Source organism: Streptomyces sp. NPDC002838, from assembly GCF_040295365.1.
GTDB lineage: Bacteria > Actinomycetota > Actinomycetes > Streptomycetales > Streptomycetaceae > Streptomyces.
Window position 1 is genome coordinate 1 of the sequence record NZ_JBEOVF010000033.1, and the last position, 56,928, is coordinate 56,928.

52 protein-coding genes, 1 tRNA gene and 3 pseudogenes (1 of these 56 only partly in view) are annotated in these 56,928 nt (G+C 68.3%); 21 read left to right on the top strand and 35 right to left on the bottom strand.

The window, feature by feature from the left end:
• Nucleotides 1-137 precede the first annotated feature (137 nt).
• Nucleotides 138-395 (top strand): hypothetical protein, encoded by a 258-nt coding sequence (locus ABT063_RS33335; protein ID WP_351063573.1) that lies wholly within the window; start codon nucleotides 138-140, stop codon nucleotides 393-395.
• Nucleotides 396-1,164: 769 nt separating this feature from the next.
• Here the strand turns inward: ABT063_RS33335 and ABT063_RS33340 are convergent.
• On the bottom strand, nucleotides 1,165-2,004 hold the full coding sequence (locus tag ABT063_RS33340) for a class I SAM-dependent methyltransferase (protein WP_351063575.1): 840 nt from the start codon (nucleotides 2,002-2,004) through the stop codon (nucleotides 1,165-1,167).
• Nucleotides 2,005-2,465: 461 nt separating this feature from the next.
• Nucleotides 2,466-3,038, bottom strand: coding sequence for a YceI family protein (locus ABT063_RS33345; RefSeq protein WP_351063577.1), 573 nt, complete (start codon nucleotides 3,036-3,038; stop codon nucleotides 2,466-2,468).
• 932 nt (nucleotides 3,039-3,970) lie between these two features.
• Between ABT063_RS33345 and ABT063_RS33350 the strand changes: the two genes are divergently transcribed.
• A complete protein-coding gene (locus ABT063_RS33350; RefSeq protein WP_351063579.1) occupies nucleotides 3,971-4,666 on the top strand; it encodes an ester cyclase in 696 nt (231 codons plus the stop codon).
• A gap of 21 nt (nucleotides 4,667-4,687) precedes the next feature.
• Nucleotides 4,688-4,882 (top strand): hypothetical protein, encoded by a 195-nt coding sequence (locus tag ABT063_RS33355; protein ID WP_351063581.1) that lies wholly within the window; start codon nucleotides 4,688-4,690, stop codon nucleotides 4,880-4,882.
• 11 nt (nucleotides 4,883-4,893) lie between these two features.
• Here ABT063_RS33355 and ABT063_RS33360 read toward each other — a convergent pair whose 3' ends face one another.
• The 5 genes from ABT063_RS33360 to ABT063_RS33380 form a co-directional block, all read right to left on the bottom strand.
• Nucleotides 4,894-5,169 (bottom strand): twin-arginine translocase TatA/TatE family subunit, encoded by a 276-nt coding sequence (locus ABT063_RS33360; RefSeq protein ID WP_351063583.1) that lies wholly within the window; start codon nucleotides 5,167-5,169, stop codon nucleotides 4,894-4,896.
• Between the two features lie 73 nt (nucleotides 5,170-5,242).
• A complete protein-coding gene (locus ABT063_RS33365) occupies nucleotides 5,243-5,827 on the bottom strand; it encodes a TerD family protein (RefSeq protein ID WP_351063585.1) in 585 nt (194 codons plus the stop codon).
• Nucleotides 5,812-6,549 carry a hypothetical protein gene (locus ABT063_RS33370; protein ID WP_351063587.1) on the bottom strand — a complete coding sequence of 246 codons (738 nt, stop codon included), beginning with the start codon at nucleotides 6,547-6,549 and terminating at the stop codon, nucleotides 5,812-5,814. The genes ABT063_RS33365 and ABT063_RS33370 overlap by 16 nt, the downstream gene beginning before the upstream one ends.
• A gap of 95 nt (nucleotides 6,550-6,644) precedes the next feature.
• Nucleotides 6,645-7,220, bottom strand: a complete 576-nt coding sequence (locus tag ABT063_RS33375; protein ID WP_351063588.1) for a TerD family protein — start codon at nucleotides 7,218-7,220, stop codon at nucleotides 6,645-6,647.
• Between the two features lie 157 nt (nucleotides 7,221-7,377).
• A complete protein-coding gene (locus ABT063_RS33380; RefSeq protein ID WP_351063590.1) occupies nucleotides 7,378-7,644 on the bottom strand; it encodes a GlsB/YeaQ/YmgE family stress response membrane protein in 267 nt (88 codons plus the stop codon).
• Between the two features lie 189 nt (nucleotides 7,645-7,833).
• Here ABT063_RS33380 and ABT063_RS33385 point away from each other — a divergent pair, with 189 nt between their 5' ends.
• The 3 genes and pseudogenes from ABT063_RS33385 to ABT063_RS33395 form a co-directional block, all read left to right on the top strand.
• Nucleotides 7,834-8,223 carry a BlaI/MecI/CopY family transcriptional regulator gene (locus ABT063_RS33385; protein ID WP_351063592.1) on the top strand — a complete coding sequence of 130 codons (390 nt, stop codon included), beginning with the start codon at nucleotides 7,834-7,836 and terminating at the stop codon, nucleotides 8,221-8,223.
• A gap of 6 nt (nucleotides 8,224-8,229) precedes the next feature.
• Nucleotides 8,230-9,162, top strand: coding sequence for a M56 family metallopeptidase (locus tag ABT063_RS33390; protein ID WP_351063594.1), 933 nt, complete (start codon nucleotides 8,230-8,232; stop codon nucleotides 9,160-9,162).
• A gap of 128 nt (nucleotides 9,163-9,290) precedes the next feature.
• Nucleotides 9,291-9,464, top strand: a pseudogene (locus ABT063_RS33395) (transposase); the annotation flags it as partial.
• A gap of 94 nt (nucleotides 9,465-9,558) precedes the next feature.
• Here ABT063_RS33395 and ABT063_RS33400 read toward each other — a convergent pair.
• From ABT063_RS33400 to ABT063_RS33415, 4 genes are all read right to left on the bottom strand, one after another.
• Nucleotides 9,559-9,840: a hypothetical protein gene (locus ABT063_RS33400; protein ID WP_351063596.1), complete on the bottom strand. Its 282-nt coding sequence runs from the start codon at nucleotides 9,838-9,840 to the stop codon at nucleotides 9,559-9,561.
• Nucleotides 9,841-10,040: 200 nt separating this feature from the next.
• A complete protein-coding gene (locus ABT063_RS33405; protein WP_351063598.1) occupies nucleotides 10,041-10,496 on the bottom strand; it encodes a tellurite resistance TerB family protein in 456 nt (151 codons plus the stop codon).
• Between the two features lie 470 nt (nucleotides 10,497-10,966).
• Nucleotides 10,967-11,962, bottom strand: coding sequence for a sporulation protein (locus tag ABT063_RS33410; RefSeq protein WP_351063599.1), 996 nt, complete (start codon nucleotides 11,960-11,962; stop codon nucleotides 10,967-10,969).
• A 97-nt stretch (nucleotides 11,963-12,059) separates the two neighbouring features.
• Nucleotides 12,060-12,278, bottom strand: a complete 219-nt coding sequence (locus tag ABT063_RS33415; RefSeq protein WP_351063600.1) for a hypothetical protein — start codon at nucleotides 12,276-12,278, stop codon at nucleotides 12,060-12,062.
• A gap of 380 nt (nucleotides 12,279-12,658) precedes the next feature.
• On the opposite strand from ABT063_RS33415, the gene ABT063_RS33420 reads away from it, so the two are divergent.
• From ABT063_RS33420 to ABT063_RS33450, 7 genes are all read left to right on the top strand, one after another.
• On the top strand, nucleotides 12,659-13,993 hold the full coding sequence (locus tag ABT063_RS33420; protein ID WP_351063602.1) for a hemolysin family protein: 1,335 nt from the start codon (nucleotides 12,659-12,661) through the stop codon (nucleotides 13,991-13,993).
• Nucleotides 13,990-15,012 (top strand): hemolysin family protein, encoded by a 1,023-nt coding sequence (locus ABT063_RS33425; protein ID WP_351063604.1) that lies wholly within the window; start codon nucleotides 13,990-13,992, stop codon nucleotides 15,010-15,012. Before ABT063_RS33420 ends, ABT063_RS33425 begins: the two co-directional genes overlap by 4 nt.
• A 237-nt stretch (nucleotides 15,013-15,249) precedes the next feature.
• Nucleotides 15,250-16,593 (top strand): hemolysin family protein, encoded by a 1,344-nt coding sequence (locus tag ABT063_RS33430; RefSeq protein WP_351063606.1) that lies wholly within the window; start codon nucleotides 15,250-15,252, stop codon nucleotides 16,591-16,593.
• Nucleotides 16,590-17,609: a hemolysin family protein gene (locus ABT063_RS33435; protein ID WP_351063607.1), complete on the top strand. Its 1,020-nt coding sequence runs from the start codon at nucleotides 16,590-16,592 to the stop codon at nucleotides 17,607-17,609. Before ABT063_RS33430 ends, ABT063_RS33435 begins: the two co-directional genes overlap by 4 nt.
• Before the next feature lie 489 nt (nucleotides 17,610-18,098).
• Nucleotides 18,099-18,329: a hypothetical protein gene (locus ABT063_RS33440; protein WP_351063608.1), complete on the top strand. Its 231-nt coding sequence runs from the start codon at nucleotides 18,099-18,101 to the stop codon at nucleotides 18,327-18,329.
• 185 nt (nucleotides 18,330-18,514) lie between these two features.
• Entirely contained in the window at nucleotides 18,515-19,402 is an 888-nt protein-coding gene (locus tag ABT063_RS33445) for a universal stress protein (RefSeq protein WP_351063609.1), read from the top strand.
• 129 nt (nucleotides 19,403-19,531) lie between these two features.
• Nucleotides 19,532-19,675: a hypothetical protein gene (locus tag ABT063_RS33450; RefSeq protein WP_351063611.1), complete on the top strand. Its 144-nt coding sequence runs from the start codon at nucleotides 19,532-19,534 to the stop codon at nucleotides 19,673-19,675.
• A 610-nt stretch (nucleotides 19,676-20,285) separates the two neighbouring features.
• On the opposite strand, the gene ABT063_RS33455 is transcribed toward ABT063_RS33450, so the two are convergent.
• The 3 genes from ABT063_RS33455 to ABT063_RS33465 form a co-directional block, all read right to left on the bottom strand.
• Nucleotides 20,286-21,314: a hypothetical protein gene (locus ABT063_RS33455; RefSeq protein WP_351063613.1), complete on the bottom strand. Its 1,029-nt coding sequence runs from the start codon at nucleotides 21,312-21,314 to the stop codon at nucleotides 20,286-20,288.
• Nucleotides 21,315-21,333: 19 nt separating this feature from the next.
• Complete coding sequence (locus tag ABT063_RS33460) at nucleotides 21,334-21,612, bottom strand: hypothetical protein (RefSeq protein WP_301999784.1); 279 nt, start codon at nucleotides 21,610-21,612, stop codon at nucleotides 21,334-21,336.
• Nucleotides 21,613-21,689: 77 nt separating this feature from the next.
• Nucleotides 21,690-22,094, bottom strand: coding sequence for a transposase (locus ABT063_RS33465; RefSeq protein ID WP_351063615.1), 405 nt, complete (start codon nucleotides 22,092-22,094; stop codon nucleotides 21,690-21,692).
• A 633-nt stretch (nucleotides 22,095-22,727) separates the two neighbouring features.
• On the opposite strand from ABT063_RS33465, the gene ABT063_RS33470 reads away from it, so the two are divergent.
• Nucleotides 22,728-23,924, top strand: a complete 1,197-nt coding sequence (locus ABT063_RS33470) for a site-specific integrase (RefSeq protein WP_351063616.1) — start codon at nucleotides 22,728-22,730, stop codon at nucleotides 23,922-23,924.
• 46 nt (nucleotides 23,925-23,970) lie between these two features.
• Entirely contained in the window at nucleotides 23,971-24,177 is a 207-nt protein-coding gene (locus ABT063_RS33475; RefSeq protein ID WP_351063618.1) for a site-specific integrase, read from the top strand.
• Between the two features lie 167 nt (nucleotides 24,178-24,344).
• Here ABT063_RS33475 and ABT063_RS33480 read toward each other — a convergent pair whose 3' ends face one another.
• The 8 genes from ABT063_RS33480 to ABT063_RS33515 form a co-directional block, all read right to left on the bottom strand.
• Nucleotides 24,345-25,019: a nucleotidyl transferase AbiEii/AbiGii toxin family protein gene (locus tag ABT063_RS33480; protein WP_351063620.1), complete on the bottom strand. Its 675-nt coding sequence runs from the start codon at nucleotides 25,017-25,019 to the stop codon at nucleotides 24,345-24,347.
• The gene (locus tag ABT063_RS33485) at nucleotides 25,019-25,339 is read right to left on the bottom strand and encodes a hypothetical protein (protein WP_351063622.1); all 321 of its coding nucleotides are present in this window, start codon (nucleotides 25,337-25,339) and stop codon (nucleotides 25,019-25,021) included. Before ABT063_RS33485 ends, ABT063_RS33480 begins: the two co-directional genes overlap by 1 nt.
• A 395-nt stretch (nucleotides 25,340-25,734) precedes the next feature.
• Nucleotides 25,735-25,825 (bottom strand) — tRNA-Arg (locus ABT063_RS33490).
• Nucleotides 25,826-26,698: 873 nt separating this feature from the next.
• Complete coding sequence (locus ABT063_RS33495; protein WP_351063624.1) at nucleotides 26,699-28,099, bottom strand: hypothetical protein; 1,401 nt, start codon at nucleotides 28,097-28,099, stop codon at nucleotides 26,699-26,701.
• A gap of 379 nt (nucleotides 28,100-28,478) precedes the next feature.
• Nucleotides 28,479-31,421 carry an RNaseH domain-containing protein gene (locus ABT063_RS33500; protein WP_351063626.1) on the bottom strand — a complete coding sequence of 981 codons (2,943 nt, stop codon included), beginning with the start codon at nucleotides 31,419-31,421 and terminating at the stop codon, nucleotides 28,479-28,481.
• A gap of 32 nt (nucleotides 31,422-31,453) precedes the next feature.
• Complete coding sequence (locus ABT063_RS33505) at nucleotides 31,454-34,771, bottom strand: hypothetical protein (RefSeq protein WP_351063628.1); 3,318 nt, start codon at nucleotides 34,769-34,771, stop codon at nucleotides 31,454-31,456.
• Nucleotides 34,768-36,039, bottom strand: coding sequence for a restriction endonuclease-related protein (locus tag ABT063_RS33510; RefSeq protein WP_351063630.1), 1,272 nt, complete (start codon nucleotides 36,037-36,039; stop codon nucleotides 34,768-34,770). The genes ABT063_RS33505 and ABT063_RS33510 overlap by 4 nt, the downstream gene beginning before the upstream one ends.
• A 64-nt stretch (nucleotides 36,040-36,103) precedes the next feature.
• Entirely contained in the window at nucleotides 36,104-37,327 is a 1,224-nt protein-coding gene (locus ABT063_RS33515; RefSeq protein WP_351063632.1) for a helix-turn-helix transcriptional regulator, read from the bottom strand.
• Nucleotides 37,328-37,982: 655 nt separating this feature from the next.
• On the opposite strand from ABT063_RS33515, the pseudogene ABT063_RS52390 reads away from it, so the two are divergent.
• From ABT063_RS52390 to ABT063_RS33530, 3 genes and pseudogenes are all read left to right on the top strand, one after another.
• Nucleotides 37,983-38,649 (top strand): annotated as a pseudogene (locus tag ABT063_RS52390) (site-specific integrase); the annotation flags it as partial.
• Nucleotides 38,650-38,827: 178 nt separating this feature from the next.
• Complete coding sequence (locus tag ABT063_RS33525) at nucleotides 38,828-40,126, top strand: HNH endonuclease (RefSeq protein ID WP_351063636.1); 1,299 nt, start codon at nucleotides 38,828-38,830, stop codon at nucleotides 40,124-40,126.
• Nucleotides 40,123-41,568, top strand: a complete 1,446-nt coding sequence (locus ABT063_RS33530) for an argonaute/piwi family protein (RefSeq protein WP_351063638.1) — start codon at nucleotides 40,123-40,125, stop codon at nucleotides 41,566-41,568. Before ABT063_RS33525 ends, ABT063_RS33530 begins: the two co-directional genes overlap by 4 nt.
• 120 nt (nucleotides 41,569-41,688) lie before the next feature.
• Here the strand turns inward: ABT063_RS33530 and ABT063_RS33535 are convergent, their stop codons facing one another.
• From ABT063_RS33535 to ABT063_RS33555, 5 genes and pseudogenes are all read right to left on the bottom strand, one after another.
• A complete protein-coding gene (locus tag ABT063_RS33535; protein ID WP_351063640.1) occupies nucleotides 41,689-42,126 on the bottom strand; it encodes a hypothetical protein in 438 nt (145 codons plus the stop codon).
• 407 nt (nucleotides 42,127-42,533) lie between these two features.
• A complete protein-coding gene (locus ABT063_RS33540; protein WP_351063642.1) occupies nucleotides 42,534-42,947 on the bottom strand; it encodes a PIN domain-containing protein in 414 nt (137 codons plus the stop codon).
• Nucleotides 42,944-43,207 (bottom strand): CopG family transcriptional regulator, encoded by a 264-nt coding sequence (locus tag ABT063_RS33545; RefSeq protein ID WP_351063643.1) that lies wholly within the window; start codon nucleotides 43,205-43,207, stop codon nucleotides 42,944-42,946. Before ABT063_RS33545 ends, ABT063_RS33540 begins: the two co-directional genes overlap by 4 nt.
• Nucleotides 43,208-43,350: 143 nt before the next feature.
• Nucleotides 43,351-44,895: a hypothetical protein gene (locus tag ABT063_RS33550; RefSeq protein WP_351063644.1), complete on the bottom strand. Its 1,545-nt coding sequence runs from the start codon at nucleotides 44,893-44,895 to the stop codon at nucleotides 43,351-43,353.
• 250 nt (nucleotides 44,896-45,145) lie between these two features.
• Nucleotides 45,146-45,357 (bottom strand): annotated as a pseudogene (locus ABT063_RS33555) (DUF5990 family protein); the annotation flags it as partial.
• Between the two features lie 88 nt (nucleotides 45,358-45,445).
• On the opposite strand from ABT063_RS33555, the gene ABT063_RS33560 reads away from it, so the two are divergent.
• The 3 genes from ABT063_RS33560 (at nucleotide 45,446) to ABT063_RS33570 (ending at nucleotide 48,791) form a co-directional block, all read left to right on the top strand.
• The gene (locus tag ABT063_RS33560) at nucleotides 45,446-46,333 is read left to right on the top strand and encodes a DUF5655 domain-containing protein (protein ID WP_351063646.1); all 888 of its coding nucleotides are present in this window, start codon (nucleotides 45,446-45,448) and stop codon (nucleotides 46,331-46,333) included.
• Between the two features lie 770 nt (nucleotides 46,334-47,103).
• Nucleotides 47,104-47,940: a hypothetical protein gene (locus tag ABT063_RS33565; RefSeq protein WP_351063647.1), complete on the top strand. Its 837-nt coding sequence runs from the start codon at nucleotides 47,104-47,106 to the stop codon at nucleotides 47,938-47,940.
• A gap of 218 nt (nucleotides 47,941-48,158) precedes the next feature.
• Nucleotides 48,159-48,791 carry a hypothetical protein gene (locus ABT063_RS33570; protein WP_351063649.1) on the top strand — a complete coding sequence of 211 codons (633 nt, stop codon included), beginning with the start codon at nucleotides 48,159-48,161 and terminating at the stop codon, nucleotides 48,789-48,791.
• Between the two features lie 26 nt (nucleotides 48,792-48,817).
• Here the strand turns inward: ABT063_RS33570 and ABT063_RS33575 are convergent, their stop codons facing one another.
• From ABT063_RS33575 to ABT063_RS33610, 8 genes are all read right to left on the bottom strand, one after another.
• Entirely contained in the window at nucleotides 48,818-50,188 is a 1,371-nt protein-coding gene (locus tag ABT063_RS33575; RefSeq protein ID WP_351063651.1) for an SPDY domain-containing protein, read from the bottom strand.
• A gap of 66 nt (nucleotides 50,189-50,254) precedes the next feature.
• Nucleotides 50,255-51,376: a DnaB-like helicase N-terminal domain-containing protein gene (locus ABT063_RS33580; RefSeq protein WP_351063653.1), complete on the bottom strand. Its 1,122-nt coding sequence runs from the start codon at nucleotides 51,374-51,376 to the stop codon at nucleotides 50,255-50,257.
• A complete protein-coding gene (locus tag ABT063_RS33585) occupies nucleotides 51,376-52,644 on the bottom strand; it encodes a DNA cytosine methyltransferase (protein WP_351063655.1) in 1,269 nt (422 codons plus the stop codon). Before ABT063_RS33585 ends, ABT063_RS33580 begins: the two co-directional genes overlap by 1 nt.
• The gene (locus ABT063_RS33590) at nucleotides 52,641-53,513 is read right to left on the bottom strand and encodes an adenine nucleotide alpha hydrolase family protein (RefSeq protein ID WP_351063657.1); all 873 of its coding nucleotides are present in this window, start codon (nucleotides 53,511-53,513) and stop codon (nucleotides 52,641-52,643) included. Before ABT063_RS33590 ends, ABT063_RS33585 begins: the two co-directional genes overlap by 4 nt.
• 23 nt (nucleotides 53,514-53,536) lie before the next feature.
• The gene (locus ABT063_RS33595) at nucleotides 53,537-54,472 is read right to left on the bottom strand and encodes an alpha/beta fold hydrolase (RefSeq protein ID WP_351063659.1); all 936 of its coding nucleotides are present in this window, start codon (nucleotides 54,470-54,472) and stop codon (nucleotides 53,537-53,539) included.
• A 380-nt stretch (nucleotides 54,473-54,852) separates the two neighbouring features.
• Nucleotides 54,853-55,791: an SPDY domain-containing protein gene (locus ABT063_RS33600; protein WP_351063661.1), complete on the bottom strand. Its 939-nt coding sequence runs from the start codon at nucleotides 55,789-55,791 to the stop codon at nucleotides 54,853-54,855.
• Between the two features lie 114 nt (nucleotides 55,792-55,905).
• Nucleotides 55,906-56,712, bottom strand: coding sequence for an SPDY domain-containing protein (locus ABT063_RS33605; protein ID WP_351063662.1), 807 nt, complete (start codon nucleotides 56,710-56,712; stop codon nucleotides 55,906-55,908).
• Nucleotides 56,709-56,928, bottom strand: the 3' portion of a protein-coding gene (locus tag ABT063_RS33610) for a hypothetical protein (RefSeq protein ID WP_351063664.1). Its footprint extends 620 nt past the window's final position; 220 of the gene's 840 nt are visible here — the last part of the coding sequence; its start codon lies beyond the right edge, outside the window; its stop codon occupies nucleotides 56,709-56,711. The genes ABT063_RS33605 and ABT063_RS33610 overlap by 4 nt, the downstream gene beginning before the upstream one ends.

Sequence of the window (56,928 nt, forward strand, 5' to 3'; positions counted from 1 at the left end):
CTCCCCAGGTGCGCAAGCTGTGCGAGAAGTACGGCATCCCGTACACCAGCGGCCCGCTGCCACGCCAGTACGCCTCCACCTGGACCCGCATCTGGCGCATGGCACTCCCGTAATCCCCCGGTACCAGCAGGTTGCCGGTGCTGCTGCTCGACGAGGCGACGGCCCATCTCGACGGACTGAGGGAGACCGCGCTGCGGCACACGGTTCAACGGGCCACCGAGCACTGCACCGTCGTCCTGATCGCCCACCGGCTGTCCACCCTGACCTCCGCCGACCACCTGGTGCCTGTCGCGGACGGCCGCGTGCGCGACCACGACCGGCACGGGGAACTCCTGGGAAGAAACGAGCTGTACCGGGATCTCGCCGCGACCCAGATGCCCCCGAAGGAAGCCTGACACCACGTCCTGATCATTCGTCAGAAAGATGTCCGGCTGGACACTGAGCAGGGGGAAGTGACCGTCGTGGGAGAGGCAGTACCCCGGATCGTCCTGCGCCGCGGCGCCGGGACCGAGGCCGAGGACCACATCCCGATCGGCACCCGGGACGGCGACCGGCTCGCGCTGAGCGTCGACGGCCAGGAGGCGGTCGTCATACCCGCGAAGGGACGGCTGACCCGGCGTTCGTACCGCGTCGACGTCCGGCACACGGGCCGCGCCTACCGCCTGGTGCCCGACTCCATCCCGGACAGCCGGCTCCTGAAGGGCAAGGATCACATCGGGGACTTCTCCTCGGACGGCGACGGGCGCGTTCTGGCCGAGTGGAAGGAGGGCGCCCAGGTGGACGCGGTGGACGCGGCCCTCGGGTACGCGCTTGCGGACCGCCTGGCACGAACCGGGCGAAGCTGTCGCGGGCCGTGCGTTCCCGATCGGCGGCGTCCATGTCCTGGTTGCGGGCCAGGCTGTGGAAGGCGTTGCGGGCCGCGATGCCGTGCAGTGCGGCGAAGGGGCCGATTCCGCCCTGGAGGGTTTCGACGTGTCCGGCGATCAGGGTGGCCCCTGCGAGCCCTACGTCGCTCCGTGAACGGGCGCCTGCGCGGTACTGCATCGCCGGGATGACCTTCCGATGTCCGGGTGTCCGGGGCCAGAACGGCCCCCGGGCAGCCTTGGCTCGTGGCCCAGCACCATGCCGGAAAGCGGTGTGGGACTTGGGCCCGAGGTGATGCCGTCAGCTTCCTGCTTGATGCGCCACAGCGGATGCGTGGGAGGGCGCAGGGGTCTGGAGGTCGGCGTGTGTGATGCGGATCTTGGACTGGCCGTGCGGCAGCTTCTCCCAGTCGTCCATGAGCCGCGCCCGCAGCCCGTGCTTCTCGGCGAGGGCAACCAGGGTCTCGGTTCGGTAGTAGAAGTCCTCTCGCAGCACATGGTGTTCGCGCCCGGTGGTCCGGTCGAAGGTGAAGTCGAAGAACCCGCCCGGGGACAGCACCCGCCCGACATGGGCCAGGCACTCCTCGATGACCGGCTGCGGCGAGTGGGAGAAGACGCTGTGAGCGTGCACGACGTCGAAGGAGGCGTCGGGGAGGAAGTCCAGGGCCAGGTCCCGCACCAGCGTCAGATGCGGCAGCTTGTCCTGGAGTCCTTCCCTCACGAGGGTCCGCTGCGCGGCGAGCAAGATGTCCGGCGAGATGTCGATGCCGTAGTAGTTTCCCGGGTCGAGGTGGCGGATGAACAGCCGTCCGGCGCGCAGGGCACCGCAGCCGATGTCCAGCATCCGCTGGTCGGGCCGCAGCCCGTGCTCGTCCACCAGATAGGAGAACTGCATCCGGCCGATCCGCTCCCAACTCTGCTTTGAGGGCGCGCCGCCGACCGCCGCTTCCACGCTGCGCGACGCGTCGGAGGCCATCACCGCCCGGTAGTAGGCGACGTGGTCTCCCCAGTACCGGGCTCGCAGCCGGCTGTCGCGCGCCAGCCGTCGCAGATGGCACGGCACCCGCCGCGGGTGTCGGACCGCATAGCGCGCCAGATGCAGCACAGACCTGCGATTCCTGGAGAGCTTCTGGGGTTCCATGGCGGAAAGGCTCGCATCGGTGCGCGCCGTCGCAGCCCTCACACGCCGACAGCCACACGTATGAGCCCTCCCCGAGGCGGCCCGTTGACGTCGCAGTCACCGGCCGCCGTCCGCTGCCCGGGCTGGACGGGGTCCACCGCTTGGCCGTTCACGCACAAACGACGCTGACGGGGCGAGCCAGGTGGTGGCGCGGCTGATGTCGGAGTTGGTGACGAACGCCAGGACGAGGGCTCGGCGGACGGGGCTGGTCTCGAGGGCGGGCATTGGACCAGCGGATCGTCGGGGACGGCCGCCGGGATGCCCTCGATCGGCACCATCACGGTCGCGCCCGTTGTGGGTCGCCCTCGGCGATGGGGACCTGGTGCGGACCCTGCCAAGGTTGCCCAGTGTGCCGACAAGAGCATCACGACGCCTGGCTTCGGCCGCCGGGCGGCCGTCCGCACCCGGCCCGACCCCGGCGGCTACTCAGGCCGGTCTGCCCGTTCGAGCCTGGCCACCTCGAATTCCACCCGGACGTCGTCGGCCAGCCGCAACGCGCCCAGGAATGCGGTGTAGGGCTTGATGCCCCAGGTGGTTTGCGTGACGGTTGCCCAGCCGCGCAAGAGGCTGTCGCCCTTGCCCTTGCCGTGCACCGTCAGCGGGTGGGTCCGGCCCTTGATGGTGAGGTCCCCGGTGATCTCGAAGGACTGCGGCGTTCCCGTGATGCGGGTGGAACGGAAAGTGATCGTGGGGTGCTCTGCGGCGTGCAGCAGGGCCTTGTCTGCCAGCGTCCGTTTGATTTCCGTCCGGTCGGCATCGGTGAGCGCCTTCAGTCCGCCTGTTCCCTCCCGGACCTCCAGCGAGCCTGTCTCGACCGTCACACGCACCGATGACCTGTCCGGGGCGCCGACGGCCACCACCGCTTCCCCGGACCACCGGGTTGCCTCGATCGTGAGGTCGTGCCCCGCCCTGCGGCCCAGCCCGGCGCGGCCGGTCTTGATCAGGAGGCGGCCGGTCGACGGTCCGAGCCGGTACGTTCCGTCTGTCAGCGTCACAGCGCCGAGGGTACGGGGCAGCTGCGGCCGGGTCGTTGAGGCAGCCCATGCGGCGTGTCCCCCAGTCTCTGCGCCGGGATGAGCTGCAGCGACGCCGGATGCCCTGGGCGCGGTCACGGCATCTGCCTTCGCGGCGAACCGCGTGGCCCGCCCTGCCAGACGCGGCAAGGAAGGCCCGCAGTCCGGCGTGCTGATCCGTGCCCTCCCAGACGCGAGCCCCCGGCCCTCCCACACGCCGACGAGCGACGAGCCGCGTACACAGGGCAGGGCAACCGCACGGTCCAGGCCATCGCCTCCGTCCGCCACTGGCGACCATGATTCACGCAGCAACGGCCGGGCATGTAAGGCGTCCACCACCGGTGGGACAGATCCGTCGCACCTTCTGCTGTGCCGGTACGCGAAGTGCCTGTACGACCGGCAGTCCATCAACAACCAGCGCATCGAAGGACTCCTCAGCGCCTACGACCGACCGCCCGACCTGGATCAGTAACGTCCGGAGCGGAAGGGGGATCGCTCTGGAGCCAGTCGCTATCGAGGTGGGCGAAGGTCAGCTGTTGCTTCCGGTGACGTGTGCGCGGCACAGCGCGGTGACGTCCTCGGCGCGGAAGTCGAGTAGTTTCGAACCGCGGGATCAGCTTCGCATGTCCGCGTCCTCGGGATGGCGCCACCGGCCCTGGCGGAGCAGCGACGTCAGCTGTACGGGCAAGGCCGGTCCCCGGGCCTTCGCGTTTCCCATGGCGGACTGCCTGTCACGCCCGCTGCCAATCATTGTTCGGGTCAGGTTCTTAACCCCGGATCAGCTGGTTGCAGCGCCAAAGAGACACGCTCCAGCGCTGCTCTAGAGCGACGGAAGAGGCAAGGGTGAGAGGTCGGGTATAGCCTGAAATGGCCCTATTGGTTGACATGTTTGCTCATCGCAACTGGAGGGGCTCATGACCTTCGTTCAGCTCATCGACTGCAAGACCAGCAATGTCGATCAACTCAACCAGCTGATGGACAGCTGGGTTGAGGCGACCCAGGGCAAGCGGACCGCCACGCACTCGATCGTCGGGCGGGACCGCGCGGACTCCGCCCATGTCGTCGAGATCGTGGAGTTCCCGTCGTACGAGGAGGCGATGAAGAACTCCAACCTCCCCGAGACCAACCGCATCTTCGAGGAACTTGTCGCCGCCTGCGAGGAGACGCCCACCTTCACGGACCTCGACGTCGTGCGGGACGAGCAGCTCAACAAGCTCGTCGTCCGCCGCTTCTTCGACGAGGTCATCAACGCCAAGAACCTCGACCTCGCCGACGAGCTGTGCACCGGCGACTACCGGGAGCACGACCCCTCCCTCTCCTCCTACGACGTGGACCTCGCCCAGGCCAAGCGGGAGAACGGCGAGATCCTGGACGCTTTCAATCCCCGGCTCACCGTGGAGAGCATGATCGCCGAGGGCGACCTGGTGACCTGCCGGATCACTTTCGAGGGCCGGCACACCGGCACCTACCAGGGGCTGGAGCCCACCAACCGGGACGTCGCCGGGACCGGGCACGCCACGTTCCGCTGCCAGGGCGGCAAGATCGCCGAGAGCTGGTGGAACTGGGACGACCTCGGGCTGCTGCGGCAACTGGGGGCCCTGGAAGCCTGACCCATCCCAGCAACCGCCGTCGTGAGGACCGGCCGACGACCCCGCAACGCGGTCACGTGGACAACGGGCCGCAGCCGTCCGCCGCCCGGCGGACGGCTGCGGCGGCTCGGCGCCCCGGTGCCCGGCCACTTCCACTCCGGCACCCACCATCCGGCCTACGGGGAGCGGGAGTTGCACCACTCCTTGCCGATGCTGCTGCGCGCCGTGGGCGAGTGAACGGGCGGGCGTCAGCCCTGGGCGCGAGGTGGCTCTTCGCCGCCCGGTCGCGTGGCGGACCGGGGCACATCGGCGGGCGGTGTGCCGGGTGTGCCGGTCTCGCCCTGGATCACGCGAGGGGCAGCCTGCTCCCCGGCCGCGCCCTGCTCCTCCTTGATCGCCCTGGCCTCCGCCTTGAGGATGCGCGCCGACTTGCCCGCCGAGCGGGCGAGGTCGGGGAGTTTCTTGGCGGCGAGGACGGCTATGACGACGATGAGGATGATCGCGAGCTCGCTGAGTCCGAACATGCGGGTCCTGTCTGCTGTGGGGCCCGGTCCGGGGATGGCCGAGCGCATCGGGGGAGGCGGGCGGTGCCCTGGTCTACAGGTGGGTGGCGATGGACGGCAGCAGGTCCTTGAAGGTGCGGCCGGTGGCGGGTTCGCCGATGGCCTTCATCTGCCAGCCGCTGCCGGTGCGGTGGACCTTGGCCATGATCTGGGCGGTGTGCTTGCCACCGCCGGTGAGGGTGTAGCGGGCCAGTTCGGCTCCCGTGGTCTCGTCGACCAGGCGGCAGAACGCGTTCTGTACTTCGGCGAAGGTCTGGCCGGTGAAGGAGTTGACCGTGAACACGATCTGGTCGACCTGCGCGGGGACGCGGGCCAGGTCGACGAGGACGGCTTCGTCGTCGCCTCCGGCGCCGGCCCCGCCGGTGAGGTTGTCGCCGGTGTGCCGGACGGAGCCGTCGTCGCTGACTAGGTGCTGGAAGAAGACGACGTCGACCGGCTGCCCGGCGGCGAAGAGTACGGCCGAGGCGTCCAGGTCGATTTCTCCGCCTCCGGTGAGCTTGGCGAGAAGGCCCCTGCGGGGCGCGGCCTGCCAGCCCAGGCCCATCCGGACGGAGCTCAGGGCGCTGCCGTCGGCCTTGTTCAGGCTGATCTGCTGACCCTTGGTCATGTTGACCGACATGGGGGGCTTCTCCTTCGGGTGTGGCGCTGTTGAGGGAACTGTCCGGGACCGTCTGCTCGGCCGTCCGGACCGGCATGGCTGCTAGCCGGTGAGCGGGGCCCGCTCTTGGAGTCGGTGATGGGTGTGGCAGTGGGCGGCGCCGGGTGGAGGAGCGGATCCTCGCCGATCGACCGGCGTAGGTGGGGCAGAATGCCGCGCTCCAGCAGGGCTTGCTGCCAGTCCAGCCGTGCCTGCTCCAGTCGGGCGGGGTGTGTGGAGGCGCCGCGCCCGCGTATCGCCGTGCCCAGCAGCGTGGTGAGGGCGATGAGTGCGCTCAAGGCCGCGATGAGAGTGAGGATCCAGCCGGCGGCTATGAGCGAGCCGGGCAGTGTGCCCCGAACGTCGGTCAGCTGGAGCAGGTAGCCGAGGAGGAGCAGGACCGCGGCGGATGAGGCGGCCACGGGCGGCGTGAGCACCGCAAGGGCGGTCACCAGGCCGGCGGCGGGTCGGCGCGGTGTGGTCTCCTCGGCGGACGCGGTGGGACAGGTGAGATAGGTGCGGTACTCGCCGTAGGCCGCCGCCGTGATCTCGTCGGCGTCGGCGAGGGCCCGCAGGCGCGTGGCGGCCCGGCCGGTGGGGTCGGCGCGCAGGGCGCCCAGGATGTCCGGGGTGTTCAGCGCCAGTTGCAGTACGGCTTCGAAGTCCGCCCGGTCCTGGGGGCGGAGGCCAGAGGGGTCGGCCACATGGTCTCCTGACGGGTAGGGGTGTGCTTCGGCGCCGGACGAGGGTGTGCCGGGCCCGCCCCCGGGGGTCAGAGCTCGGGGGCGGGCAGCCTGCGTCAGACGCCGACGCCGAAGTCGGAGGCGATCCCGGCCAGCCCGGACGCGTACCCCTGCCCGACGGCGCGGAACTTCCACTCGGCGCCGCTGCGGTAGAGCTCGCCGAAGACCATCGCGGTCTCGGTGGCGGCGTCCTCGGACAGGTCGTAGCGGGCGATCTCGGCGCCGCCGGCCTGGTTGACGACGCGGATGAAGGCGCCGCGGACCTGGCCGAAGCTGTGGCCGCGGTTCTCGGCGTCGTGGATGGAGACCGGGAAGACGATCCGGTCGACCTCGGCGGGCACGCCCGCGAGGTTCACCTTGACCACCTCGTCGTCGCCCTCGCCCTCACCGGTGAGGTTGTCGCCGGTGTGCTCGACCGAACCGTCCGGGCTCTTGAGGTTGTTGTAGAAGATGAAGTGCTGGTCGGACGGCACCTTGCCGGAGGCGTCGAGCAGCAGCGCGGAGGCGTCGAGGTCGTAGTCGGTGCCGGTGGTGGTGCGTACGTCCCAGCCGAGGCCGACCAGTACGGCGGTCAGGCCCGGTGCCTCCTTGCTGAGCGAGACGTTGCCGCCCTTGGACAGGGAAACTCCCACGGGTACTCCTTCTCGATGCGTCAGGTCAGGGCCCGGCGGACCCCGGAAATAAAAACTACAACACTGTAGAAAACGAGGAAGGGTTTGCGTGGCCTCGGAGATCGGCCGTGTCGCGTATGGCTGAGAAATGGTGTGGTGGGTGCAGCGGCGTGGCCGGTCAGTCACGGGAGTTGCCGAAGAGGATGCGGTAGCCGATCAGCAGGACCAGCGCGCCCGCGACGGCCGAGCCCCAGGTGGCGGCGTCGAAGAACTCCCGCTGCACCGGCCGGTCGAGGAACCTCGCCGAGAGCCAGCCGCCCAGGAAGGCCCCCGCGATGCCGATGACCGTCGTACCGATGAGTCCGCCCGGATCGCGCCCGGGCAGGACGGCCTTGGCGATGGCCCCGGCGAGAAGCCCCAGGACCAGCCATGCGATGACACCCATGTCTACCGTCTCTCCTTGTGTCGTTGCCGCCGGTGCGGCACGGAAGAACCTGTCCGGGCAGCGTAGCTTCTACAATCATGTAGATACTGTGATGAGGGGCGGCGGAGCACCGTGGCACAGTGGTCGGCCGTGGTACGTCGATACGATGGACCGCCCGTGAACTCGGGGTCAGCGGAAGGGAGACAGGGCGTGACGGACCAGCGGCAGCGTCCCCGGCGGCGGGGGCAGGGTGAACTGGAGGCACTCGTCCTGTCGGCCCTGAGCGAGGCGGACGGCCCGGCGAGCGCGGGGTGGGTGCAGGAGCGCCTCGGCGGAGACCTCGCCTATACGACGGTGATCACGATCCTCACCCGGCTGCTGGCCAAGGGCGCGGTGACCCGCGAGCGCGCCGGCCGGTCCTTCGCCTGGACGCCGGCCTCGGACCAGGCGGGCCTGGCGGCGCACAAGATGCGCAAGGTGCTCGACGCCGAAAGCGACAGGGAGGCGGTGCTGGCCAGCTTCGTCACCTCCCTGGAACCGGACGACGAGCGGCTGCTGCGCGAACTGCTGGGCCGGGCCAAGGACGAGAGGGAAGACTGAAGCCTCATGGGGGTGTTCGTCTTTCTGCCGCTGGTCCTGCCGCTGACGGCGTGGCCGATCGCGCGCCTGGCCGAGCAGCGGCTGCATCCGCGGACCGCCACCCGGCTCCTGACCGCGCTGGCTGCGGTGATGGCGGTGTGCAGCACCGTGTGCCTGGGGCTGCTGATGGTGGTCGGCACCGCGCAGTTGCCCGGCAACCCGCTGCCCGACGCCTGGTCGGACCCTGAGGTGCGCGAGGCGGTGCCGTACGACGAGGTGGCCGGGAAGCTGGCCATCCCGGCGCTGCTCGCCGTGCTGCTGGCCTGCGGCCGCACGCTGTGGCGGCACCGGCAGGTGCGGCGCCGAGCCCACCGGGCGCTCGCCGGCCTGCCCGGCGCCGAGGTGGCCGTCCTGCCCGACGAGGTGCCGTACGCCTATGCCCTGCCCGGCGGGCGACGGGACCGGGTGGTGGTGACCACCGCCCTGCTGTCCTGCCTCGAACCGGCCGAACGGCGCGCCCTGTTCGCCCACGAGCGTGCTCACCTCGCTGCCCGGCACCACCGGTTCCTGCTCGCCGTCCAGCTGGCCGCGCGCGCCAACCCGTTCCTGCGGCCGCTGCGTCCGGCCGTGTCCTACACGACGGAGCGGTGGGCGGACGAGGAGGCGGCGCAGGCGGTCGGCAGCCGCAGGGCCGTGGCGTGCGCGATCGGCAAGGCGGCCCTGGTCTCCCGCGGAACCCCGGTACCCACGCTCGCGGGCTTCGCCGCGCCGGGCCCGGTGCCGCGCCGGGTCGCCGCCCTGCTCGGCCCCGCGCCCGCGATGCGCAGCTGGCCGTCGGTATTCACCTCGGTGGGCCTGGCCGCCTGGGGCGCGGCGGCGGGGACCGCGGTCTCCGCGCTGTCGTCCGCGAACTCCGCGGTCACGATGGTGCTCATCCTGCACGCGGCGACGCCCCTGTGAAGACGCACCTCTCAGGGGACATTTTGAGCTGTTGACCGTTCTGTTGTCGCCTGAACGTGTGGGTCTGGGGTGATGGGGCTGGTCCGCGGGCTTGGGTGCGCTGGGGTGGCGGGGTGAGTGAACGCTAGCCGTACCGCAGCGATTCGTCCGACGAGCGGTGGGCGTTGATCGAGTCCGTGATCACGGCTTGGAAGGCCGCGCCCTCGGTCGGCGGCCATCAGGGCAAGTGCGCGATGCGGGAGATCGTCAACGCGATCTTGTACCAGTCCCGGACCGGCTGCCAGTGGGACTTCCTGCCGCACGGGGCAGCCTTCTGTTCACGGGGGCAGCGGCGGGCGGGGAGGCGCTTCGGGGTATCAGGTTTCCGGGGCTGTGCTTGCGCACTCGGGGCGCCGTTCAGCGGGTGACGGCGAACATGAGTAGGACGATGAAGAGCGCCAGGGTGCCGAGAGTGGCGCCGATGAGGGGCGGGCCGAAGTTCGTGGCGAGGCCCCGCTCGTTGTTCCAGACCCCCAGCACTCCCAGGAGGAGAGCGAGTAGCCCGAGGGGCGCGGCGACGAAGTCACCGATGACGGGGATGAAGGAACCCACGAGGGCGACAATGCCCATGGTGAGGGAAGTGTCTCCCGGGCGGTTGCGGGGCGCGGCCCCGTGGGGTTCGGCGTCCTGTTGCGGCATGCCGTCCTCTCGCGCTGGAATTCCGGTACGCCACCGAGGGGCCATCAGCCGTACAGCGGCTTCGCCGCTTTCTTACCGCCATCTGTCCGGCTCTGAACGCATCGGCGCTCTCGGAGTCTCGCTGACTGAAGCGTCCCCGAAGGGGACGGCGTGCCGGGCGCCGTCACCAGTGGTCGCCCGGCACGAGCGTCGTAAGGCGATCAGAGGTCGAACTCGTGGGGCGGCAGGTCGAGAGTGAAGCAGGCTTCGCGGACGATGGCCTGTTCGGTCTTGTCGAAGTCGCCGTCGGCGCCGCCGATGACGATGCCGATCTGGATGACCGCTCGGGCCTCGGCGGGCTTCTTCTTCGCCTTGGCGATCTCCTGCAGGACGCTGACCTTGCCGAAGTCGAAGTCGGCGGTGAGCTTGCTGAGGTTGTCGTCGAAGCGGCGCTGCAGGTCGGTGGCGTCGAAGTTCTGCAGCACCTCGTTGGTGGCGATGAGCTGGGCCACGCGGCGGCGCTCGGAGGGGTCGATGGTGCCGTCGGCGGCCGCGACGAGCGCGCACATCGCCATGCTTGCGTCGCGGAAGGCGCCGCTCTTGAGGTCGTTCTTCTTTGCCATGAGCTGGGTCTGCATCGTCGATGCGGACTCCTTGAGGCGGTCCCACAGGGCCATGCGAACTCCATACGGTCGAGGGCTGGACCGCTCCGAGAGCGGCCCGGTGCACCAGCAATATCTACAGCAACGTAGAAACTAGCGACTCGGCGGATAAGTTCCAGTGATTTCCGAGAGGCTCGGGTGAAGTGGCGGCCCCGGAAGGTCCTGGGGCAGCCTCATGCCTTGGTCTGGTGTGAGGTCCACCAGGCGCGGACTTGCCCCGGCCTGGCGCAGCCTCTCTCCGGCCTCCTCGGCAGCGGCTGGAACCGGACAGCGGGCCGGCTGCTGCGCTCCTGCGGTCACTCGCTCCACCTCTCATGCCATGTCATGCGGGTCTCGCGACCGCATCCGCGCGGGTTCGTCGCCTTCAGGATCCGCTTCGCCGACGGATCCTGGCTTCAGGTCGGCCGCCGGGGCGAGCCGGGCGACGCCGATCAGTCTCTGCGCACGGTCAGCAGCTGCTCGGCCCGCCGGCTCGCCCCGGTCTGTCAGCCCTCCTCTTCTTCCTCGTCGCCCTCGAAGAAGTCCCCGACCTCGTCGACGACTTCGGCCGCGACCATGCCGCCTACGACTCCGACGGCGAGCCCGGCCGCGCCCGCGGCGACGGCGGTGCCCATGCCGGGGCCGGAACGGTGGCCGTCGTGGTGGTGCTCGCTGTGCCCGTGACCGTGGTGGCCCGCGTGTCCGTACGCGGCATGCGAGCCGTAGGACGCCCGGTGCTCGACCAGCTGGCGGATCCAGCCGTCGACGATCGTGTTCCAGTCCTGGTGCCCGACTCCGTCGTGGGAGACGGTGAACCGGGTGAGCGCATCGTGGCCTTCGGAGAACAAACCGCCGCGCTTGTCCGCCTCCAGGACGACTTCCATGCCGCCCGGGTTGGCGAGGAAGGTCAGCTCGATCTCGTTCACGGCCTGTGCGTACTGCGGGGCCGGGGTGAGTTCGACCTCCTGGTAGAAGGGCAGCTGCTGGCCGGTGCCGCCGATCCGGCCGTACTCCAGGTCGGCGGACTTGAAGCCGAAGCCGAGCTGGCCGAGCGCTTCGAGGATCGCCTCCTGGACCGGCAGCGGACCCACGGTCAGCTGGTCCAGGTCGCCTTTGTCCTTCGCGCCGGCCACCGACAGCTCCGTGCGCACGCCCAGCACGATGCCCAGGCCCTGCCCGTACAGCTCGGTGATCGGTGTTTCCCACGGCAGGATCACGGTGAACGGGACGCTGCGCACTTCGCCGGCCGCGAGCCGGAAGTTGCCGCCGACGGTGAACCGGTCGAAGGCAAGGACGCCTTCGCTCTCGCCCTTATCGTGCTCGGCCTCGACCCGCGCCACCAGCTCCAGGGTGATGTGCTCGATGTCGAAGTCGCTGTCCCCGCCCTTGAGGTGGACCTGACCAGACAGGCCGCCGCCGGGGATGGCCGCGCCGGAGTCGAGGGCCGTGTCGACCGTGGGGCCGCCCACGCCGAGCGAGCCGAGCAGTCGTTTGAACACCATCGTGGCGTCCACTCCTTAACGTACGTGTGCTTCCTGAGAGAGTGGTGCCGTGTGCCCGTGCGGGCGTCACGGCACCACAACTGTGCGAGGGGGCGGGCTACTTGGCCGCGTCGAGGGCGGCCAGCGCCTGCGCCCGGCGGACGTACTTCAACTCGGCCAGGTCGGCGATGGTCTTGCCCCCGAACGCCTCCTGTAACAGCTCGCCGTCGCGGTCGGAGACCCCTTTCAGCGCGCCCACCGGTGCAGCCAGGATCTCGGGCAGGCTCTTGTCCGCCCACGCCTTGTCGAGCACCTTGTCCAGGCCGATCGAAGCCATGCGTCCTCTTCCGTAGTGCCAGCAGGTGAGAAGCGTGCGCCTTGAGGGAACAACCGGTAGCAGCGACACGCTGTCTCTACAGACACGTAGAAGCATATGGTTGTCGGGACCGGTCCACACCGTGTCCCGGCGGCCGTGGCGGGAAAGTCCGAAAAGAGTCGCCGAGCGAGGCCGGCCAGGGACATGACCTCGATGCTTTGCCGGTCTTTTACGATGCCGGGGAGGGCGTGTCCCGGCCCTGTCGACCACCGAGGGTTCGCCTGACCCTCCAGGCCAAGAAGGAGTGACGGTCCCGCAATGGGTGAGCCTCCCAGTACCAGCCGTGCCGTACCCCGTCCGCAGCCCGCGCTGTCTGTGCGTGAGGGATCGGGGGTGGCACGGTGACCGAGGTCCTGCTGCTCCTGCTGGCCCTCCTCCTCACCCTGGCCTGCGCCCTGTTCGTCGCCGCCGAGTTCTCCCTGACCACCGTCGAGCGCGGTGAGCTGGAGCGTGCCGCCGAGGCGGGCGAGCGCGGCGCCGAGGGCGCGCTGAAGGCCGTACGCCACCTGACCGTGCAGCTGTCCGGCGCCCAGCTCGGCATCACGGTCACCTCGCTGGTGATCGGCATGCTCGCCGAGCCCTCGCTCGCGGCACTGCTGCGTGGGCCCCTTCGGGCCATCGGCCTGGGCGGTGCCGCCTCGTCGGTGGCGACCGTGCTGGGTGTGGCCGTCTCCACCGTCGTGCTGATGGTCGTGGGCGAGCTGGTGCCGAAGAACTGGGCGATCTCCCGGCCGCTGGCCGTCGCCAAGGTGGTCGCCGGCCCGCAGCGCGGGTTCACCGCCGCCTTCGGCCCGTTCATCCACCACCTGAACAACACCGCGAACCGGTTCGTACGCCGCTTCGGCCTGGAGCCCGCCGAGGAGCTGGCCTCCGCCCGCGGCCCGGACGAGCTGGTCGCGCTCGCCCGGCACTCGGCCGCCGAGGGTGCCCTGGAGGCGGACTCCGCCGAACTGTTCGTACGCACCCTGCACCTGAGCGAGCTGACGGCCGAGAATGTGATGACCCCGCGGGTCGACGTCAAGGCGCTCGAAGCGCACGCGAGTGCCACAGACGCCGCGAACCTCACCCACGCCACCGGGCTGTCCCGCTTCCCGGTCTACCGCGACAGCCTGGACGAGGTCATCGGGACCGTCCACATCCGTGACGTGCTCGCCCTGGATCCGGACAAACGGCAGCTCACGCCTGTGACCGAGCTGGCCACCGCGCCGCTGCTGGTGCCGGACAGCCTGACCGCCGACCGGCTGCTGGAGCGGCTGCGCGAGACACGCACGATGGCCGTGGTCATCGACGAGTACGGCGGCACGGCGGGCGTGGCGACCGTGGAGGACATCGTCGAGGAGGTCGTCGGCGAGGTCCGCGACGAGCACGACCCCGTCGAAGTCCCTGATCTGCTGCCTGCTCCCAGGACGGGGGACGGGCGTGCGGTGTGGGAGGCGGACGGTTCGGTCCGCCTCGACGAGCTCGCCGGGATAGGGCTGGCGGCGCCGGAGGGGCCGTACGAGACAGTGGCCGGCCTGGTCGCCACCCGCCTCGCGCGCATCCCGGCCAAGGGTGACGAGCTCGACCTGGACGGCTGGCGGCTTCATGTCCTTGACGTCGAGCACCACCGTGCCGACCGCGTCCGCATCACCGAACCGGTCCGGGTGCCGGTCCAGGCGGGGGAGGAGTCCCGATGACCGCGTTGCAGCTCACCATCGGTGCCCTGACTTTGCTGACCAACGCCTTCTTCGTCGGGGGTGAGTTCGCCCTGATCTCCGTGCGCCGCAGCCAGATCGAGCCGCGCGCCAAGGACGGTGATACACGGGCCCGGATGACCTTGTGGGGCCTGGAGCACCTCTCCGCGATGATGGCCACCGCCCAGCTCGGCATCACCGTCTCCTCGCTGGTGCTGGGCGCGGTCGCCGAGCCGGCCATCGCGCACCTGCTGGAGCCCGCCTTCGAGGCGGCCCACATCCCGCACGGTGCGGTGCACCCGATCGCGTTCGTCATCGCGCTCAGCCTGGCGACGTATCTGCACATGTTGATCGGCGAGATGGTCCCGAAGAACATCGCGCTCGCCGCGCCGGTCCCCACCGCGCTGCTGCTCGGCCCGCCCCTGGTCGCCCTCACCCGGGCGCTGAGGCCGGTCGTCTTCGGTATCAACGCCTTCGCCAACGCCCTGCTGAAGCTGCTCCGGGTGGAACCGAAGGACGAGGTGGAGGCGGTCTTCACCGACGATCAGCTCGCGCGCATGGTGGTCGACTCCAGCCAGGCCGGGCTGCTGGCGCCTGCGGACGGCGAACGCCTGCGCGATGCACTGGAGCTGGGCACGAGGCCGGTGGGCGAGATCCTCGTCCCCGCGCAGCAGATGCGCACGGTCCCCCACACCATTACCCCGGCCGAGCTGGAGCGGACGGCGGCCGAGGCGGGCTACTCACGCTTCCCGGTCACCGGCCCGAACGGCACCCTGCTGGGCTACCTGCACATCAAGGACACCCTCGGGATCACCGACCGCACCCAGCCGTTCCCGCGCACGGCACTGCACCCGGTCACCGGGGTCCGCATCGACACCCCGCTGGACGACACGCTCACCGCCCTGCGCACCGACGGCAGCCATCTGGCCGCGGTGACCGGCGAGACGGGCACCGTCCTCGGGTTCGTGACCATGGAGGACGTCCTGTCCGAACTGGTCGGCCCCACCCCGGCCACCGCCTGACCGCCGCGTGCGCGCCCCCGCACGCGGCGGCCCGGTACGGCCTGCCGGCGCCCGGCGGGTCCGCACGGAAGCGCTCGGGAACGCGTACTCAGTCACAATCGTTTACCTGCCGCACGCCAACTGAAGGAGCAAGCCCGTGTCCGCCAGACCGACGGACTCCCCGGGGCACAGTCCCCGACCATCCCGCCACATTTCAAATGATCGTTTTGATCGCGGTGCGCGGCGGGGTGGTGTTCGATGAGTACCGCGAATGCCGTACTCGGCCTGCTGGCCGTCTTCGTCCTCACCGCCGGCACCGGCTACTTCGTGGCCCAGGAGTTCGCGTACGTCTCCGCCGACCGGCTCGCCCTCACGCGTGAGGCTGAGGCGGGCGACAAGAAGGCGGCCCGCGCCCTGAAGGTGCTGGAGCGGTTGTCGTTCATGCTGTCCGGCGCCCAGCTGGGCATCACCGTGACCGGCCTGGTCGTCGGTTTCATCGCCGAGCCGTCCGTGTCCGCGCTGCTCAAACCCGCCCTGACCGGCATCGGCATTCCCGAGGGGGCCGTCTCCGGCATCTCCGTCGTCCTTGCCTTCGTGCTGGCCACGGTCGTGCAGATGGTGCTGGGCGAACTGGCGCCGAAGAACCTCGCGATTGCCGTACCGGAGCGGCTGGCGAAGTCGCTGGCCGCCTCCACACTGGCGTACCTGAAGGTCGTCGGCCCTGTGGTGCGGGTCTTCGACGGCGCGGCGAACGGGCTGCTGCGCAAGGTCGGCATCGAGCCCGTCGAGGAGCTGCACCACGGCGCCACCCTGGAGGAGCTTGGCCATCTGATCGGCGAGTCCCATGAACAGGGCCAGCTGCCCAAGGACACCGCCGACCTGATCGACCACGCCCTGGAGTTCTCCGAGCGGACGCTGGACGAGGTGATGGTGCCGCGCGTGGACGCCGTCTTCGTCCGCAAGGGCGCCTCCGCCGCTGAGGCCATCGAGCTGATCGGCAAGCACGGCCACTCCACCTACCCTGTCCTGGGTGATCACCCGGACGACGTCGCGGGCGTCGTGGGCGTGCGGGAACTGATGCGGCTGCCCGCCGACCGCCTCGCCGCCACCACTGCGGACGCACTCGCCCGCAGGCCGCTCATGCTGCCGGACACGTTGCCGCTGCCGGACGCGGTGACCCGGATGCGTGAGCTGGACGACGAGTTCGCCGTGGTCCTGGACGAGCACGGCGGGGTGGCGGGCATCGTCACCTACGAGGACATCGCCGAGGAACTGGTCGGTGACATCGCCGACGAGACCGACACCGTTACCGACCTGGCCGTCCCCGACGGCACGGGCTGGCTGGTGGACGCCGGACGCCGCCTCGACGAGGTCGCCGACGCCACCGGCATTGACCTTCCCGAGGAGGAGGACTACGACACCGTGGCCGGTCTGGTCATCGACCGCCTCGGCCGCTTCCCGGCCATCGGCGACCGGCTCACCGTCGGTCTGCCCGACGGCGGCAGCGCGGTGATCGCCGTACGCACGCTCGACCGGCACGTGCCGGAGCGGGTCCGCCTCGAGCGACTGCCCGTGGCGGAGCATGAGGAGGAGCAGGCATGAGTTTCCCGATGGCGCTCTTCGTCACCGTGCTGCTGCTGATCGGCAGCGCCTTCTTCGTCGCCGCCGAGTTCGCGCTGGTCGCCGCCAAGCGGCACCGGATGGAGAAGGCCGCAGCCGCCGGTCAGCGCGGTGCCAAGGCCGCGCTGGCCGGGATGCGCGAGCTGTCACTGATGCTGGCCGGCGCCCAGCTCGGCATCACCGTGTGCACGCTGGGCCTGGGCTCGGTCTCCAAGCCCGCGATCTCGCACGAACTCGACCCGCTGCTGCACGACCTGGGCCTGCCGAGCGCCCTCAGCTACGGCGTGGCGTTCGCCGTGGCGATGATCGTCGTGGTGTTCCTGCACATGGTGGTCGGCGAGATGGCGCCCAAGTCGTGGGCCATCGCCCACCCCGAGCGCTCGGCGATGCTGCTCTCCCCGCCCTTCAGGGGCGTGGTCAAGACGGTACGGCCGCTGATCGGGCTGCTCAACCGGATCAGCAACGCCCTGGTACGGCTGTGCCGGGTCACCCCGCGCGACGAGCTGGCCTCGGTCCACAACCGCGAGCAACTCACCCATCTCGTCGAGGAGTCGCAGCGGCTCGGTCTGATCAGCGAGTCAGACTCCGAGCTGATCACCCGCTCGCTGACCGAGCCCGAGACCCCGGTGAGCGACGTCCAGGTCCCGGCCGCCGGGATCACCTCGGTCGACGGCGACACCGGCGTCGAGGACATCCTGCGCACCGCCGCCGACCACGACCGCACCCGGCTGCTGGTCCGCGAGGGCGGCACGGTCCTCGGCTCCCTCCACGCCCGCGACGCGCTGGTCGCCCGCGCTCAGGGCCGTACCGTCACCGCCCGCGCCCTGGCCCGCCCCGTACCGGAGCTGACCGCCAACGCCACCGTCGCGGACGCGATCGACCTGCTCCGCCGGCACCGCGCCTCGCTCGCACTCGTCTGCGACGACACCGGCCGCCTCACCGGCCTGGTCAGCCTGGACGACCTGCTCGCCCGCTACCTTCAGCCCCAGGCGGCCTGACCTTCCGAGCGGGTAACACCCGTTGAAGGGGCGGGCATGCTGCCCGCCCCTTCGCGGTGTCTGCCAGGGGGTCACACATCAGGCATCGGGTGCTCGGGTGCGTGAGCGGCGCGTCTCGTGCTGAAGCCGTCCCCCGGCCATGCAAGCATCTATAGTGCTGTAGAAGTCTCTCCTGGGGCGTGATCGCTCAACAGGCCCGCCTTCCGCCCGGTTCCACAGCCAGAGCGGGACCTCCAATACAACCGGTCACCTTGTCCGCGCCCACGCCGATACGGGCCCCTATACGGGAGTCTGCGGCATGTCACGGCACTGGGCGACACCAGGAGGCAGAGGGACGCGGGCGGAACAGGGTCGGCTCCCTTGGCCTCGCCCTTCTGCAGGGGCGGGGACAAGCGAGCGGGGGCATGCTTCGGGTAGAACTGTGGATCCCTCAGGAGACTTGCGATGGTGTGAAGTCACCATTTCCATCTTGACGCCAGGGGGCACACGGTGACCGTGACCATCGATGGCGGCCATCGTGGGGCGGTCGAGCTGCTGGTCGACGGCAAGGAAACCGGTCGCGCCGAGGCCCGTGGGAGTCGGCCTCTGATCCTCACCGGCGAACTGCCCGCCGATCCTCCGCTGCCCTTGAGTGTACGCATCACGCCGGGGCCCGGCGCGCCCCGCTGTACCGCCGTGATAGACGGTGCGGAGACAGAGATGTCCCCACGGGCGTTCTGAGCCTGGGTCCCGTCGGCACGGCCGACACCAGCGGACGTGTAGCCCCGGGCCAGGGGCAGGGGGAAGCTGGGGGAGGAAGACAGCGCGGCAGGCGAGTGCCCCACGTGCGCAGGGGCTCCTTGCGACGGGTGCCCGTGGTGGCATTGCGCCTGGCCACGGGCGGCCCCGGAGGGGAGGAGCGGGCAATGAACGGGCCAGTGTTGGTAGGAGTGGACGGTTCACCCTCAGCCCTGGAAGCGGTAGACGCCGCCGTCCAAGAGGCGTCGCTGCGAGGTGTGGAACTGCGCGTGGTGCATGCCTTTCTGTGGCCCGCCCTGCACGCACCACCCGGTTCGTCGCCGCTGGGACCTCCCACCGGCGCCGTGCACGAAACAGTCGAAGGGATTGTGGCGGACGCCGTGGAACGCGCGCGGAGGCAGGCCGAGGGCCTGCACGTCCGCCACGCCGTGATCGCTGGTGAGGCATCGACGGTCCTGCAGGCACAGTCGCGCACGGCGCAGCTCATCGTGGTCGGCCACCGAGGCTCCGAGGGCTTCGCCGAACTGCTCCTGGGTTCCACCGCCGTATATCTGAGCGCGCACGCCTGCTGCCCGGTGATGGTCGTCAGAGGACGCCCGGACCCGGCCGGTCCGGTGCTGGTGGCTGTCGACGGCTCCCCACAAGGGCAGCCCGCCATCGCCTTCGCCTTCTTCGAGGCCGCAATGCGGGACACAGAACTGGTCGCGCTCCACGCCTCGAGCACCTGGACCGATCACGGCGAGCACGCTCTGGGCCACCCAATGGACCTGGTGGACCTGGTGGGCGACGTGGACCGGCTCCAGCAGGAGGAAGAGCGGGCGCTGGCCGAGGCCCTCTCAGCACACCGCGACCAGTACCCGGGCGTCACCGTCCGGCCCCGTCTGGTCCGCGGGCGCACTCGCCCGGCACTGATCGAAGCGAGCGCGGACGCCCGCCTGATGGTGGTCGGTGCACGCGGGCGCGGCGGACTCACCGGACTGCTCCTGGGGTCCGTCAGCCAGGCCGTCCTCCATCATGCCCACTGCCCGGTCGCTGTGGTGCGCTCCGACCTCTGACCGACTCACCGCCGACCGCGGCGACACACCGACCAGCACCGCTGCCCCCAACGCTGATCGGCTGGGACGTGAAGGTAGACCGGCTGACCCTGGGAAGGCAGGCGCAAGCAGGACCTGCTCGACGAGCTGGTGCTGCTGATCCATCCGGTGATCGCCGGCGAGGCCGCAAGAAATTGTTCGCTGACGACACCCCCACTGAAGAAGCTCGAACTGGTCAGTGCCCAGCCCGCAAGCAGCGGCGTGCTGATCGCAACCCACCGGCCGGTGCCATGAGTTCTCGGCGTGTGCGCCCGAGCCGTTGCGCCGGATCCTTCATGACGGGTGCCGATCACTTTCTGCGGGTCCATGACACCGTCGCCGACGCAGAAGCGGCCCCCGGACGCTGATCTCCCGCTTCACTACCTGTGCTCCGGCAGACCTGGTGTCATCTGCCCGGTTCGGGGCATTCAGGGACTGGGTAGATCTTTTAAGATCAAAAGCGATCAAGTATGGCGGCAGTGCAGAGGCCCCGGTGTCCTACGAGGGCGGTATGTGAGTGCACAGGCGATTTGTCGCCACCTGTGCACTCACATACCCCCTCTCACAGCGTGCCAACGTGAAACTGCGGACGGTCGCCGAGGCCGTCACGGCGACCGCGTCCGGGCAGCCGATGCCAGCCGAGTTGCAGGAGCACTTGGCGGCCGCCGTGCAGGTATGGCATACCGGGCAGCAGCGCGGTCCCGGCCGGGTAGTCCAAGCGGCGCCTGGCCCGGGAAGAGCTCCCGTACGCCGGTGCGACCGGCTGCCGACCGCTGGTGAGGGAGGTGCCGGCGATGCATGTCCGCTGTCTAAACTCTGGGGCCCGAAAAGAGGCGGGCGCGGTCACGTCGGGGCGGCGGAAGAATCAAGGCCCGTAGCAGGCGGAGGAGTTCGTGGCTGCTGGGGCTCCGTACGCAGACGCGACGTCACCGTAGTTGCGCTGGAGGAGTTCCTCATGGCGCGGGCCGAAGTTCTCGCGCCATGTTCCTGTCCTGCCCTGGTGGAAGGTGAAGGAGTTCGGGTTGAAGATCTGCTCGGCGATGGTTGCGGGGTGGGCGGCGTGGTGGCCGAGGAAGTCGGCGATGCGGGCGACGGCGGCCTGCTGGGCGATGCTGGTGCCGCCGCCGTGAGGCCCGATGAGTTCCTCGAACGACACCTTGCACACGGCCGGGTGGCGCAGCAGCCACAGGGAACGGCGGGTCGTCTCCATGCCGGGGAAGCCGGGGTCGGTCAGGGCGAGGTGGAGTCGGGCGTCCATGTCGGGCAGGGAGCGCAGGATGTCGCGGTAGATGCGGTGGTCGGGGAAGGTGCCCACAGGGTCGGGCCGGTCCGGGGGCGCGTCGCGGACCAGGAAGTTGATGGTGGAGACGAGGATGTCCGGCAGGCTCCGGTAGTTGAAGATGATCCTCGGCCTGCCGGTGTCGAGCCAGGTGTTGAGGAAGGCGGGGTCGGCGGCGGTGAGGTCGAGCTGGTGGACGAACCAGCAGCACCGGCCGGGCAGCAGCTGGAAGTCGGCGGCTTCCGGCGCGCACAGCAGACGCCCCACCAGGCCGGCGTCCACTCCGGGAACGCCGGGCAGGGACAGCGGTGTGGGCGCCCCGAGCCGGAGCGCCCACACCTTGTGCAGGGCCGCGACGACGGCATCGAACGCTGCCGCCAGCGCCGTTCGGTCGTGGCCGCCGAGCAGCCGTGCGGCCTCCTCGGAACCGTAGGCGACCTCCAGGAGCCGCCGTACCTGTACCGGGTCGGCGAACTCCACGTCGCCGGACGCCCGTACGGCGCCGAACGGCGCATAGCCCAGCGCCTTCATCACCTCACCGATCAGGTGGGTGCCGCTCTTGCGCAGCGACACCACCACAACGTGCGAGTCTCCTGCCGCAACCGTCTCGGTCACCGCTGTCCTCCGTGCTCCGTCACGCGCCCAGCGGCCCGCCCAGCCCGGTGCCGTAGTCGGTGTTGGCGCACCTGTTGCGCTGGATGAGCAGCGGCGCCTGCACCAGGTTGGCGCCCAGCGGGGCCGCGCCCTCCTGGGTGCGGTCGGCCTGCGACTGCTGCCCGACGTTCGCGCAGTAGTTGTCGTGGGCCGGCAGTCCGATCGCGCCGATGCCACCCGCGGCGGCGGGAGCGGCGGAAGTACCGACGGCGGCGGCCGCGGCAAGGGCGAGAAGGGCGGCGCGAGACGAAAGATTCACAGGGAGATGTCCTTGTCGTGTGACCTCATCAGCTTGCATGACAAGAACGCTGTTCCGCCGTTCGCGGTAACTCAATGTCACCCGATCCGGTTGCGCGCCGTGCTGCTCTCGCTCGGGCCTGCTGACAAGTAGCCGCGGACGGTGCGGGGTTGGCGCTGTCGGCGGCGGGGGAAGCGGCGGGTCTCGTGGGCGAGGTCGTCGGTCGAGTGAGCGCGTGAGGCGTGTACGTGTCGTTTGATGTCGGCGGTGAGTAGTTCGTTGGGGTTGAGTTCGGGACTGTAACCGGGCATCAGGTGCAGTTCGACGCGGTCGGCGTGTTCGTCCAGCCAGGTGCGGACGGCTTTGCCGCGGTGGACGGGGTGCCGGTCGGCGATCACGTGAACCTTCCGTCCGGCCTGGCGACCCTGTGCTCTGCGGCACTGTCCACTTGGACTTGGCGGAAGGCCGAAACTGTGACGACCCTGTGGATAGTGCCTGGTCAAGAAGCATCGTCAGGCGCTGGGGCGGCACCCGCTTGAAATGGCCTCGGGCCGCTGCGATCAGATCGTCGACGGCGATGCCTCGAGGGTGTGCGGCAACGAGCTGGATCAAGGGGGCGGCGGCGGTCGACGTTCTCTTGCTGCTGGACGCGCCCATGAACCATCCCCGGTGGTGCTGGCATGCCGGATGGAGACCAATGGCCCAAATCGGCATAGTCTTTCGGAACTTGACTTTTGTGCTGCCGTAACCGCCTGTTGTGGGAGTGTTACGGCAAAAGAAGTGGCGTCGGTTCGGTCCTGGCCAGAAGTAGCTGCGCTGGCGACATCGCTCCAGTCGCTGTCCGTCCTCTTCTGCAGACATCGCAGGTTGCCTGAACAACGCCCTGGCCTGCGGCTTCACGGTGTCGGGAGGTCTGGAAATGGGGATCATGCCGCGGTCGGGGCCAGCGAGGGCGAGGTTATGGCTAAGTAGGCCGACGTCGGAGGAAGAGGGCAGTGCTTGGTGGGGGTGAGGGTGAGCCCTCTCTGCTCGGGGTGGCAGTGGTGTCCAATCGACCACTCGTAGGTTGTCGGTGTGCGTCAGAGTGAGCATTTGGTGATCGCGAGGTCACGTAGAGCAGTCTCGGTCGGTTCTCGTTGTCCAAGATCAGAGTGCTGCCGCTCAAGGGCGCCATTGCCTCCGGGTTCTTCTGCGTTTACCTGGTCGGAAAGGTGGTGGACGTCATGAGGGGTTCGGCATCGCATACACGCGGCGTTCCCAGAAGCAGGCGTGGTGGAAGGACGGTGATCGCGGCCAGGTCTGGCAGAAGTCGTTCCGCGGGAGGTGTGACGGATGTCAGGGCGCTGGCCGAGGAACTCGGTGCCGCGCTGGTCCGGGCGGTCCGGCCGGTCGCGGATGATTCACTGGCCAGTGCAGGGGCGGGCCATGGCTCGGTCACCATCAGCTGGTACGCCTTTGCTCTTGAGTACCTGGATATGCGCTGGCCACAGATCGCGGCGAAGACCCGCAACGAGACGAACGCCGCGCTCTGCGCGATCACTCAGGTGATGCTTCGCGAAGTGCGAGGCCGCCCGAATGACGAGTTGTTGCAGCGTTCGCTGCGGGACTGGGCCTTCGTCCTGCCCCGGCCGGAGTTGCACACGGCACCCTCGGACGTGCGGCTTGCTCTGCGCTGGGTGGCGAGGGCGTCGCGCCCGCTGACCGACCTGATGGATCCGGCTGTGATGCGGGCTGTGATGCAAGCCCTGCGGCTGAAACAGGACGGCACGGTCGCAGCTGCCGAGACTCAGCGGCACAAGCGCATGACCCTCGTGAACGCCGTGCGGTACGCCATCGAGCAGAGAATGCTCGACAGCGATCCGATCGCCAATATCAACTGGCGGATCGCCAAGACCGTCAAGCAGGTCGACCCTCGGGTGGTCGCCAATCCAGCCCAGGCCCGCTCCCTGCTCTGCGCCGTCTCCTACGTAGGAAGCCACCGACGGGCCCGGGGACGGCGGCTGGTCGGGCTGTTCGCCGGCATGTACTACGCCGGGCTGCGGCCCGAGGAAGCTGTCGCGGTGACCCTGCCGGACTGCGTCCTGCCTGTGGAGGGCTGGGGCAGGGTGATTCTGCACGTCACTCGGCCTCAGGCGGGCAAGAAGTGGACCGACACCGGACAACTCCATGATGAGCGTGGTCTGAAGGGGCGTCCGCTGGGAGAGACCCGTCCAGTGCCGCTTCCTCCCGGTCTGGTGGCGATGTGGCGAGAGAGTTCACACCTTCGGTACGGCCAGCGACGGGCGGCTGTTCTTCAACGAACGGGGTGGCATCCTCGCTTTCAGTACGTATGACACCGTCTGGCACGAAGCCCGGGAACTGGCCCTTCCATCCGACCTGGTGAACACCCCGCTCGCGGCGCGCCCGTACGACCTGCGTCACTCGGCTCTGTCCACCTGGCTCAATGCCGGTGTCGACCCCACTGAGGTCGCGGAACGGGCTGGCAACAGTGTGGAGGTCCTCATGGCCACGTACGCCAAGTGCTTGTACGGACGGGCTGTGATCGCCAACCAGCGCATCCAGGCATTGTTGGATGAATACGATTGATCGCCCTTTACCGCAGGGGACGGCGGCTGGTCGCTGTGCCGTGCCCCAGGACAGGGGCCAGCCTCTGCAACCGCCACGCGGTTGCGATCGTTCAGAAGAATTGGTGGTCGTGTTCTGTCGCACGGCTGCTGGCGGGACAATGAGACGGTCGCTGCTGCTTCGGCTCGCTACTCTGCGGGATCCTCGTCCTGCGGATGGATGAGTTGGCGTTGCCAGTCGGCGAATCGCTCGCGCAGGGACGCGGCTTCGGCGGCGGTGAGGCCGTAGGCGGCGAACTGCTTGTCCGTGTAGCGCTGGATGCGGGCGAGTGAGTCGGCGAACATCCGTGGGTCGAAGCCGTCGTCGTTCTGCCTGGCCAGTTCCATCAGGCGTTCGCGGGTGTATCCGGCCTTGAGGAGGCCGTCGACGTCGATGGCGTCGCGGACCTCGGCCCGGCCGTCGAGGGCGGTGGTCTTGCCGGCGGCGACGTCGTCGGGATGCAGGACCGGGCCGAGTTCGGAGGGCACGGGCGGGTGGTTGAGGAACTCGGCTACGAGTTCCACCTTGTTCTGGATGCCGCTGACGGGGTCGGTGACGTTCAGCCGCGTGTAGGTGTGCTCAGGGTTCTGGTGGGCCAGTTCCACGGTGAAGCCTGCGGCTTCGTAGGCGGCGATGACGCGTTCCGTGGCTGCTGGCATCTCCACGGTGGCCCGGTTGATCGGAGCGAAGAGGTCGACGTCGTCACTGACCCGGTTGACGATTTGGTGGGCCTGGACGGCGTAGCCGCCTGCCAGGGCGTAGCCGAAGTCGTCGGCGAGCGCGTCGAGCCCGATGCGGATCAGTCGGCGGTGCAGCTCGTCCACTACGCCGCGGCCGCCGCAGGTGCGAGCTCGAGGAAGCGGGCCTGCCAGGCCCTACGGGCCGGAGCGGGCAAGAACAGGTCCGCCCAGTGCCTGCGCACCAGATCGGCGTTCAGATGCGACCGCAGGTCGGCCGCGGTCTGGGCCTCGCGGATGACCCGCTCGTACATGAGGAGCAGGTCGGCTTCGTCGGCGAGGTCGTATTCGTAGTGTGGGCCCCAGTCGATGTGCCGGGGCAGGGTCACGGCGCCGGAGGTCGGCCCGACCAGCTCGTCGAGCGACTCCGGAAGCGCGTAGATCCTGGCTGCGGCGTACCTGCTCATACGCCCAGCATGCCGTAACCCGGTGCGTCGTGGTACCGATGCTCGCACCCGCTGCGGGACGATGGGCTGAGCACATGCGTGCCAGTCACTGGCCCGTGAAAGCCAAACGGCCCGTTTCTCCGTGTGTCTTCCGACCAACCTCGTCACAAACATGCAGGTCACAGTAGGTCTCTTCCGGCGATGGCGCTGCCTTGCGGCCCTCCGTCCCGCAAATAGCCCACGCAAGGCGAATTCATGGGATCGGACATTTGGGATTCCATTCGTGTGGCGCCACAAAGTCGCAGGTCGAGGGTTCACCGGACCGAGTGGTCATGGCCAAGTAGGCCGTGTGCGTTTTGGCATGCACAAGAAAGGCCCTGACCGGCGTTTCCACTGGTCAGGGCCTAAATTTCCGGTGCCCCCGGCAGGATTCGAACCTGCGCACACGGCTCCGGAGGCCGTCGGCTTCCCGTGTGTTTTCCCAGGTCAGCGGCTTACCTGACGGGCTGTCAGGCCCGCCGTCCCGCGCATGTCCCACAGAAATGAAATGCCCTATTTGGTCGGCTTGTATCGATCATTCCCTGCGGTGGTCGATCCATGCACCATGATGTAGATCACGACTTCCTCGGGTCAGCGTAGGGGTATACGGTGCGCCCTTCAATCGAACAGGGCGGCGGTCCGGAGTGCGCGGGGCGAGCGAAATGAGCCGGTTGCGCGCCCGGCTCGGTGGGGGCGCTCCCGTGCGGGGGAGGGGGTAAGCGATGGTCGGCGACCGTGCCGCACGGCTCCTCGCCGGGACGTGCTGGAGCGGGTGTTCATGCTGAGTTTCCGGCTTCCGGCAAAGGCTCGGCGGGAAGCCCCTCGCCGACGCTGTGCGTGGGCCGACGCCGCGGACCTGCCCCGCAGGGTAAGTGGCGTTGGCTGGAGGGCAGGACTCTGACGGCCTCGACGGCGAACATGCGCGTCGGGCGCCGGGCGGGTTGGGCGACGGCTGCAGACCGACAGGCGAGGGCCGGCTCAGGCCGACCAGTGCATACCAAGGCCAAGATGGCGCCGATCTCCCCTCGTCCGAATGTGCTCGGCGTAGGGGTTGCGATGCTCTGGAATCGAAGCCCTGCGGATGCGGACCGATGGTGAGTCGACTGGGTCCTGACGCGGTTGTCGCGGAGGCTCGGCCGCACCTTGTCGTGAAGGCAGACGGCTGTCGTGTGAAGTTGTGGTCTGGGGCTTGAACGTGGCCTTTCGACGGGCGGGCAGGTAGTGGCGGTGGACTTTCAATGATGCGCGGGATCGCCGGTTTGGCCAACCGGCGATCCCGCGCTATGTTGCGCTGCCGGAAACGGCGAACGCGAAAGAAGGAAGATCTCCAGGACTCTTGGTTCAGAGCTGACGCCGTTTGCGAATGGGCAGGATGCTCAGGGCCATGACGGTGCCGTCGTCGTGGAATGAGATCGGGCCGTTCCATTTCCCGGCTTCACGGGAGTTGAGCCGTTTGGAACGGAGTTCGTAGACCGCTTGCCGGTAGTCTTCCACATGGCCGTCTTTGATCAGTTCGTACAGTCCCGAGTCCGTTCCGGAGAATGCCTCGATGCGTGCGGTCCCCATGCGGAAGACGTTGTCCGTGCCGACGAACTTCGTCTCGCCGACCTCGATGTCCGCGTCGTCGACGCTCGATGTGGCGGCGAAGGCGGGCACGTCGTAGTGCTCTCGCCCTTGGCGTGCGGTGAGATACAGGGCCGTGTATTTTCCTCCGCCCGAGAAAGTGGTCAGGCCAGCGGCTGCGGTGCGAGCCAGGAGCTGACCGAACCAGGCGAGGTCGTCCTCGCCCACCTGGAAGCCGTCGACCGTCCGCGCCCGTCTGCCGTCGCGGGCCGGTATGCGAATGGCGTTGGGGTAGGGGATTCCGGGCTTGTCCTTTATCTCCTCGTCGGCGTTTTTTGGGGCGCCAGGTATACGGAGGGGAAGCAGAGCCTCGCCGGGGGATTGCAGCACATTGACCACGACCCCGCCCTGGCCCATGAGTTCGGTGGACAGCATCAGGCACGGCGTGGTGTTCCACGGTCCGATCTGCATGCCCTCGGTCAGTTCGGCTCCCTTGACGAGTTGCTGGATGGTGGTGCTGCGGGTTCGGCCGGTCCGCTTGCTCGGCTTCTGGTGGTTTCCCCGGCAGGCCACGAACGTGACTTTCGACGGTTCTCCGGGCTTCCATGCCTCGATGAGGTAGTCGGGCCGGGGCCGTGAGCCCTTGTTCCGTTGCGAGACGCTAAGGGGCCAGCCGGCTCGCAGCACCGTGTTCGTGTCCACGACCGACACGATGTGGTCGGGGTAGCGCTGCTGCACGAGGTGTTCTGCCACGGCGAGTCCGAAGCCGACGGCCAGCTCCCGGGCCTGCATGCCCTTGTACCAGCGCTCGGAAGTGCGGCCCTTGTCGGTGAGATCCATGGAACCGGCGCGGTTGCCGTCCAGCGCCTCGCAGAACTTCAGGCTCAGCCAGTGCTCCGCTAGCCCGCGCCCTATTCCCTGGCCTGCCAGCACGTAGCCTCGTGCCACGGTGTGCAGGACCTGCCACGGCGTCAGATCGATGGACCGGCCGTGCTCAGCCAGCGCGACGGGCCGCAGGTCGGGCTTCCTGCGCGCTGCTTCCTGGCCCTTCTCCCGGCGCTTTTTATCGATGGCCGCTGCCGCGGAGTCCACGTGCGCGGCCAGTTCTGTCGTCGAGTGGATGTGAACGCTCGTCGAGCGGCTGAGTGCGTTCAGGATCTGTCGCGCGGTTCTCGCCATGCATCCCCCACGGTCCGCGTGCTCTGGCTGGCCGGGAACGGTAGTTCGGAGCATTAGGGCGCATACAAGTGCGCATGGCGCGCCATGGAGCGCAACCGGCCACGCAGGATCCACATACGAGCAGGCCCCACGGAAGCTGTGCCGAACGTCCGATGATCCGCGCTCGTCGGCCGGACAGGGCCCGAGTGCCCTCCTGCCGGGGGATGTTCGAATAGACAATCCGGGCAGTCATGCCCCCGCCGATCACGAGGAGGCGGGTATGGACCTGAAAGAACATCACGCCTATACGCGGGGGCTGCCTGGCCTTGATCCAGACGCATAGGACATCTCCCGTTGAGACGCCTTACCCGACTGGATCAAGAAAACTGTCGTTTTGCGCCTACTCGTCGGTGGCCTCGTCTCCCTGTTCTTCTGGTGGCGCGGATCGCCGGTACTGCGGGTGGTCGAGGTCCAGTTGCTTCGCCGCGTGAAGCGGTACGGGGTAGCGGGAGCGGTCGGACCATGCGACGGTCTGGTGGCACAAACGCGCGGTTGCGCGTACGAGCATCGTCCGGTCGACTCCGCCAGCGACGCCGACTGGGTAGATCTCGGTCGCCGTCATGGCCCACCAGGGAGTCTTGAGCTCGTTCGTCTCGCGCTCCCCCTCCTCGCCGCCCCTGCCCGGGTCGGCGTCCCAGCGGGTGATCTTGCTGCCCAGATCGCCGCCCTTGGCCTGGTAGTTGCGCGGGACGTTGAAGAGGACCCAGAACGGGTTTCCGAAGTCCACATTGGCTCGGTGAAGCTTGGCCGACGTGAACTGGATCGCCTCCATCTCGACGTCGGGGTCGCTCTCGCGGGCGACGGGAACGTACTGGGGTACCTCATCCGCAGCGACGTTCATTCGGATGACGGCGGCCGGCCTCCTGCGCGGGGCGTTCTTCCCCTTGCCGTGGCCGGGGAGCCAGGTCCGCGGATCGGCGATGTCGTCTTCCTGGTAACTCTGGTTTTCATTGTGCAAACCCGTCCACATCCGCCGACAGGCGTGCCCATCGACCATGACGACGTAGCCCATGTCAGGTTCCAGCTCGTCGCGGACGAGGTCGGCGAGCGCGTCTTCGACGTGGGCTGCGGCCTCCGCCCAGCGCTCCTTGTCCGTCTGGCCCTTGCCGTCGACATGGAGTGCGTAGTCGCTGGCGTGGAAGGCAGTGATCGCTTGCCGGTAGGGCACCCACGCTCCGATGAGGGGAGTCCACGCCTTCATCGTCCAGGCGCCGTCCTCGTCCTCCGGCGGGAACAAGGCCGTGACGACGATGATGCGTTTGGTGTGCTTGCCGTCGGCCGTCTTGGCTTGCCTGCGGGCGTGGATACCGCAGTACACGAGGTCTGCGGCCTCACGTCCCTTCTTGTCCTTTGCGATGGCACGTGCGAGGCGCTGGTCAATGATGCCGAGCGAGCGGTACAGGTCGAGAAGCGACATGTAGCCGGAGTGGTCCTTCCCCGGTTTGGGAGGATTGATCTCCGTGCTGGGGTTTCCGAAGGACCCGGGCTTCATCCCCGTCGTGAACTGGCACACGAAGTCCTTCTTGGCCAGGAAGCGGCGGACTTGGAACTTCCCGTCGTACCGCTCCTTCCGCAGCAAGAACGCGGTTCGCTTCTCCTTCTCTTTCCGCTTGAGGGCCGGGATTTCGGTTTCACACCAGACACCGACCATGACCTGTGACTCGCTGCTGGCGAAGTCGTCTTCGAAGGCCTTGAACTCCACGGCGCGGTTGATCTCGTCGCCGTGGGACAGGAAGCGCTCCGCCTTGCGGAAGATCACGCTGATGGTGGGGGTGAGGAAGACTTCGTCGCCGTCTTCTGGGTCACCGATGGGCGTGCCGTCCGGGAAGGCGAGAGACAGTGCGTTGATCATCCGCAGGCGGGTCTTGTGGCGGTACCACAGGCATACGATCCGCAGCTGCTCGAACCCCTGCGCGTGCACGGACGCGGTGATCTCTTCGTGCGGCGGGAAGCCGATGGTGTGGAGGAGTTCACCGGCCTCGGTCCGCAGGGCTCGCTCTTGCGGGGTCATCTTCTGCTTGTCCGTGGGGCGTGGCTCGAAGGTCATCGGTTCCACGGCGAAGTCGACCCAGGTGGCCTTCTCGCCCAGCACCTTCGTGACGTGCTCGGCGAGCAGCCGCAGGTGAAGGGTGCCCGGTCCTGTGCCGACGGCGAAGTTGTCGTTCTTCGGCATGAGCGGGCGGATGGCCCCGGGGCCAGGGGTGATGAACGAGGGGAACTCGCCGTCAGCGGCGGCTTTCTCCACCACGGCCCGTTCCCGCGTGACCCGTGCGTTCAGTTCCTGCAGCAGGCTGACGTCCATCTTGTCGCGCGCGAGCAGCTCCAGGGCGCGCTGGTTGACTTCCCTGACGCTGCCGCTGCGCACCAGTTCGGTGTGGAGGATCGGAAGGCCGTCGCCGCCCTGGTAGATGTGCGTGGACTTGGCGAACATCATGTTGCTGTGGACGCGCGTTACGTGGGCTTCCAGGAAGATGACGGGGTCCACGACGTTGGGCTCGGTCTTCATGACCACCGAGAGCCGGGACATGGCGTACTGGGCCTCGGTGGCGGCGTTCACCGGGGTCCCGTCGCTGCGGACGTTGTATTTGCGTCCGAAGGGGTGATCCCAGGCGATGAGCCCTCCCCGGCTGTCCGGCAAATAGGTGACCTTCCGCTTGTTGGGGTTGGCCTTCCAGCCGATCGTGCGGCTCTTGTAGACATGCCTGCCTTCGGCGTCGAGCTTGGGGGAGCCGTCCTTCTCGTTGTCCGGGACCTGTTTGGTGATCGGGACCAGGTCGTAGATGGTGAACTGCTGCTCGGCGAGCTTCTTCGAGATCACCCAGGGCACGGCCACGTACATCCAGTCGGGGCACTTCGGCTGTTTTCCCTGCAGCGGTTTGAGGAACCGCGTCATCTCGAATTCCTGCTCGGGTGTGCCTGCGATGGCTTTGGCGAGTGGCGGCACGTCGAGGAGGATGGCCTGGTCTGTGGGCAGGCCCTGGCTGTAGCCGACCACGCACCGGAACACGTGGCGCAGCATGTCGTCGTCGATTTTTTCCAGCGAGACCAGGTAGCTGAGGTACCGGTCGAGGTGGACGTATCCGCCGGTCTTGAACTTCAGGTAGGTGATTGCGGTGGAGTACGGCAGGTTCTTCTGCTCGTCGTCTCCGTCACCTTTGAGTTTTTCCCATTCGTCGCGCACGCTTCGGGGGAAGTTGCGTACGTACACCTTCTGGCCCTGGACGAGTGCGGGGGTGCAGCGCAGGGTGAGGGTGCTCGGGAGGGAGACGGTGTTCTCGGCCAATGCTGTGATCTCTTTCAGGGAGAGGTGTCGGGCTATGAGGAGAGGGTGAGGTCGACGCCTGCGTAGGACAGGAAGGCGTTGACCGCTTCGCCGTACAGGTCGGCCATCTGCCGGCGTTCCTCCGGGAGCCAGCGGGAAGCCATGCGTTCGATGATGCTGGCCAGATCGGAGCTCCAGGTCTCGTCGTGGAAGGCGTAGTCCACGAAGTGGAGCTCCATGTTCGTTCCGCCGCGCCGTGCCCGGCCGGCGAGCTGGATTAGCGATACCAGCATTCCAGCGACCATTTGCTCCTGGAGGATGAGATCCATAGTCGACAGCTGCGGGGACGAGCGCAGGATCGTGGCCAGATGATCGCGTGCCGCGGCGCGAGCCGTCTTCAACGCTTCGGTGGGGTCTGCGCAGCCGTTGACGGGCAGCGAGTTGATGCCTGCCGCGTTGACGCTGCCGTACATCCAGGTGGGATCGTCGATGATCAGCGGGGGCCTTACACACAGATAGATGGAGTGGATGGCTGAGCGGAGATTGACGACGATGTTGAGCCCTCTGGCGATGTTAGCCAGGGGTGCGATCAGGATGTCGCCGAATTGGGGGAATTCCTCGACCTCTTCGACGGTGATGCGTCGGGCCAGTGACGGGTCGGGGAGGTAGCGGACGTTGCTGAGACGGTCTTCCTCCCGGACGAGGACACACACGCGGTGAGAGAGCCCTTTCGCCTTGGCCAGGCCGGTGGCAAGGTGGCCGCACTGTTCGTAGCTGTTAGCCGTGAGAATGACACGGGCCCGGGCGGGGTCCGACTTGGCCAGCCGGGCAAGTTTCCTCGACAGCTTTGTCTCGTACAGCCGTTCGCCGATTTCGCGCAGGGCTTCGGGCTTGTCGGAGGGGAACTGGCCGGCGATCGGAATGCGTTCTCCGGCTTTTCTGTGGCCGCTGCCGTAGGTGACGGCAGAGGATTCGACCAGGATGGAATCCTCCTGGGCGTCCGTCATCCACCACATCACGGGAGCGTGGACGTGTTCCTTGACTGCCTGCGGAAAGTAGGCCGTGGCGGAGAGTCCGAAGACAGGCCGTTCCACCCCGGCGGTGATGAGGGAGACCAGCCCTCCGAGTTCCGACACGTACGTGTGCGGGTCGCCCGCCATGTGCTGCGTGGACAGCTTGGCGTCCTTCTCCGGGTTCTTCATGCCGGTGACCCGGTATCCGTTGATCGGCCTGCCGATGGCTCCGTGAGGGAGCACGTCTGCGATGCCGCCGGAGCGCATGGAGTCGATGATGCGGTTGGCGGAGAGCAGGCCGGAGTGGCGCAGGGACTGGGCGGTGTCGCGCAGAACGGCCAGGGCCCCGTCCAGTTCGCCCATCAGGGTGCGGATGAGGAGGTGGTCGATGGCCCGGTTGCGCGCGCGGCCGTCGGTAACCATGGGGGCCAGCGCCTCGTGGAGCCTGAGCTTGAGCACGTCGCGCTGGTTGATGCCACGCGGTGACACGACGGACCGAAGGATGCCGCCGACCCGTTCCCATTCGGGGTCCAGAAGCATGGGAGGGGGAGCCAACTCGTCGTCATCGGCCACCTCGGGGCCCGGCACCAGGGCGTTGAGCCGGTCGACTGCTTCGCGGGGAAGGGGCTCTCCGTCGCCGACTTGGTACTCCGGAAACAGCAGGCTGATGAGCTCGCGATCCTTGGAGCGGGGCAGACGCCATCCCTCGTAGTCGTATTCGTGCCGCAGCCGGGGGACTCGGACGTCGTCGTGGTGGTTGAGCCGGAACGCCTTGGTGCACAGCCCGGTCAGCAGTGACTCGGCCATGAGCCTGACGTGGCTGACCGGCTCGATGAGCTGGTCTTCGAAGCGGAGGGGAAGATGCTTGGCCGCCGTGTCGAGGATCTGCGGTTCCGCGGTCCATGGCCGGCGGGAGTGCAAGTCGACGGTGGTGGCGCACCGGTCGACCGCGACGGCCTGGAAGGCGTCAATCTCGTCGATGATGACGAAGTCACTGGCCCGCAGGACGAATTCGCGGACGGTGACGGAGCGGACAGGGCGGCCGTCGATCTGGATGCCCACCCGCATGGACCCCTGGATGAAGTTGTGATGGTTGGTGACGATCACCGTGGCGTCGGCGGCCTGATAGGCGGGCGTGAACTTCCCGCAGGTGGGAATCCAGGGGCAGGCCAGGATCTCGCCGCCGCCGCGCAGACTCAGGCAGTTCTCCTGCCCGGGGCGGTAGATCCCGGCGGAGTCGAGCCAGTGACGCTGGGCGCACCCGTACGCGAGGTGGTCAACGTCACGGCGCCCTCGCTTGCCCCACTCCCCGGGGCTGTCGGGATCCTCTTTGACAAGGGACGCGTGCTTGAGGGCCCTCTCGTGCCGTGAGTACGGAGACATCAGCGGGGCGCACGTCGCCAGATGCTTGGTCTTCTCCGCCTTGTGCAGGATGTCGAGGTCGTGGCTGATGTCCCAGACGGAGGCGAGCGTGGCTTTGACGTCGGGGACGAGGAGGGTCACGCGGTAGTTGTTGAGGGCAGCCCAGGAGCCCATGAGGCGGACCAGGACGGACTTACCAGTGCCGGTGGGGGCGTGGAAGATCTGGGTTCGGCCGGCCAGGAGGTCCAGCACATCGACGGTGTCGGTGTCACGGGCCTTGACCCGGTCGAGCAGGCCCGTCAGCACCTGATGCAGCCAGGGGCCCGATTCGGTGTCCTCGTACTGGGCGTCCAGGATCTTGGCGATGTCCTTGAGTTCCTGGACGGGGACCGGGACCTTGCCGAGGCCGGGCCGGGTGGCAAGGATGGGAAGAGCTTCATGGCCCAGCGGCTGGGTAAAGGCGGGAAACCGGGGGATGGTGACGCGCCCGTGGACGATCTCGTTGCCCTCGTTGCGTTCACTGGTCTCGTACGTCTGGCCCGGCGCGGCGAAGTCGTGGGGTTTGCGCCGGCTGCTCGGGCGCCGGAAGGGCGCGAGAAGGCTCCTGACGTAGCCGAGGTAGTCCCCGCCCAGCAGGGGGTAGGCCGCGTCGGCGGTGAGAGGATCGCCGGCCAGGGTGAACAGTTGGAGGTCGGCCTCGTCTTCCTCCTCGTCGCCAGTTTCCAAAGCCCCCAGGAGGATCCGGGCTGCGGAGGCGAACCGCTTCTCGTCGGCGAGGTCGGGGTTGGCAAGCTTCATCACCTCGGCCACGAGTAGCCGTTCCTCGCTGTCCAGCTCGTTCCAACGATCCCATGCCTGCGGTTTGCAGGTGGCGAAAAATGCCGCATGGCGGAATGAAGCCAGAGGCTTGCCGTCGTCGTCCTGCTGCGGGAAGTAGTGGGCGGCCAGGGCCAGCGCGGCCCGGACGAACGCGTCCTTGACGGTCAGTTGGCTCATGCCCACCTCACCCCGGCGCTCTGGCAGACCCTCTTGGCGAAGTCGGTCATGGTCGCGACCTTCATTCCGTACTTGTCACAGGTCAGGGTCAGCAGGGGGATCTGGTCGGCCCGGTGGTCGGGAACGACGAGCCACTCCGCCCCGCCCTTGTCACCCTCGTTACGGTGCAGGCTCTCCGCCAGGACCCGGGCATGGGTGTAGTCCTTCACATCGACGGTGAAGACATGGGATCTCCCGTCAGGGCCCTTGACCTCGACGCGATGGTCATAGGCATCGCTCATCGGCCACAGCATGACGGCCTCGCCCACATCTGTCTGCGTGGCCGCCAGCCGCTCCCTCAGGACGCTGTGCAGACGCAGTTCATGCAGGCCGGGGACGCAGGTGTAGCGCCACACGCCGCGTTTGAGGGCCAGATGCCCCTCAACGGGTTTCGCCTCCGGTACGGCAACGCCGGTGCCGAGGAAGAGCGCTGCCTCGTGCGGAGCCGGAGCGTCGGGGCTGTCGGGATGCAGCACCGGTGCGTCGCCGGAAGTGGGCCAGAACATGAAACTGGCACCGGTATCCGCATGGCGGCCGTAGAGGCATGCCACGCGGTAGTACTCGCGGCCGGCGCTCATCCGCTTACTGATCTTCATCGGCCACTGGCACACCGTGCAGGGGAACCACCAGGTGCGATAGACGGCGTGGTAGGGGATCGCCTCGTAGTAGCGGATCGCGTTGAGGGGCAGACCACGCTTGTTCAGCTCCTCGATGGTCCCTGCGGGGCATTCCACCAGCGTGGTGCGGTCTTTCACGTACTGCTCGTCACCGCGGCCCTTGAGGATCTCGTACATCTGGTCCTGGTCGATCTCGTCCTGGAGCTGCTCCTCGGTGAACCTCATGCGGCCGATCCGCCGAAGCCGCTTCAAGATCCGGTGCAGCTGGGATGTCTCCCATTGCAGATCGAAGGCGTTGCCGGTGACACAGCCCTCGGCGTCGACGACGGGGAAGCTGAGGTCGTCGAACTGTGATCTGTCCAGCCACGGCGGGAGCAGGCCGTCCATGGGGCCGCGCAGTTTCCGGCGGAACTCGCTGAACGGCAACGGCACTCCGGGGCCGTACGCGGCGAGCAAGTCGCCGTGATACCGCATCAGTTTCTCGGCGCGCTCCCTGGGACTCAGGTCTGGCGCGGTGACTGCTTGGATGGCTTTGATGAAGGTGAAGTTGATCAGACGGAACGCCTCGAAATGAGAGAACGTCGGGCCGTCATCATCGGCGGTGGTCGTCACGGAGCCGACCGTAGAGCACGGGTCTGACAATGGGTCTGGGACGGCGTCGGACCGCGCGAAACGATCAATCCGGTGGAGGGGCTGACTCCGGGTACAAGTCCGCGTAGACGTGTAGGTATGTGGCCATGTGCTGCTGTCCGAGCCGGGTGGCGTGCCACCGGTATTCGAGGACATGCGTGTCGCCTGGCGCCATCCGGGGACGCAGCTCGATGAACCCTCTGCTGGGGTGCGCTTGGCGCTTCGGCCGGTAGCCGACGGCCAAGTAGAACAGGGACTTGCCCGTCAGTTCGCTCTCATGGAGACCCGCCGGGCCGGCAGCGGCGACACGCACCAGAATGGCCCACAGCCATTCGGACAGCAGATGAGCGGGCGTCGCTGGCTCCAAGGGCTCTCCCAGCCCTGCACGGGCGCAGGCGCGGCCCCGGCGCGTGATCTCCACCAGGGTACGGTCGACCTCGCCGACCCCGGGAACCTCCACACGATCCCTGGCTACTTTGATCAGTCCCAGTCGATCGAGGGAGCGGAGGGTAGCCCCTGCTCCTTGATCGTGAACACTGGCGCTCCGCAGCCGTTGCTGAAGGCGGGTGTGACCGACCACTTCGGCGGGTGCGTGGAGGGCGAACGGCAACTGGCGCCACTGCCTGGTCGGCGGGACCGTGACATTGTTCTGCCTGCGCATCCACATCTCAGCCTCGGTCATCCGGTCATCCCGCATGATCTCGCCGAGGTAGACCCGCTGCCGCTCATTCAAGTCCTCCCAGGTGCCGACTGCTGAAGCCCGTGGGCCCTTCCGTTCTCGTTCGGGCAGACTCGGGGGTTCATCAGCCGGCCGCGTACGCATCCAGGCGTCCATGACCATGCGGACCGGCACTTCGTACACGGCGGCGAGCTGCTGCACGAGCCGGCCGGTGTATTCGGTCTTCTTCCAATTCCAGCCGGACACCCGACGGTTCCGCTCCAGGCTGCGGATCTTGTGGGCGTCCACGAAGAGATCCTTCCCGGCGGGAGTGGCGCGCAGCCGGGTTGAGACCTGCTCAGCGGTGAGACCGGATGCATACCGGAGGTCGGCCAGTGTCTCGGTCCCGCTCGGCGTACCGGTGAGATCGGCGGTGGCGCAGCCCAGGGCATCGGCGAGACGCCGCACATTCCGGGCTTCCGGAACGTATCTGCCGTCCTCCCAGTACATGACCACGCGGTACGTGACTCCCAGGCGGTCAGCAAGCTCCTGCGGAGTCAGCCCAGCCTGCTCGCGCAGCGTCCGGATCTTTGTGTGCTCAACCGCCAGCAAACGCCTCGGCATACCGCCTAGAAAACCTCAGTGAAGTCTTCATGGCAACTCTTTTGCGCCGAGCGGCTCATGACGTCTTGCTGAATGTCCGAAGATCGCCTCTGTCAACCCGGCATGGTCGGAGTTCCCCCTTGCCGGGGAATGTTCGAATGGATAATCCGGGCAGCCATGCCCCGCCGATCAACAAGGAGGCGGGCATGGACCCGAACGAGCACGAAAACGGAGCTACACCGGACCCCGAACAGACGGCCGGACCAATCCCCCGCCCAGCCGCACAGCGATGGACACCCGTGCGGGCCATCCGCGCGGGCCTGGCCCAGGGCGCCAGCCCTATGTACGGGTCCCGGGGCCCGGTGCGCCTTCGCGACCGAGTACGCACTGGCCCGGACGGGCTGCGAAGACCCGGAACGAGGTCAGCGAGGCGCTGACAGCGATCACTCAGGCGATGTGCTGAGACATGCCGGGCCGGCCGAAGGAGCAGCTGCTGCGCTGTGCCCTGCGGCACTGGGCCTTTGTCGTGCCGGGGCCGGATCAGCGGGAGCTGCCGGCAGAGGACCGGCTGGTGCTGCAATGGGTGGTGAAGGCATCACGGCCGCTGGTCGACCTGCATGATCCGGTCCTGGCTCGCGACGTGTTGGAGTCGCTACGCCGCAAGCTGGACGGCGGTGAGGCGGCGGTGGAGACGATGCGTCGCAAGCGCAAGGTGTTCGTGCACGCGCTCCACTACGCCGTGGAGCGGGGTGAGTTGGGCAGTCAGCGCCGTCTCCTACGTGGGCGGTTACCGGCGGGCCCGTGGCCGTCGGGCTGGTCGGGTTCTTCGCCGGCCTGTACTACGCGGGGCTGCGGCCGGAGGAGGCGGTCGCGGTGGCGCTGCCGGACTGCCGCCTGCCCCGCACCGGTTGGGGGCGGTTGATCCTGCACCGCACTCGGCCGCAGGCGGGCAAAACGGTGGACCGACACCGGCCAGTTCCACGACGAGCGCGGGCTGAAGACCGTCCGCCGGGAGAGACACGGGTGGTGCCGCTGCCACCGCATCTGGTGGCCCTGTGGCTCGAGCACGTCGCCACAGCTACACCACCTACCACCGGGTCTGGCACGAGACCCGCGACCTCGCCCTGCCACCCGCGCTCACCAGCACCCCGCTCGCGAAGCGTCCGTACGACCTGCGGCACTCGGCGTTGTCCACGTGGCTGTGCACGGGCGCGGACCCGGCCGAGGTCGCCCAGCGGGCCGGCGACAGCGTCGAGGTCCTGCTGAGCCGGTACGCGAAGTGCCTGTACGACCGGCAGTCCATCAACAACCAGCGCATCGAGGGCTGCTGAGCGCCTACGACCAGCCGCCCGAGGAGGATCAGTGGCCTCTGGGCGGAATCGGCGATGACCCGGTCAAACATGGCTCCGCAGTGGCCGCGGGACAGCCAGACAGGCGGTGCTTCGGTTGTGCGAGGGAGGGCCTTTGTCAGAGGTCGTCCGTAGCATGTGGGTACCTGGAGGAGGTGTCGTGGCCGTACCTGTCGCGCAGCAACGCAAGTTGACCCAGCGGTCCGGCAATATCTGCGCCTTTCCCGAATGCGGCTTGCTGCTGACGGCTCAGGGGACGCCGGAGGACCCCGTTGTGGTGCTCGGCGAGATGGCCCACATCGTCGCGGAGAGCCCGAACGGTCCGCGGGGCGATTCGCCGCTGACGCCGGAGGAGCGCAATCGGTACGAGAATTTGATCTTGCTGTGCAATCAGCATCATCAGCTGATCGACTCCGAAGGTGCGCTTGCGAAGTACACGGTGGAGCGTCTGCACGCCATGAAAGAGACTCACGAACAGCGGATCGAGCGCAGGCTCGGCGGGCGTTCCAACGTGCCGTCGGAGTTGCCCCCGATGGTCAACGACACCGTGTACAGCAACGTGCTGCCGGTCACGCAGATGCCGCGTTACATCTACGGTGCCCCTTGCTCTGCCGGTCGGGAGAACGAGGTCCGGCCGGCCGCGGCGTCTGCCGGGACGATGACGCCTTTCATCCTGCGTGAGGGGCGGTTGTGGGCATTCCAGGACTTGCGTGACACCGGCAACCCGTTCGCTGACGTGGTGGCTGGCACGGAGACTGAGCGCTTCTCCACCAAGGAGTGGTGGACGGATCCCGACAGGCTGGGGTGGTACGTCGCGCTGCTGAACCGGTCGCTGAACAAGCTCACCGGGCGTCTCGGACTGCGGCTTGACCACGACCACCACCGCTATTACTTCGAACCGGAGGTGGCAGGCGTTGAACGGTCCGTGCCGTACCGGCCGTTGAATGCCAGCAGGGCGACCCGGAGTGTCGTATGGCAGCCCAAGAAGCGAGCGACCGGAGAGGCTCGCAACTACTGGCTTCACCGTGCTGTTTCGCTGCGCTTCTTCCTCATCGGTGACAACCAGTGGTGCCTGAGCGTCAGACCCGAGCTGCGTGTCACCTCCGACGGCTTCGAGTCCATACAGGCCAAGTACATCGGGCGGCAGGTGACCCGGAAGAAGTCCCGCCTGTTCAACCACGACCTCCTGGGCGAAGTCCAGTTCTGGCGGGACTTCCTCGGCAGGAGCACTCCGCGGATTTTCTTCCCCTTCGGTACCGACCGGCAGAATTTGATCGTCTCGACCTCGCTGAGCAGCGGGCAGGTGCGCTGGCCGGGCATTCCCGCCGAGCACGACATGCCCTTCAAGAACGTCGAGTACGTGGACGACCTCTTCACCTGGGCCGAGGCGGAGGGCCTGAGCGAGGACGACGATCCCGCCGGCGAAGACGACGAGGACGCGGAGGAAACACTGCGATGACGGCACGCCCTGCTCCACCGAGTGTCTCGCCCACCGGCTCGCCGTCCCTCATCGCCAGCACCTACTTTCCCGAACCGCTGCTGCAGTTCGCCGACGATGGCCTGCACATCGACCCCAAGGCCGGCATCGCACGTTACGGGCCGCGTTCCTGGACAGCATCGGGCCGCCACCCCACACGGCTGCGCGTGGGTCTGATCGGCACCGCAGAGCTCGTCGAGGCGGCCCGGACCTGGATGAGCAGTCGCGCCGAGGGCGTACGCGGAGACGTGAACAACCCGGAGTTCCCCGGGTGGATGCCCGACCGCGGGTTCTTCTCGTCGCTGGAGTTCGACGATGCGTGGAATGAGGAACTCGGGCAGACCGAGCTGCGGCAGGTGCTGGAGATCAAGTCGCAGAAGGACCGCTTCCACGCTGCCCTGACCCTGTTCGAGACCAAGTTCCGGCAGTTGGCAGAGCGTGACAGCGTCCCCGACTACGTCGTGATCGCGCTGTCCGACCAGATCGTGACGCGCTGCGGCACGGCCGACTACACCAGCAAAGAGACCGGCGCGGTCCATCGCGACCTGCGCCGCGCCCTCAAGGCAAGCGCCATGAAGTTCCGCATGCCGACGCAGATAGTCCGAGCGCCCACGCTCGACGGGCGCGACAGGACACCGCCCTCCCGCATCGCGTGGAACTTCTTCACCGCGATGTACTGCAAGGCGGGAGGCTATCCGTGGAGTCCGTACGGCCTCACGCCCGGGACCTGCTACGTCGGCATCGGCTTCTACCGGCCGCTGGGTAGCGCGGCTGCGACGATGCAGACCAGCCTCGTGCAGGCGTTTGACGAGCGAGGGGAAGGGCTGGTTCTCCGGGGACACGAATTCGAGTGGGATCCGAACAAGACCGGGAGCCGTTCGCCTCACCTGACGGCCGACGGCGCGCACCAGCTGATGGCCCTGGTACTCGACCGGTACGAGGCAGTCATGAAGCAGACCCCAGCTCGCGTCGTGGTCCACAAGACCTCGCGCTACTGGCCGGACGAACGCGACGGCTTCCGCGCGGCAATCGAGTCCCGCGTGCGGCGCTACGACCTGATGGCGCTCGAAGCGCAGAGCCGGGTTCGCCTCATCACCACCTCGAAGTATCCGCCGCTTCGCGGAACCCGCTTCAGCTTCGGGGAGTTGGACTACCTGTACACGACGGGTTACATATCCGCGCTCAACGAGTTCCACGGGATGCACGTTCCGGCGCCGCTCCAGGTTGCTGATCACGTCGGGCAGGACTCTTCGCGGGACGCCCTGTTGAGGGAAGTTCTCGCGCTCACCAAGCTCAACTGGAACTCGGCCGCATTGGGCGGACTCCTGCCGATCACGATCAAGTTCTCCGGGCTGGTTGGCGAGATCATGAGGGAAATCCCCGCCGACCGGGAGCCACTGCCTCAATTCAAGTTCTATATCTGAACGCACAGGCGTGGGCTTCGGGCAGCACGGGCACATTCAGAGGTCAGCCCATGCCACGACAGAGGTTCGTTCGGATCCCGATTCAGGCAAAGTCAGGGCCTCAGCGAGCCCTGTGCGCGGTCATGCCTGTGCCGGGGTGCCGATGTCGTCGAGGAGCCCGTCCGGAGCGTCGAGGGCGTTTCGCGCCTGCCCGGCGAAGGCTGAGAGCTTCTCCTTGAGTTCGGAGGCAGCCGTCGACACCGCTCGCGAGCGTTGGCCAAGCGCTGGATCGTCGTACGCGCGCTTGGCGTGGATCAAGGAATAAGACCTGGCGTTGTATGTGGCTGTGGTTGCAAGTTCCACGATGGCTTCGACCAGGTCTGCGATGCCGCGTGGTCCTTCGATCATGACGATGGGGCCGGTGGTGCGCACTGCCGGCAAGAGCGCGGATACCTCTTGCCACGCGGCGGCGAGTTCTTCCGGGGAGTGATCTCCCCGGACGGAGGCGTAAGCCATCGATGAAAGACGTCCCAGAGCTTCCTGGTGGGCAGTGATGGCTTCGAGGAATCTGCTGTACACCTCGCGTCGCCCCTGGCGCCGCCAGTGCGAGTGCTGACTGCGTCCCTGAGATCTTCCCGTCAGGGCGGCTGCTCCCAGGGTCCCGCCTGCTCCGAGGAGTCCTCCCACGGCTGTACCTAGCAGGGCAGCCACCCCAGCGTCCATTGCTGCACCTTCGCATCGTCGAGTTGAACGACATCGTTCCCCGGCTATGGTGCGTCACGCGGCGGATCCAGACGATTGCCATGCCCGACGCGAGCCGCCGAGTGCTGGAGGAGGCTGCTGCTTTCGGTGGGACTGTGGAGTCCAGCAGCAGTCAGGCCATCGAAGGGTTCCTGAGCGTCTATGGCCGCCCGGCTTGGATCAGTCGCGTCCGGGGCGAATTGGTGACTGCCGTGGCTCGTCGTGATTGAGGAGGGCGCTGTGTGTCAGACCTTGATCACAGTGGCCCGTCCGCCGCACAGCACGGTCAGGTCCTCGGGGTCCGAGGTGAGGATGGTGACGGGGCCGGGCGCGGCGAGGGCGGTGGCGCCGAGCATGGCGTCGATGGCGTACTTGTGGCCGTGCAGGCCGGCGTCGGCGAGGAGCGCGGCGGCGTGGCGGGCGATCGGCTCGGTGACCGGTTCGACGACCAGGCGGGACAGCGTCCACTCCAGGGCCGGCCGGTTGATTCGAGGGTGGACCACTTCGACGAGGGTGGCCGCACAGGTGATGACGCGCAGGTCGTCGGCGCGGGCGAGCGCTAGCCAGCCGGTGACCGTGCGGTCGCGCAGGACGGCCTTGGCCAGCCCTTCACTGTCCAGGACGAGCGTGCCGCCGGGGACGGCGGGGGAGGGGGTCACGCGGCGTCGGCTCCGTCCTGCGTTTGCTCCCGGTGCGCCTGGTGGAGCTGGTCGCGCAGGGCCTGGATCTCCTCGTCGGTCACGGGCCCGTGCTCGGCTTCGGCGACTTGGATGAGTTCGTTGAGGTTGTCGCGCTCGATCTGGCGGGCCACGGCGGCGGCGACGTAGGCGGACAGGCCGGAGGGGCCGCTGCGGGCCTTGGCGGCTTCGGCGATGTCGCGGGGCATGGTGATCGAGTACTTGCCGGTAGGCTCACTCATGCTACCTATCCTACCACTGATGCTCCCTATGGCTCCTTCTCGAACTCGAGCCGGCTGAAAGGGCCGGCCGGGAGCCGGTCTCCCGGTGAGGCTTCCCTGCGCGAGCCACCCATGATCCGGAGCCACAGCAGGTTCGCGGCCCACTACGAGAACCCGCGCCTCAGGGACTGCAGCGGATCCGACGAGGGAGCCAGCCGGGCTGTCGCCCAGGGATAGGCCGCCCATCCCTTATCGAGGACCGGGTTGCGGTCGCTCTCGTGTCCAGTGAGGCATTCGTTGAGCGCCCAAGTGGAGCGTTGGGGGTCGGCTGCGCGCCCCACGAGCAGAGAGCTGGGCGTGGTGTCGGTCAAGGTCACTAGGCGTTCGATCTCCTGGGCCCCGATGACCGTGGTCGGGATATCGGCGGCGGGCAGGTCGACGCGGGGCAGGTTGGCGTTGGCGATGGGAAACGGCTCAAGGGTGACGATCAGTGCTTGGCGCGGACGGTCGGTCGGAATTTCGGCGAATGCCGGATTGCGCTGGTCGATCTGGGTCGAGGTGGCGTTGACCTGGCGGTAGGCGCGGGCCAGTTTTCTGTCGGTCTCTGCTACTCCGCCTTCCAGGCCGAGCCGGGCGTTCTCGGTGGGCATCATCGACTTGACCTCCACAAGCAGCACCAGGTCATCGAAGATGACGGTCCAGTCGACGCTGTGCAGCTGGTTACGCTTGACCCGGTACGTGATCTCTCCGACGACGTCGGCATTCGGTATCAGGCGGAGCTGGCGGCCGACGTACTCTTCGAAGAGGTAACCGGTCTCTTCCAGAAAGACGGGTCCGAAGTGCTCAAGCCCCGTGTGGTAGATACCGGCCGGAGTCGCCTTGCGCCAGACCAGCTGAGGTGACGGGCACAGCAGACCGGGCCCGAAGCCGGTGACCGCCGGCCGCCCGATCAGCGGGCTGTACGTGAACCGCCGGAGCTGGGCCGTTTTGCCGCCGGCCACCCTCGCCAGGTTCTCCATGGTCTGCTTCTCGGTCGCCTTGACGGAAGCCACGTCGGTGGCGAAGTGCCGTTCGATGACGCGCAGGACCGTCTCCCGGCTGACTACCCGGTTGAACTTCTCGCCGTCGGGACTGTCGAAGATCGCGGGATCGAAACGCCCGGCGTTCAACAGCACGCACCCCCACAGCAGTTGCGCGGAACCGACGTAGTCGGGCAGCGGACAGCCGAACAACTCGGTGTCCCAGCCCGGGATCATGCAGCGGGGCTGCCGGTGCGCGGGAAACGGGGTTTGCAGGTACAGCGCCGCGGTACGGGCGAGACTGACGAATTCCGGGGCCTGCCAGGCAGCCTGCTCACCGCCCAGACGCATCATGAAGTCCCGCATGCGGACGTCAGGTTCGTCCGCGCCGTGCAGGGTCGGTTCCTTCAAGCTGGAGTACGCCGCCAGGATCTCCAGAAGATCACGCTCAGTGGCTTCGGACCGCTGGTACTCGGTGCCGTAGGCCAGGCTGACGCGGGCCGCGTCAGCCAGCGCCCACGGCGTGTACTTCAGTGAGGGGCTTTCCAGCCAGGACTGTGGCCGCTCAGGCGTGCTGTAGCGGGCCGCCGCTGCGGCGATCAGACGCAGCAGCGAGCTGGGACGATGCCGCCGGACGCGCTGGCGATACTCGTCCTCCGTCACCAGCCGGTCATACAGGTACGCAGCCATCCCGCCATGATCCTCGTCCTGGAGTGGTTGTTCGACAGATTTCTCCTGAGCCGGTCCTGAACGCCTCTACGGTGCGGACCGCGCGCGCCGGATCAGGCCGTCGCCGCCCGCGAGGCCCACTACATGTAGGGAATCGTCAACCGGCGATGGTGGACGCTCGCCTGATGGGGTGCCCGGCGGTCTGAAACGCTGGTCAGAGGTGCGCCGACGGCTCGGTGAAAGGCTTCCGGGTCGCACCTCAGCCGCACGATCAATGAGCGCGCTCGGCGGTCCATGTGATGCGTGGTGGTACGACTCGCGCACACAGGGGCATACCGTGTGCGTCGTTCAGTCCGAGGCGTCCGACCAGCAGGCCGGTGCGTTCGGCAGCGACGAGTACCTCGGCGGACACGGCGTCGAGCATGAATTTGGCGCGGCGGACATCGTGAAGGTGCCGGAGCCGTCGACGGTGCCCCAGGAGATTCCCGGGACCAGGCTGCGGAGTACCCGGAAATAAATTCGACAGCCCCTGCTGTTGAGTGTCGGCCACACTGGCTGCACGGGAGGGGCGGTGCCGGATCTGAAGCTCTACAACACGAATGGCGGCGTGACTGAGGTCGCGCCGCGTCTTGCTGATGCCGAGGCCGATGTGCAGAGCGTCGTCGAGGGCAACATGGAGAAGTTGCTCGGGGTCCGGTTCCTGGCGAGCGAGTACAGCACCGGCCCAGTCCACGGTGGCCGGATCGACTCGCTGGGCCTCGACGAGAACGGGGCTCCCGTGGTCGTCGAGTACAAGCGGGGTGTGGACTCCGGCGTCATCAACCAGGGGCTGTTCTATCTCGGCTGGCTGATGGATCACCGAGCCGAGTTCCAGCACCTGGTCCGCGACCGGCTCGGGGCCACGACCGCGGCCCAGGTGCTGTGGAGCGCGCCCAGGCTGATCTGCGTCGCCGGCGACTTCACCCGCTACGACGTGCACGCCGTACGCGAGCACCGCCGCAGCATCGACCTGGTCCGCTACCGATTCTTCGGCAAGGACCTGATTGGTCTTGAGACCGTGGCTTCCGTCACCGGGCACACGCCTGCCGCCAAGCGGGCCCGCCGGCGCGCGGCCGGGCTTCCGCCGGTCCGCGGGCACAGTGGGGCGCTGGCAGAGCTGGCGGAGGCGGTCGATGAGGTGTTGCTCGGCCTCGGGGACGGCGTCAGCCGGGTGCAGCGCAAGCAGTACCGCGCGTATCAGCGCCTGCGGAACTTCGCCTGCGTCTGCCCGCCGCAAAAGACCAAGCTCCTCGTCTACCTCAAGGCCGATCCGAGGGATGTGGACCTCGTGCCCGGTTTCACCCGGGACGTGACAGGGCTCGGCCACCACGGTACAGGCGACCTGGAGGTGCAGTTGCGGTCTGAGCGGGACGTGGAGCGGGCTGTGGACCTCTTCCGCGCGAGCTACGCGGCGGGGTAGCCGCCTTGTGCAGCCGCAACGCGGATGCGTGCGGGACTGTGCGGCTGTGGATGTTGTGGTGGCGGCGCCTTCCGACGTACGGGCAGGTAGTGGCGGTGGACCATCAATGATGCGGAGGATCGCCGGTTTGGCCAACCGGCGATCCTCGGCTATGTTGCGCCCCCTCGGTCGCCGCAATTGATGCCCGGGCGTGAGCGACATGGCTGCTGAGGTTGAACTCGTGGTGTCGCAGTGAGCTCGACGGCTGTCTGCAGAAACCGGACTCGCCCTCCGGCTCAGATAGTCACCGGCCCCAGGAGCCTTGGGGCCGGGGCAGACACAGGACAACTCCGGCTCACTGGCAGAGTTCGGCTACTGACGCTGAAGCCACCACGCGCAGCCGGCCACCAGGGCGCTACCCGCCGCAGTGGCGGCGCCACGAATCAGAGAGAACAGAGCTGCCCTTCCGAGTCGCTGGGCTGTCTTGCTTGTCCGCATGTCGTTCGCCCTCCTGCGTACCGCCGGTCCGTCCGGGCGGTACGTCGAGCATCACCTCCTGCTTCAGGGCGTTGGACGGGCGGACGCCACCCCTGAACGTGTCCGGATGAAGCCCTCCAACCTCGGACGAGATGCCATGCTGTTGGACGGTTCTGGACGGCACTGGACGGGGAGCTGTTGTGGGGCGACCGGGAGTTTTGCGAAAACCGACGCTGACCGATCGGGAGCACCGGGAGTTCAACGACGCGCTACACAGGCTGCACCTCCAAGCGGGTCGTCCGAGTCTCACGACGATGGCCCAGGAGTTGCGCGCGGCGGGGATATCACGCAGTTCCATACACGATGCCTTCAGCGGCCCTCGGCTTCCGCAATGGCATGTAGCGGACGCACTTCTTGAGATTCTGGCGTCGCGCGCGCCGAGTCTGACGGCTGAGCAGCAGCTCGAGTCTCTACACGCCTTGTGGCTCCGCGCTGCCGAGGCGGAGCAGTCCGCGCTCGCATCCAGCAGTCCGGTGGCGGGAGAGCCGGCGAAGGGTTGGGCTCTCCTGCTCGACGCTGAGAGGTCCGCCGCTCACAGCGACGCCGTGCAGATGCAACTTCATCAAGCTGCCTGTGAGTTCACCGACGCCGTGTTGGCGTCTGCTGGTGTCGACAAGGCAGACCGGCGTCGTGTGGATCGCGGTGATTCGCTGCTCGAACTGATCAATGGCAGCGTCCCCTTGATTCCAGTCCTGCGCTCCCTGCTGCTCAAGGGACCCATCCAGCTGGGCGAGACGAACCGCATGATGCCAACGTCCATGCTCGTCAGGCTGCGAATCGTGGTTGGCGTGGCCCCCTTCGATGTCAACTTGGTGACCTCGCAGGGTTGGCAGAGCCAAGAACTAAACGATGCGACACGGCTGCTGGACTCGTACTCCCTCCGGCAGATGATGCAGCAGTGGCCCGACGTGATGGTTCTGGCCGTTACAGATCCTCTCTACCGAGAAGTGGTGGAGCCCTTGCCCGCTGGCGTACTTCCCGCCGCATTCGACGAAATCATCGTTGACGGTAAGAACGGGCCCACGGTGGCGTGGAGGACGGCTCCGATGGCAGCAGGCGTCTACGGCTGGGCAGAGGAACGGTCTTCATAACCCGTTAATGGGATCATGAACGGGGCGCGGGGGCGAACTCCGGAGGTCCCCGTCCGTGGCCCGCACAGCGATCGCGTCGCCTACCCGCTGGCCCTCGTTCCGCGCGATGACGACGACGGGCACTTCCGGGGACTCCGTGTCGGGCTCAGTCCGTGCCTGTTCCCGCTGTTCGGCAGCAATGCCCGGCTGTTGTCAGTGCCCGGGCGGAGAATCGGCGGATGGCTCTCGAACCGACGGCGGCTGGCGAGTCCGAGTTTCTCGCTGCGGCCTTACGCACACACCTGTCCGAGACCCGCTTCTCCTTCGCCGGCCTGACCGGCAAGGAGGCAACCCTGTGCATCACCCGCGCAGTGGCGGAGTGGGCGACGGCGTCCGGCTGGAGGTGCAGATGGGAGGCGCCGATGCGCTATATCGCCCCGCCTCGCCGGATGAGTGGGGGTTGCCGCATCTACTGGTCGCCGCCCTGGTCTGCCTACCTGGATCTCCGCCTGGTTCGCAAGGACGGCCCTCCGGTCGCTGTGGAGATCGACCGTGCGGACGACAGCACCGCCGTGGACAAGCTCCGCGACGAGGCCCTCCGCGGACGTCCCGCGCTGTGGATCCGCTGGCACGGAGCGCTGCGTGCCGAGCTGCCGCCCGGTGTCGCCCGCTTGCACCTGCCGTCGCGTTCCAGCCGCTCTCCCATCCGGTACTCGCTCACCCATGTCCCCGGTACGGCGGCGATCACGGTTGGTGGGGCTGTCACCCCCGAAGCCCGATCGGACGCCCTGAATCGGGACCAGCAGCGGATGGCGGATGAGGAGCGCGCTGCCGCGATCCCCCGGGAGCCGGGCCCCGTCCGGTGCTTCTAAGCGGCTACGCGATCGGTCAAGCCCCGTCAGCGGGATCGGCTGGGCTGTGCCGTGGTGGCTGTCGAAGGTGGCGCCGTGGGGGTGGTGGTGAGGTGCACGGTGGGCTTCACCTTCACGGGGGTGTGCGTCCGGATTCCGGTGCCACGGGCGAGGTTCCCGGCGAGGTCGGCCAGCAGTGCGGCGGGTGTGTAGGGGGAGGCCGTGATGGCCCAGGTGGGACGGTCGATGCTGGGGCCGGCCCAGAGGGTCCAGGTGGCTAGGGTGCTGTGGGGGTTCTGGGCGGCGAAGGCGTCGAACTGGACGCCTGCATCGCCTTGGAGGGTCTCCCAGCGGATCCAGCGTCCGTCCAGGGTGTGCTTCCAGCCGGCGTCGGTGAGGGGGCGGGTGGCTGCGGTGACGGTCTTCTCGGTGGTGGGGCTGCCGATGGCGGTCTCCCAGGCGTCCTCTTCGGCGAGCCCGCTCAGAAGGGTCTTGAGGACGGGCGCTGGGGTGGCGCCTGTCATGGTGAGGTGCCACATCCGGTCGGAGACGGGGGTCTCGTAGGCGGCGACGGTCCAGGCAGTCTCGCGGGGATCAGCCTCGTGGATGCGTTCGACCCGCAGGGTTTGTGATTCGTGGATGGCGTGGGTGGTGTCGTCGGTCCAGGTGCGCCACTTCTCCCAGTCGTCGTGCTCGGTGAGGAACTGGTCGAGGATGGCGTCGTGGTCGCCGGGGTCGGCGGCGTAGGCGGGAACCGTTTCCGTTCGCTGGACGGGCTGTTCGGGCTTTTCGGCGGCCGGTGCGCCGAGCGTGGTGCGGGCTTCGGCGGTCTGGCGTTCGGTGTCGGTCATGGGGGCGGGGCCGGGGCGCATAGTGTCGCCGTGGAGGCGTTCGAAGGCGGCGAGGGCCTGGGCAGTTGAGTCGAAGGTGTCGGCGATCTGCCGCAGGTGGTTCTCGCCGTGGAGGTAGACGCTCTTGCCGTCGCGGTAGGTGCCGACCGCGACGGTGGTTCCGCTGTCGTCGGCGTGGGCGTGGACGACGAGGCGGCCGTGGCGGATGTCTTCATAGATCTTCTGGGCTTCGTTGGAGACCTCCCGGATTTCCTCGCGAGTGCACCAGTGCATGGGGTAGTTGGCCCATGTCCATTCCTCGTCGATGGCTTCGCGGAGCCGGGGCGTGATCTCGGTGGTGATGCCTTCGACGGTCAGCGCCCGGGCGGCGTTCTCCGCCCAGTAGGACTCCTCGTGGTCGATGCGGGCCAGGACCAGCGTGTGCTCGTCGACGGCTTCGAATCCGCGGGCAGCCAGAAGCGCGTGCGCGGTGCGGTGTCGCGTGCCGGCGAGGGTGGCGGTCACGGCACTGGAATGGGCGGGGTGGGTGTCGAGACGGACGTGCGCGTCGATCGCGGGGGTCGTCAAGGGGCGTCGCTCAATTCGGCCTGTGTACGGGACCTGAGGGTCCGGCCACAGGCGGTCCGGTGTCAGTCAGCGGGAGATACGCGAGGCGGACGGAGCCGTTGTTCGCGGCGGGCCAGCCCGCGGTGGCGCTGAGGCCCTGGTACGTGCGGGGCTGGTCGTCGGTGCCGGCGTGCTGGCGTACTTCCAGCGGGTGCGCAGCGCGTGGAGGTCGGCCAGTGCGCGGCGGCTGCCGGTGATCAGCTGGTGGGGAGTGTTGGCCGGATCGTCGGTGTAGGCCGTGATCCGGGTGGCGACGATGCGGGCGCGGGCGAGCAGGGCGCGCTCGACGACCTTCTCGCCCCAGTACTCCGGCGAGCCGACGGGAGTGGAGACCAGGGCCATCAGGTCGCCGGGCGCGACGTTGGCGTTCAGGAGGCCGCGGTGCTGGGCCTCCCACAGCACCGTGACCGGATCGACCGGGGCACCGCGGTGAGTGAGGGCGGTCAGACACTGCCACAGGGCGCCGTGCAGGGACAGGGCGAAGTCCTCGGGCAGCAGCCACCGCATCTCCTTCACCTCGGCGGGGTGCGCCGTCGCGCTCGCGAGGAGGAACCGTTCCTCGTCCAGGGCTTCCTCACCCGCGTCCTGCGGGGGCTCAGGTAGCAGCGGCGTGCGGGGCAGAGAGCCCGGGTGCGGGGCGAACTGTCCGGCGAGGTCCTCAAGGAACCGCGCGAGGGCGTCGGCCTGGGCGAGGGTGGTGGCGGCCGGGTTCGGCAGCGTGGCATCGGTCGCGGCCAGGGCCAGCCGTTCGGCGTGGGCGCCCAGCGTCCGGCGGGCGTGGTCGGCGCGGATCATCCGCGCGTACGTTGCCGCGTGCTTGGGCCAGGGGCAGACCTGGATCAGGGTGTGGAGATAGGAGGCGGTCAGTCCCGGAGCCTCCGGTCGCGCGTTGTCCAGGACGGTGTTAAGCCAGGCCGGGTCTGTGAGGTGCTGCTCCGGGTTGGGCGCCGGCACGGTGCGGATCGCCGCGAACAGGGTGCCGTGGGCGAAGTTGTCGAAGTGTTCCGCGTTCAGGACGCCGATCTCGGCGAGTCGGTGCGGGTGGAGGAGGAGCGCGCCGAGGAGGGCCTGCTCGGCGTAGTGCACGGGCTGCGGCGGCGGCAGGTCGTCCAGGTCGTCGTCCTCGTACGCGTCGGTGGGGTGGGGCATCAGGCAGCCAGGGTGAAGTCGTCGGAGGTGAGGGTCTTGCCGAGGTGCGGGGCCAGCAGGTGAGCGGCGAGCCGGGGCGGCACGGCATTGCCGATCTGGGAGAACTGCTGGCCCTTGTTGCCCTGCCACGGGTAGTCGGCGGGGAAGGACTGCAGGACGCCGGCCTCCTGGGCCGTGATCCGGATCGGATCCGGCGCCGGGACGTTGCCGTCCGAGTCGTGCGCGGGTTCGGCGACCCAGGTGCATTCGTTGGCACGGTGGCCGAAGAACAAGGTGCCGGCGGGTTCGTCCAGGCTGCGGACCGTGGCGTTCGCCTGGTTGTTGCTGCGCAGCGACCAGGACCAGCGGTGCTCCTCGGCGGTGAAGGCCAGTGCCGGGGCGACTGCCGAGCGCTGTTCCCGGGTCCCGTGCCGCTGTGCCCGACCGGCACTTTCACGGCGGGATTGCAGGACGACTCCCGAGCCGGGCCGTGGTGTCCAGGTGCCGCGGTCGCGGGCGTCGGTGAGGGTCTTGCGTGAGCCGGAGGGGAAAGGCTCGGGCCCGCCTCCGGGGCCGCCGCCTGCGCAGACGGTGGGGACGGGGCGGTCGGTGGCGCCCCAGCCGAGGGCGTCGGCCATGGAGACCCATTCCTTGCGGCCCGGCCCGAACAGGCTCTCCGGTTCGGCGGTTTTGGCGTGGGTGGGAGGGGGCGGTTCGGCGGTGCGGGTGCGGGAGGCGAGCAGGATCGCCCGCCTGCGGGTCTGCGGAACCCCGTAGTCGGCGGCGTTCAGGATGCCGGCCCATACCGAGAAGCCCCAGGTGCGCAGGACCTGCGCGTACTGGCGCCACAGCGGCAGCACGTCGGGGACCTCCTCCATGGCCACCCACTCCGGCTGGCCGACCGTGTTGAGAGCGTGCAGGTAGCGCATCGGCTCGGCGGCCAGCAGGGAGCGCTCGTCACGGCAGGCGGCCAGGAGGTGTGCGCGGGTGTCGCGGCCGGTGGCGAGGTCGGCGACCGCCTGGTGGACCAGGGGCTGGTCCACCAGGCCGAGGCGCTTGCCGGCCATGGACCATGCCTGGCAGGGCGGGCTCGCGATGAGCCCGGCGGTTTTTCCGAGGAAGGGCCAGACGGGGTACATCGCCACGTCGGTGCGAATGGTCAACTGCCCTGCCGCCGCACGGGTTTTGCAGGCCCACTCGTCCCATTCCAGGCCCACGTCCCGTACGCCGAGGACGTTAAGTGAGTGGCTCCATCCCCCCGGACCCGCAAACAGGTCCAGGATGGTCAAGAAGCCAGTCCGAAGTCGTCCTGCACTGGCTCGACTTCACCGCGGCAGGCCCACGGGGAACAGCCGTCGACGACTCCTTGCTCCAGCTCCTCCAGGTCCGGTCCGCTCTCGGTGAGTTCTTGCTGCATCGCCGCCCATTCGGCGGCGGTGACGTGATCGATGGGAGCTTCGCTGAGAGGGACGCGGGAGCGGTGAAGAAACGCCTCGCCGAGCAGACGGTTGCCGGTCGCGTTGGCGCGGGCATTTCCCTTGCGGATGGCCATGTCGAACTCCACCACGTCCTCCCATTCCTGTGGGGAGTTGTCGCGGATGTTGCGCCATTGAGCGTTTCCGTGGAAAGGGCACCCGAGGCAGCTAGATTTCGGGGTGTCGGCCAGGCCGAGCGACGTCAGGTAGCGGATGCAGTCGGACCGTGACCAGCCCATGTCGATGAGCGGGTGCCGGTTGCGCATGTACTTGACGTCGGAGTCCTTGGCCCGGTGGAATTCGTCGGTGGAGATGCCGACCCACTGCTCGACGAAGACGCCCTTGGGGATGCGTGTCGGATAGGGGTAGTCGAGTATTTCGCGGACCTTTTTCTTGATCGGCTTAATTTTATATTCCCCGGTACATTGGCGCCTGGTCATACCCGGATTTCCGTCCTTGTTCAGGACGTAGAGCGGCATTGACGCAAATCTGTGGTCGGGGTCCAGGGCATCCTTGCGTATGTTTCCGGACGATACGCGGAGAACGGGTATGCCTGCGGGTCTGGCTATTTCTCGCTCCAGCCGGTCGAGATGGGAATATACGGCTCTCGGTTCCCAGCCCGTGTCGGCGAAAATTGCGTAGTCGACCTTCGGGAGTATGCCTTGTGCGGAGAGGGCGAGCATGGCGCTGGACTGTATACCGGCACCTAGTGAAATTGCTCGGAAAGCAGGGAGTTCGGAAATGATCGGTCCTGGGGGTGAGGAGGGTGGGGGCCCGGATCGGCGGCGAGGCGGGCGATGCGGTCACTGATGAGCGCGGGGTGCCGGATCGGCAGCGCGTGCGTGGTGCGGGGAAGGATCTCCAGGCGGGCGGCAGGGAGTTGGGCGGCCAGCTGCTTGGTGTGGGCGGCGGGGATGTGCCGGTCGTCCGCGCCGGCCATCAGCAGCAGCCGGTCGCCGAACTGGTTGAGCACGGTGGCGTCGCGCGGCCGGTAGCGGCGCAGGCACTGCCACAGGCCGGCGAGATCGCGGGTGTGGGTGTGGCGGATGCCGTGGCGGCACAGCGGTGGCCCGTCGGCCGGTCGGTCGGGGTGGGGCGCGAGGCTGTAGGGGTGTGTGGTGGGCAGCCGGTGCCGCAGGAAGTCCACAGCCTGGGGAGCGTGGGTGCAGGTCAGGGCGAACAGGCTGCGTCCGGCGGCCAGAAGCAGGGCACGCGGGCTGCAGTCGGGCAGCACGCTCGCCCCGCGTGCGGTGGGAGACAGCAGCACCATGCCCCGTATGCGGGCCTTGTGTTGGGGGTGCAGGGCGGCGAGTTCCTGCAGGACGAGGGCGCCCAGGGAATGGCCGGCGAGCACGAGCGGTCCGGCGGGGACGAGGTGGGTCAGGATCTGGTGCAGGTCGTCGGCGAGCTGCCGGATCGTCAGCGGTGCCTGGCCGCGCGGGGTGTGACCGTGCGCGCGCTGGTCGTAGCGCACGACGGTCAAGCCCAGGCCGGTCAGGTGCCGGGTGTGGACGCGCCACAGGTCGGCGGTGACGGACGCGCCGTGCACCAGCACGACCGTCGCGCCGCCGGGGCGCGGGCGCACAGGGGTGTCGCGGTAGACGGACAGGCGAGTGCCGTCCGCGGTGGAGACCGACAACACTTCAGTGGCAGATGGCGGGTTGCGCACAGGTAGAACTCCGGAAGGGGGGATCAGTAGGGGGCAGCCGTTCGCCGTTCGCGCAGGGTTGGTGGAACCGGCCGTTCGGCAGTGCACTGCGCTTGCCGCTGTACGGGGTGGGCGGATAGCGAGGAGGCGACCCCGAAGGGGCTCGGGCAGTCAGCGCCGTACGGCTGTCGCCTTCGGCCGCGTGCTCGGGCGGCGGGACGGGATGGCGCTGCCGGTGACCGGCTCGTACCACGGCAAGGTGGTGCCGTTGCCGTAGGAGGCGGCAAGGAGACGCTTGCGGCTGGGCTGGTGGTGGGCGAGCGCGCGGTGGCCTTCGGCGGCTGTGTCGCGCTGGATCGCGGCGGCGGAGATGTTCAGCGGCGCGGGCCCGGCTTGATGGCGGGGGCGGCAACGGCGGGCGGCTGTGTCGTGGTTGACCAGCGCGGAACGCTGACGGTTGCCAGTGCAGGACCGCGAGCCGCCCGGGCGCGGGCGAGGTCCCGCGGCGTGGGCACCGCCACGGCCCGGGGCGCCGCGGGGGCGTCCGGCTTCAGCGGGCGCAGGTGGGCGTGGCACTCGCGCGGCACGCAGGCGCGTTCACGGGAGACCGGCGCCGGATCGGCCAGAGCCGTGGCGAAGGCTGCGACCAGGTGGGCAGGGATGGCGCTGTGGAAGTCGGCCTCCCACAGCGCCCGTCGCGCATCCGGGGCGGCAAGGATCCTCGCGCGCCACGCCTCGTCTCGGGCCACTGTGTGCCCGCCGAACGAGGAGGGAGGGCGGTATTCCAGGCGGGCCAGCCGGTCGGGCGAGGTCGCGGTGATGTGCCAGCCGTCCACGGTGATCTGCCAGCGGGCGGCGCGCAGGACCTCCCACACCATCTCCGGATGGTCATCGCGCTCGCGGTAGGGCTCGTCGTCCCATCGGCCCGCGGTGACGTCGGCGTCCAGGGCGGCGGTGACGGCGGCGACGATCTCGGGAGGGGTCTCGTCGGTGAAGGCCGCGGTCCACGTCGGTGGGGCGTGCAGATCCGTGCGGCAGCGGATCTGCCACAACGCGGTGGCGTCCGGCATCAGTTCGGATGCTTCCGGGACGTAGGCGATGCGGAGCTGGCTGCCCATGGTCGTGACGTAGAAGTTGCCCATCTCGTCACTCATGGCGTGCCAGTAGTGATGGGTCAGCGGGACGAAGGCGTCGTCACCGCAATAGGCACTGCCGGCGAGGTAGCCAGGGGCGACGAGGACATCGTCATCGGTACGGTCACGGCTGGCCCGCTGTGTGCGGCGCAGGCCGGGGTCGGGGCGGGGTTCGGGCACAGGGGAGTCCAGTGGTGGGGAAGAGACAGAACGCTTCGGACCGTCACCAGGCGTCGGCTTTCAACGGCCCAAGTGGCGGAGCCTGAGTTGTGCCGAAGAGGCCGGGCGGGAAGCTCAGCGGCGTGCTCGTGCGGGGTTGGCAAGGCGCATGTGCGCTGGTGTTCGGGCCACGGGTACAGCGCTGGCCGATGACTGGGCGGTGGCGCGGGCAGCGTGAGTTTGGGGGCGGGCCGCCGCAGACCGGATGGCCAGGAAGGGCAGGTGGCGCTCGGGGAGGTCGCGCGGCCTGCGGCGTACGGGGTCCAGGCGGGAGAAGTCGTCGGCGGTGGCGGTGATCAGGTGCACGGGGGTACGGCTGGTGAAGTCGGCGTACCAGCGCGGTCCGCACGCGGCCTCGACGCGGGCGTACAGGGTCCAGGCTGCGGAGACCTCACCTTCCAGTTCGGTGTGGACGTCGGCCTCGCCGAGGTTGAGGCGGAGGTAAGCGTGGCCGTCCGGGGCGTGCTGGTAGTGGAAGAGAGGGCTGTGGTCATCTCTCCAGCCGCGCGCGATCAGAACATCGCCAGGGCCGGCAGGGGTGTGGTGGGAACCACCGGGCCGATGGTCACGGTGGTCGTCGGGCAGACCGCGGACGAGCGTGGTGGTGAAGGCGGAGACGATCTCGGCAGGGGTGTCACGGGTGAAATGAGCGGTCCAGTGGGGGAGGGCCAGCGGCTCGCGGGCGTAGGAGATCGTCCAGCCGTAGGGAAGGTCGGCGATCTGTGCGCGCAGACAGGGGCTGGAGAACATCCGCCCGGCGGGCGTGCGCGCCTCAGCCCAACCGGCTGCGTGCAGCGGGCGGGTGACCATGGTGGAGTTGCCGGGGCCGGCCATGTAGACGGGGCTGACCAGGACGCGGGCCGTCGGGGCGAAGTCGGTCATCGCGTGCGTCCTGCGGCGGCCTGCTTGGTCGCAGGAGGCGTCACGGCCGCTGTTCGGGCGGGGGTCGTGGCGGGCTTGTGCAGGGCGAGGGCACGCTGGCCTTCCGCGGTGACATCGAGGCGCTGGCCCTGATGCAGGGATGTCGTGGTGTCCACCTCGACGAGTCCTCGCTTGATCAGGGCGTTGAGGGTGGCGACGTTCACGGTGGCCCGGTCC

What these genes read in the sequence shown, in the direction of transcription:
- ABT063_RS33550 (WP_351063644.1), bottom strand. Translation starts at nt 44,895, where the DNA reads ATGGCTGCGTACCTGTATGACCGGCTGGTGACGGAGGACGAGTATCGC.
- ABT063_RS33505 (WP_351063628.1), bottom strand. Translation starts at nt 34,771, where the DNA reads ATGAGCCAACTGACCGTCAAGGACGCGTTCGTCCGGGCCGCGCTGGCC.
- ABT063_RS33545 (WP_351063643.1), bottom strand. Translation starts at nt 43,207, where the DNA reads ATGAGTGAGCCTACCGGCAAGTACTCGATCACCATGCCCCGCGACATC.
- ABT063_RS33340 (WP_351063575.1), bottom strand. Translation starts at nt 2,004, where the DNA reads ATGGAACCCCAGAAGCTCTCCAGGAATCGCAGGTCTGTGCTGCATCTG.
- ABT063_RS33405 (WP_351063598.1), bottom strand. Translation starts at nt 10,496, where the DNA reads ATGGCCCTGTGGGACCGCCTCAAGGAGTCCGCATCGACGATGCAGACC.
- ABT063_RS33425 (WP_351063604.1), top strand. Translation starts at nt 13,990, where the DNA reads ATGACCGCGTTGCAGCTCACCATCGGTGCCCTGACTTTGCTGACCAAC.
- ABT063_RS33435 (WP_351063607.1), top strand. Translation starts at nt 16,590, where the DNA reads ATGAGTTTCCCGATGGCGCTCTTCGTCACCGTGCTGCTGCTGATCGGC.
- ABT063_RS33590 (WP_351063657.1), bottom strand. Translation starts at nt 53,513, where the DNA reads ATGCTCGCCCTCTCCGCACAAGGCATACTCCCGAAGGTCGACTACGCA.
- ABT063_RS33350 (WP_351063579.1), top strand. Translation starts at nt 3,971, where the DNA reads ATGACCTTCGTTCAGCTCATCGACTGCAAGACCAGCAATGTCGATCAA.
- ABT063_RS33400 (WP_351063596.1), bottom strand. Translation starts at nt 9,840, where the DNA reads ATGCCGCAACAGGACGCCGAACCCCACGGGGCCGCGCCCCGCAACCGC.
- ABT063_RS33365 (WP_351063585.1), bottom strand. Translation starts at nt 5,827, where the DNA reads ATGTCGGTCAACATGACCAAGGGTCAGCAGATCAGCCTGAACAAGGCC.
- ABT063_RS33410 (WP_351063599.1), bottom strand. Translation starts at nt 11,962, where the DNA reads ATGGTGTTCAAACGACTGCTCGGCTCGCTCGGCGTGGGCGGCCCCACG.
- ABT063_RS33605 (WP_351063662.1), bottom strand. Translation starts at nt 56,712, where the DNA reads ATGACCGACTTCGCCCCGACGGCCCGCGTCCTGGTCAGCCCCGTCTAC.
- ABT063_RS33415 (WP_351063600.1), bottom strand. Translation starts at nt 12,278, where the DNA reads ATGGCTTCGATCGGCCTGGACAAGGTGCTCGACAAGGCGTGGGCGGAC.
- ABT063_RS33390 (WP_351063594.1), top strand. Translation starts at nt 8,230, where the DNA reads ATGGGGGTGTTCGTCTTTCTGCCGCTGGTCCTGCCGCTGACGGCGTGG.
- ABT063_RS33580 (WP_351063653.1), bottom strand. Translation starts at nt 51,376, where the DNA reads ATGCCCCACCCCACCGACGCGTACGAGGACGACGACCTGGACGACCTG.
- ABT063_RS33565 (WP_351063647.1), top strand. Translation starts at nt 47,104, where the DNA reads ATGGCCCAGGAGTTGCGCGCGGCGGGGATATCACGCAGTTCCATACAC.
- ABT063_RS33430 (WP_351063606.1), top strand. Translation starts at nt 15,250, where the DNA reads ATGAGTACCGCGAATGCCGTACTCGGCCTGCTGGCCGTCTTCGTCCTC.
- ABT063_RS33360 (WP_351063583.1), bottom strand. Translation starts at nt 5,169, where the DNA reads ATGTTCGGACTCAGCGAGCTCGCGATCATCCTCATCGTCGTCATAGCC.
- ABT063_RS33445 (WP_351063609.1), top strand. Translation starts at nt 18,515, where the DNA reads ATGAACGGGCCAGTGTTGGTAGGAGTGGACGGTTCACCCTCAGCCCTG.
- ABT063_RS33570 (WP_351063649.1), top strand. Translation starts at nt 48,159, where the DNA reads ATGGCTCTCGAACCGACGGCGGCTGGCGAGTCCGAGTTTCTCGCTGCG.
- ABT063_RS33380 (WP_351063590.1), bottom strand. Translation starts at nt 7,644, where the DNA reads ATGGGTGTCATCGCATGGCTGGTCCTGGGGCTTCTCGCCGGGGCCATC.
- ABT063_RS33485 (WP_351063622.1), bottom strand. Translation starts at nt 25,339, where the DNA reads ATGAGCAGGTACGCCGCAGCCAGGATCTACGCGCTTCCGGAGTCGCTC.
- ABT063_RS33530 (WP_351063638.1), top strand. Translation starts at nt 40,123, where the DNA reads ATGACGGCACGCCCTGCTCCACCGAGTGTCTCGCCCACCGGCTCGCCG.
- ABT063_RS33495 (WP_351063624.1), bottom strand. Translation starts at nt 28,099, where the DNA reads ATGGCGAGAACCGCGCGACAGATCCTGAACGCACTCAGCCGCTCGACG.